Raw genomic sequence first — 44,275 nt, 5'->3', positions numbered from 1 at the left:
TATTCCGGACAGTTGGGAACAGACCCGCCTGCACAGCGGTGTGCGGGTAGAAGTGCTGAATGTGCTCGGCGCGGGCGATGCATTTATGTCTGGCCTGTTACGTGGCTGGCTCAATGATGAAGGCTGGGAGCAGGCCTGCCGCTATGCCAACGCCTGCGGTGCGCTGGTGGTTTCCCGCCACGGCTGTGCGCCAGCGATGCCGACCAAAGAAGAGCTGGATGATTTCCTCGGTCGCGATAATGACGTGAAACGCCCGGATCTGGATGCCCGTCTCAACCATCTGCATCGCGTCACCACCCGCAAACAGCAGTGGCAGGAACTGAATGTCTTTGCCTTCGACCATCGTAAGCAGTTGGCCGATATGGCGCATGAAGCGGGCGTGGATGAATCACGCATTCCACAACTGAAAACCCTGTTGCTGAAAGCGGCTGAATCCGCAGCCACCGAAGCCGGTCTTGATCATCGCAGCGGCATTCTGGCGGACACCACTTATGGTCAGACGGCACTGAATGCGATTACCGGTAAAGGCTGGTGGATTGGCCGTCCAATTGAACTACCCAGCTCGCGCCCGCTGCGCCTTGAGCATGGCAATATTGGCTCGCAGCTAATCGACTGGCCGCAGGAGCACGTGGTGAAATGCCTGGTGTTCTATCATCCACACGACAGCGCAGAGATGCGTCAGCAGCAGGATGAACTGATCCTCGACGTCTGGCGCGGCTGCAATAAGTCGGGTCATGAACTGCTGCTGGAAGTGATTCTGCCGGAAGATAATCCGGATCATCAGCCGTCTTACTATCACGATATGCTCAGCCACTTCTACAGCCTGGGCATCCAGCCAGACTGGTGGAAACTGCCACCGCTGCCGCTGGAAAACTGGCAGGCGATTGGTCAGCTGATTGAGCAGCAGGATCCGCACTGCCGGGGCATTCTGTTACTGGGGCTGGACGCACCGGAAGAGAAGCTGAAAGCCGGTTTTGCGGCGGCGGCTCAAGCGCCGTGGGTAAAAGGCTTTGCCGTTGGCCGTACTATTTTCTCTCAACCTTCACGTCAGTGGCTACAGGGTGAGCTGGACGATCAGTCGCTGATTAATCAGGTGAAGAACAATTATTTGCGGCTTATCGGCTACTGGCGCGAAGCGCGCCCGTCACAATAAATCTGCATTAACACTAAAGGCGACCAGCAGGTCGCCTTTTTTAATCACCGCCGAACGCTATCAGAGTCTTTGCGGCGAAAGCGTCGACAGAATGTGAGGTGATTCATATTGCCATGAAATAAATTAGGCAATAATCGTCATCAAGTGAAATTTTCCATTCATCTGGTAGAATATCGTTCAGCAAAACGCCAATAATTTTAGCGAGCCGAAGTCATGACCAATAACCCTACACAACTCTCCCTGTTGCAGGACGACATTCGTCGTCGTTACGACACTCTCAGCAAACGCCTGAAACAGGTTGCTCGCTATATTCTTGATAACAGTAACAGTATTGCTTTTGATACCGTTGCCTCGATTGCGCAGCAGGCCGATGTTCCTCCTTCCACTCTGATTCGTTTTTCCAATGCTTTTGGCTTTAGTGGCTTCAACGAAATGAAACAGGTTTTTCGTCAGCATCTGATGGAAGAAACGGTCAACTACACCGAGCGCGCCCGACTGTTTCGCCAGACCGCGACTGATGAGAATGCCGCCGCGCCGGAAAATCCGGCTGAGATCCTTAACGTGTTTACCATGGTTAACTCGCAGGCACTGCAACAGCTGGCGATGCAGACCAATCCTGAGCAGCTGGAAAAAGCCGTGCAGATGCTGAGTGAGGCGGAAAATATCTATGTTATCGGCCTGCGTCGCTCGTTCAGCGTCGCCTCTTATCTGACTTATGCGCTGCGTCATCTTGAGCGCCGTGCGTTTCTGATCGACGGCCTTGGCGGCATGTTTACCGAGCAGTTGAGTATGGTGAATCCTAAAGACGTGGTGATTGCCATTAGCTATTCACCTTACGCACGTGAAGCGGTGGAACTGGTGGAACTGGGAGCCAAGCGCGGCGCACATCTGATTGCCATTACTGACAGCCAGGTCAGCCCGCTGGCCGCCTTCAGCGATATCTGTTTTGTGGTGCGTGAAGCGCAGGTGGACGGCTTCCGTTCGCAAGTGGCGTCATTATGCCTGGCGCAAACGCTGGCGGTCTCGCTGGCACTGAATAACGCGCAGTAACCACGAGAAACAGTTTCTTTCAGTTATCGTTTTGACTGTGATGGCAGCAGGCGTAGAACAGGAGGTGGCAGCTAAACTTCAGCTGATTCCAGGGAGGATTTGATAATGAAACGTTCACTACGACTGTGCCTGCTGATTATCGCTCCAGCCATAATGATAACCGTCAGCCAGCCAGCACTGGCATGCAGAAGTCAGAGAGATGCCTGTTACCGCAATTGCAACCGCCTGGAGAGTAAAGTCGCGCGATTTTTCTGTTATCTGGGCGGGACAAAAAAAGAGAGCTGATATCAGCTCTCTTTTTGTGCAGGGGCGGCATGTTCGCCGCCCCACAGAAATACCGGCGTCAGCGACCACCCGTCATTTACTGCGCGGATACTCTTCACTGTTTACCCAGGCGTGATCTTTCTCCCAGGTAAATTTCCACAAACGCACCGGCCCGGCCATCACGTTCAGATAATAGTTATCATAACCGGCAAGGGTTGCCACCGGATGATAACCACGCGGCACGGTCACCACGTCGCGGTTATACGCCGCCATACACTCATCAAGCGAACGGTCGTCGGTATAAACACGTTGCATTGCAAAACCCTGCTCCGGGTTAAACCGATGGTAATAGGTCTCTTCCAGATAGGTTTCGTGCTCTGAATTTTCCTGATCGTGCTTATGGCTTGGATAAGAGCTGGTATCGCCCTCATCGGTGTACACTTCCACCACCAGCAGGCTGTCAGCGGGTTTATCGTCCGGCAGAATATTGTGCACCAGGCGCTTATTACGCCCTTTGCCACGCTGCTCGACACCCACATCGGCTGGCGCAATCAGACGCGCTGGCAGGTTGCCGCTGCCGGGTGCATTACACACCGCCAGCTCAAGATCGGAATCGGCCACCACTTCCACTTTATCGCCATGCGGCACATACACCGAGTAAGGCGGCGTGCGTTCAAACGGTGACATGCGCTTGCCGATCCCCGGAAACTCCGCATTCCGGGTTTTGACCGACGCCAGTCCGGCGACCAGCACCAGACACAGCTCTTTATCACCACTTTCCAGCGTCAGGGTCTGCCCTTTTTTCAACTGGTAAGCATCAAACCCTACATAGCGCCAGCCGGCACTTTCCGGCGTAACATGCTGGATGCGACCACTGGCATCCGGTTGTTGATATTTGGCTAGCAAAGACATCGGCTTCTCCTGTGCTCGCTGATTATTCCAGAGTTGGCATACTGAATTCAGATACTGTCTGCTGACCGCTTGGCCAACGCACGGTGGCCGTTTTCATCCGGGTGTAGAAACGCACGCCGTCCGGCCCATGGACGTTCAGCGCACCAAACACCGAACGCTTCCAGCCGCCAAAGCTGTGGAATGCCATCGGCACCGGCACCGGCACGTTAACGCCCACCATACCTGCCTGCACTTCGCGGACAAAATCACGACCGGTATGACCATTGCTGGTGAAAATCGCGCTGCCGTTACCAAACTCATGGCTGTTAACCAGTTTCAGCGCGCTTTGATAATCTGGCGCACGCATGATGCTCAGCACCGGGCCAAAAATCTCTTCACGCCAGATCACCATATCCGAGGTAACGTTATCGAACAGCGTGCCGCCGACGTAGTAACCTTCGGCATAGCCAGGGACGCTGATATTGCGGCCATCGACCACCAGTTTCGCCCCTTCCTGCTCGCCTTTATCAATATAGCCGAGCACTTTCTTCTGATGCGCCGCGGAAACCACCGGCCCCATCTCATTTTCCTCTTTGCCTTTCTGGATGCCCGGGCCGACACGCAGGGCTTTAACCAGCGGCGTCAGTGCCGCAATCAGCTTGTCGGCAGTGTCATCACCCACCGCCACCACTACCGGCAGCGCCATGCAGCGTTCGCCAGCGGAACCGAAGGCACCGCCCATAATCGCGTTAACCGTGGCATCCAGATCGGCATCCGGCATGACGATGGCGTGGTTTTTCGCCGCGCCAAACGCCTGTACGCGTTTGCCGTGCGCGCTGGCGGTTTTATAAATATGCTCCGCCACGCCAGACGAGCCAACAAAGCTCACCGCCTGCACGCGGGGGTCGGTATACAGCTGTTCAGCATCTTCATTGGAACAGTGAATCACGTTAAAGACGCCATCCGGCAGTCCCGCTTCCGTCAACAGCTCGGCCATACGAACGGAGGCAGAAGGGTCAAGTGCCGGTGGCTTCAGCACAAAGGTGTTGCCGCAGGCCAGCGCGATCGGGAACATCCACAATGGCACCATCGCCGGGAAGTTAAATGGCGTAATCCCGGCCACCACACCCAGCGGTTGCATCAATGAGTAGCTGTCGACACCGGTGCCGACATCCGCCGAGTTTTCGCCTTTAATCAGGTGTGGAATCCCGCAGGCAAATTCGACCACTTCGAGGCCACGCGTCAGTTCGCCCAGTGCATCCGACCAGACTTTGCCGTGTTCACTGACAATCAGCTCGGCCAGTTCATCACGATGCTGTTCCATCAGCGCTTTAAAATTAAACAGAATGCGTGCGCGGCGCAGAGGCGAAGTGCGGGACCATCCATCAAAGGCGTTATGTGCCACTTCAATCGTGTTGGCGACTTCCTGCGCGGTACTTTGCGTCAGTTCGCGCACCGGTTTGCCCGTGGCGGGATCGTAGACCGGAATGGTTTCGTTGCTGGCACTCAGCGAGGTTTTACCGCCAATAAAGTTACCCGTGATATTCATGTTCTTGCCTCTTTGATGTGATAGATCCCTGCAGGCAGTCTTTAACTTGCCACGCTACCTGACCGGGCAAAACCCAAATGCGTGCTAAGAAAGTATTATATTGAAATAAATTTTTCAAATATTTCTCTTTGGAAAATTCATTTTTAGCGGCGTGGATCGCATTTTTGCTGCAAGCCAGATTACACGATCTCATCCGTGACGCTGACACGCGGGCAAACCGCATCAGTGCTGGCCTGCCCGGCATGCTGCTTACCCCGGCGATTAGCTGTAAACCCACGGCGGTTAACGCCTGCTCCGCGCTCTGATACCCCGCTGCGGCGACGCTTTTGAGTGATTTTATGCGAAGCCGATCTAAAAATTTAAATTTCACAATTAACTTACAGTGAAATAAATGTTCTTTTATGCGGCAGGTGCTTGTTCCCCTTTTCTCTGTCCGCAGGAGTGACCATATGGCCATCGATCCAACCCGTTTTTGTATTAACCGCAAAATTGCCCCAACGCTGTCGATCAACAGCTTTTTTAAGCTGGTGCAGCGGCTGGGCCTGAACAAAGTCGAACTGCGCAACGATATGCCGGGCGGCAAAGTCACGGACAACCTTAGCCATGCTGAGGTGCAGGCGCTGGCAAAACAATACGGGCTGGAAATCGTCACCATCAATGCGGTCTACCCGTTTAATCAGGCCGATGACGCGCTGCTGGCAAAAGCGGAAGGATTACTCAAAGATGCGCAAGGCGTCGGGGCGAAAGCGCTGGTGCTGTGTCCGCTCAACGATGGCACGGCGGTCGCGCCGGAAGACACCGTGGCAGCGATGAAAAAGCTGGCTCCGCTGTTTGAGAAATACGCTATTCAGGGGCTGGTGGAACCACTGGGCTTCCCGGTCAGCTCGCTGCGCTCGGCAGTGCAGGCGCAGGCACTGATCCGCGATGCGCAGGTACCGTTCAGCATCGTGCTTGATACTTTCCACCATCATCTGTACGAAAATGCCGAGCAGGAATTTGCCGGGATTGATATCAACCGCATCGGGCTGGTACACCTGTCCGGCGTCGAGGATGCCCGTCCGACGGCGGAACTGACCGATGAAGAACGCATTATGCTGAGCGAAGGCGATCTGCTGAAAAGCGTCGAGCAGGTACAGCGACTGGAACGCCTGGGTTACAAAGGGGTTTACGCTTTTGAGCCGTTCTCCGGTGAACTGGAGAACTGGAGCGAAGCGGATATCGAACGCGAAATCCGCCAGAGTATTGCGCTGTTGCAGGGCTAAGCGCGGTTACGGCTCCCACAGCGGCGGCGTTTTCGCCGCCGCTGCATTAAACTCCGGATTTCATCCGCATCCGCAATGTCACCACCAGCGCCACACACACCAGCAGCCCGCTTAACAGATAAATCACCGGCACACCGGCATAGCTCATAATAAAGCCGGCGACGGGGCCGGTTATCCCCAGTGACAAATCCATAAACGCGGTATAGGTTGCCAGCGCACTGCCCTGATTCTGTGGCGGCACCACTTTTACCGCCACGACACCAATCGCCGGGAACACCAGTGAGAAGCCCGCACCGGTCAGCAATGCGCCGAGATGTGCCATCCACGGCAGCGACGAGGCCGACACCAGAAACAGCCCGATAGCTTCGACCGCAAAGCAACAGATAGCCACCTGCAATCCACCGTAGCGGTTAATGCTGTTGGGAAACAGCAGCCGGGTACCGACAAAGGCGACGCTAAACATTGTCAACGCAAACGCTGCGCCGTCCCAGCCTTTATCCTGATAAAACAGGGTAATAAAGGTGGCGATCACGCCGAAACCGGCAGATGCCATCGCCAGAATCAATCCGTAACCATAAATCTTGCCGAGCACCGCACGAAACGGCAGCGGCTTCCCTTTGCTGCCTTTAACTGCCGGACGCGGCAACGCCAGCACCACAGCAATCACGATAATCGCCATGATGATGGCCGACAGCAGCAGCAAGCCGCCAAGCCGGTAGATCAGTACTCCCAGCGGAGCACCGATAGCCATCGCGCCGTAAGTGAAAATACCGTTCCATGAAATCACCCGACCAATATGCAGCGAGCCGACCATGCCGACGCCCCACAGCGTCGAGCCGGTACCCGCAAAACTTTGCCCGACGCCGAGAATCAAGCGCCCGGCGCACAACAGCCCGAGGCTCAGCAGCGGTATCGCTGCGCTGAGGGCAGCCAGCGCGTAACAGACGCCACTGATAAAACAGCCACATAAGCCGACGATGACCACTTTCTTCGGCCCCCAGATATCGGCATAGCGTCCGGCATGCGGACGGCTCAGGAGCGTTGAAAGGTATTGCAGACTAATCACCAGCCCGGCCCAGAACGCACTGTAGCCCATAACATCGTGGACATAGCCGGGCAGCACCGCCAGCGGCAGGCCGATGGTCAGGTAACTGGCAAAATTAAAAATGACGGTTGAGATAATGCGCAGATTTAAGCGTAATCCGCTCTGGACAGCTTCCGTAGCAGGTGGCTCTGACATGAAATTTCTGGCTCGCAATCTGATATTGGCGTAGTGCGGAAAAATAACTATACGCTTTTTTTAGCGCTTTTGGAGTAACAAATGGTCGCTAACTGTTCAATTCCCTTTATCAGTCCCTCTTTTCCATTACTCCTAAAATCATCAAGTTACCTGCACAACGACTACACTTGCAGTGCAGACACTCTCTCAGGAGCCTTAATGAACGCACCGCTGCAGGAAAAAATAGGCCAGAACATGTTGCTGAAAATGGCGATGCTGGTGATCATCCTCGCCGGGATACGCGCGGCAGCTGAAATCATCGTGCCGTTTCTGCTGGCCAGTTTTCTTGCCATCGTGCTGAATCCGCTGGTGACGATGTTAATGAAACGCGGCATTCGCCGTAGTGTCGCCATCTCACTGGTGATTGTCGCCATCTTAATCGTGATTACGCTACTGGTGGCAATGCTTGCCAGTTCCGTTAATGAGTTCAGCAACCTCTACCCGGAAATTCGCGCCACGCTGGAGCAGAAGCTGGGAGTAGTACAACATCTGGCCGCCACAGTGCATATCAATATCTCCGCTGAGTCGCTGGCCGCACGGCTCGATCCTAACTCGCTGATGAATGTTGCCACCATGGTACTGACGCAATTTTCCGGCGCGATGACCAATTTTGTACTGCTGATTCTGACGGTGGTATTTATGCTGTTTGAAGTGCGCCATCTGCCCTACAAACTGCGTAATGCACTGGTTAATCCGCAGATTCGCATTGCGGGCATGCATAAAGCGTTAAAAGGCGTCACTCACTATCTGGCGCTGAAAACCCTGATTAGCCTGGTAACCGGTGTCGCCGTCTGGCTGACATTGCTGCTGTTAGGGGTGAAGTTCGCGCTGCTGTGGGGCGTGGTGGCATTTGTGCTTAACTTTATCCCGAATATCGGGCCGATTATCGCCGGGATTCCGCCGCTGATTCAGGCGCTGGTACTGAACAGCGTCTACGATGCCGCGCTGGTGGCAGCGCTGTTTACCGCCATCCATATGGTGTTTGGCAATATCCTTGAACCGCGCGTGATGGGGCGCGGTCTCGGGATGTCGACGCTGGTAGTTTTTCTGTCGTTGATTTTCTGGGGCTGGCTACTCGGTCCGGTCGGTATGCTGCTGTCGGTGCCGCTGACCAGCGTCTGTAAGATTCTGATGGAGACCACCCCCGGCGGCAGTAAGCTGGCGATTTTGCTCAGCGATGGCCGACCGGTAAAAAAAACCGGTTAACGGATGCCAAACTCGGGCGGTAATTTCCAGCGCAATCAAGGCTTCACGCATCGATGGTCGGGATCGCCATCACGGCAGGCGGACAGGATTAACGCTATTCTTGCTCCAGCGGCCTGACCACTGGGCCAGACGGTTTACATCGGCGGTAAGCTAACCGCCCCTGCGTGGAGATAAACAATGGAACACACCTGGCGCTGGTATGGCCCAAAAGATCCCGTCTCGCTGGATGATGCACGTCAGGCCGGAGCCACCGGCATCGTCACCGCCCTGCACCATATTGCCAACGGAGAAGTCTGGCCGGTGGAGGAGATCAAAGCGCGTCAGGCGCTGCTGGCGGAAAAAGGGCTGGTATGGTCGGTGGTAGAGAGCATTCCGGTACATGAATCGATTAAAACCCAGCGCGGTGACTATAAAAAATATATCGCCAACTATCAGCAGTCGCTGCGCAATCTCGGTGCCTGCGGCATTGATACCGTCTGCTACAACTTTATGCCGGTACTTGACTGGACGCGCACCGATCTCGAATACCCGCTGGCGGATGGTTCGAAAGCGCTACGCTTTGATTTCGTGGCCTTTGCCGCTTTTGAACTGCATATCCTGCAACGGCCTGGTGCGCAGCAGGATTACAGCGCCGGGGAACAGCAGCAGGCGGCAGATTATTTTGCGGCGATGAGTGCCGAGCAGGTCGAAAAACTGACGCGCAATATTATCGCCGGCCTGCCGGGTGCGGAAGAGGGTTATACTCTGGAACAGTTCCAGGCGCAGCTGTCGCAATATGATGGCATCGACAAAACCCGGCTGCGTGAGCATATGGCCGAGTTTCTGCGAGCTATTGTGCCGGTGGCCGAAGCGTCCGGCATTGTGCTGGCGGTGCATCCGGACGATCCACCGCGTCCGATTCTCGGTCTGCCGCGCATTATTTCCAATATTGACGATATGCAGTGGCTCAAACAGACTGTCGACACTATTCATAACGGTTTTACCTTCTGCACCGGCTCTTATGGCGTGCTGGCCGAAAATGATCTGGTGAAGATGGTGGAAACCTTTGCCGATCGTATTCACTTTGCGCATCTGCGTGCCACGCTACGCGAAGAGAATCCGAAAAGCTTCCATGAAGCGGCACATCTTGGCGGCGATGTTGATATGGTCGCCGTGGTAAAAGCGATTCTGGCGGAAGAGCAGCAGCGCAGTAAACAGGGCAAGACGCGCGCCATTCCGATGCGACCGGATCATGGTCATCAGATGCTCGATGACCTGCATAAGAAAACCAACCCAGGCTATTCAGCCATCGGTCGGCTGAAAGGGCTGGCAGAACTTCGCGGCGTCGAGCTGGCGCTGAAGCAGAGCTTTTTCCAGCATTAATCTCTCCCGCTAACCTTCCCTCGTGTGCGGGGGAAGGCGCAGCGGATGGTGGCGACTATCTCTCTGTACTGCGATAAAACGCCAGCAAGCATTCGACTAAGGCACTCGGCGCTTCTTCCGGAATATAATGCCCCACACCGGCGAACACGTTGCCCTGCACTGTATCGGCCACGCTGCGCAGTGTGTTAATCAGCACATCGCCAACGCCATATTCCGCACCGCATGCCAGCACCGGCTGCGTTAATTTACCTGTTGCGCGTTGCTGAGCGGTTGCCACGCCTTGCGGGCTAAACGCGTGGCGGTAGTAGCTCAGCGCGGCGCGCAAGGCTCCGGGCAGCTGATTGACCCGGACATACTCTTCCAGGTCGGCACCATCAATCGCCCAGAAATTGGTGGCTTTCGCCGCAAATAGCCAATTAAGAAATGGCCGTTCACGCCCGTTAATCAGAATTTCAGGCAGATCGTCGAGCCGGTTAAAGGCAAAGTGCCAGGACTTCACATTGGCTTCCGCCGAGGGAATCCCTGCCGGAGCCGGCGGAGTGATACCCGGCAATGCCGCGTCAAACAGAGCCAGCCGTTTTACATCTTGTGGCCAGTCACTCGCCAGCGCATAGCCAATCCAGCTGCCAATATCATGGCCTGCCACATCGACAGCGCCGAGGTTTAATTCAGCAATCAGCTGATGGATATCTTTCGCCACGCTGGTCATATCATAGCCTTCGGCAGGATGGGCTGAATCCCCCATGCCGCGTGGATCCACCGCAATCACCCGCCGACCGGCGCTGACCAGTTGCGGCATGACATAACGCCAGGTGTACCAACTCTGCGGCCAGCCAGGCAGCAGTAACACCGGTTCGCCAGCGCCGCCTTCAACATAGTGTAAGCGAGTGCCATTTACGGCAACGGAACCATGATGAAACTGCTCCGCAAACACCGCGGGGTTAAAAGGTTTAATGGCTGGATCATAAGATTGCGCTGACTGAATCATTGATAAACTCCTGTGAATAATTAGAGAATTATTATTTCCTAATTAGGCAAAAAAATCAGCTGACCAGCGTCAGAGCCGTTGCGACCATAAGTTGCATATCGTCTTCGGTGACGCCGGTTTTCCCCAACACCCGCATACCCTGGGTGATACACAGCAGCAATGCAGCGATGGCTTCAGCATCAATGTGAGAGGGAACCGAACCATCCTGCTTCCCTTGTGCAATGCACTGTTGGAAGCGCTGGCGATAATGCGCCATTAATTGCGCGATGCGCCGGGCGATATCGGGATGAAGAGTGGACAACTCAACCGCACTGGCAACAACCAGGCAGCCACGCGCGCCGCGCGCACCAAAACTGTATTCAGCATAGTGGCGCAGAATGCCTTCGATCTGCTGTCTGCCGGATGACAACTTCGACAGTCGCTCAGCCAGATGCCCCCCACGTACCGCCAGATAACGATCGAACGCGGCAATAAAAATCGCATGTTTATCCGGAAAGGCTTTATACAGACTGCCGACGGTCACATTCATCACCGCAGAGAGATCGCTGACAGAAGTGCCGTAGTAACCCTGCTCACTGAACAGGCCAATGGCGCGATCAAGCGCCTCGTCGAGATTAAACTCGCGCGGGCGGCCTGGGCTGCGTTTTGATAATGAAGAAGCGGAGGAAGATTTCATCGCCTGAATATAGGAAATGATCATTCCCCAATCAAGCGATTTTTTACACTGTTTGCGGGCTGGAACAAGCTGGGTTCTCCAGGTTACAACGCTTTTCTCTCCCCGATGCCCGGCTGGTATCACCGCCTGCCACGCCGTCGTGCCAAGCGCGATGTTGCTAAGTTTTATTGCCTTTACCCAATATCTTTTCGTTTCCGTTATCGGCACTTCTGTATAATCAGCAGCAACTTCGGTCGTGCTATTCTCCAGTCAAGACTTCCGTTTTTATTAGCCGTACTTTCGCTGCATCTGATGAGTGAATAAGGGGAAATAAGTGGTGCCATCCATGCGAAAGAAACGCGAACGCAGCTGGCTCGTACTGCTTGCTGCGGGTCTGTTACCGCTGATTTTGGGGATCCTTTTTACCTTTATTGCCGCACAGAGAACCGAACAGCGTCAGCTGGAGACCACTGCTGAAGTGGTGCTAAATCATGCGGAAAATCTCAGCGACCATGCCTGGGATATGGTACGACAACTGGAAAAATACGATCCCCGCGCCTGTGGCTACATTGGTAAAGATATCCAGCGTATTGGCTCGGTTACCGCCTATTTTCGCTCGGTCGGTTTAACGAAAAATAACGATGTTCTCTGCTCTTCGGCTTACGGTCAGCATCCGGGGACCATTGAAGGCATGATCCGCATGCCGTTACCGACGCCGATCCCCGATCGCTGGATCCAGTCGGTCGCCGGCACGGCTGGCGCACCGCAGCGCCCGGCAGTGCTTTTTTTCCGCCAGCAACCAATGGGATATGGCGCTTTTGCGCTGGTTGATGGCCAGTATTTACTCGACTTTATGCATGCGCTGGGCATGCCTCGCGCTTATCAGGTTTCGATTCAGTTTAACCACGGCTACCGTATTGAAACCGGCCATATTGCCGCGGAAAACCACTTATTGTTCAACAGCCTGGTGTACCGCACCACCTCAGCTCGCTATCCGGTTACCATTAGCATCATTTCCCCGCCCTCGGAAGCGCTTAAAGCCTGGCGCCAGGTCTTCCTGACTTTCCTGCCGATGGCGGCGATTCTGTCACTGTTATTTATGGCGCTGGTCAGTAACTGGCTGAAGCGCAGGCTTTCGTACCATGATGAGCTCCGCCGCGGGATCGCCAATAATGAGTTTTCGGTAAATTATCAGCCAGTTTATGACATCTCTTCCGTTTCCTGTGCTGGCGCTGAGGCGCTGCTGCGCTGGCAAAGACGTGACGGTGAATGGGTGCGTCCGGATGTGTTTATTGCTGCCGCCGAAGCCGAAAGCATGATTATTCCGCTGACCCAGCACCTGCTGGAACTGATCGCAGCAGATGTGAAGCAATGGGACGTGCCACCGGGTTTTCATCTGGCGATTAACGTCGCTGCCGAGCATTTACAGCATCCTTGTTTTGTCAGCGATATTCGTCAGTTTGCGACGACAGTGGCGGAGAAATCGCTGGTTATCATTCTTGAACTGACCGAACGTAGTCTGATCAGCGAAGGCCAGGAGGTGGCTGAAAAGCTGTCCTTGCTGCGCCGTGAAGGGATTGAAATTGCCATTGATGATTTTGGCACCGGCAACTGCTCGCTCTCCTATCTGCAAACTTTTGAACTGGATTACCTGAAAATCGATCGCGGTTTTATTAACGCCATTGAGTCGGTTGACGGCGAGACGCCGGTGCTGGATGCCATTATTAATCTTAGCCATAAGCTGGCATTACAGGTGTTGGGTGAAGGGGTGGAAACACCGATGCAGCTGGAGTACCTGAAGAATCATGGCGTGATGTTTATTCAGGGCTATCTGTATGCCAGACCGATGAGCAGCGAGGCGTTGGCCCACTGGCTGACCAATGAAGGCAGATTACCGTTAGTTTCCGGCCTTAGCGACGACGCTTCTGCGCCGCTCTGAGCGCCACATTCACCGTCTCATCCGCCTGCGGATACTGTACCTCTTTTGTCAGGGTTGCCGCCGCTGACGCATGGCGTTGCGCCGCCATGCGTCGATTAATTCGTTCCAGCGTGGGTAGCATCTGGTCGACAACATCATGATGTTGCGGATGTACTGCCGAGGGGATTGCGGCGTGAGGTTTCAGAAACAGAGCTTTGCGCAACGCGTGAATACGCCCAATAATTCGACGAGAATGTGAAGAACAGTCAGGAGCACAATAATACTTAAGATTTGCTTCTGTACTATCCAACATATTAAGCCAGTCGTTACCATCGTTTCTTCTGTTACTTCGACTCATCCCTCTCTCCACAGCAGCGAGGGGATGAGTATCACTGATAGCAAAACATCGATCAAGCCACCAGCTTGCATAAACACATTTACCACTCTAATCATTCCCCCTATATCAGCAAACTGAGCGGCCCTTTTTTCGTCCCGCGCAGCGCTGCAGAGTGTGGAAAATTCACACCGCTCCACAGCAAAACAGCTGGCTCTGACTAAAAAAGCAACAAACGGTTAATCTGCCGCAGAATTTTTTTTGGCCTGAGCATCTGCTGGCAAAGCGCATGATTGCGCTATTAAGCGCGAGAATAACTGACAAATTGCTCATAACAGCAACAGATAAACTGACCGAAAATTACATATCGGGCTATTCAGGCGATATACTGTAATATCGGAGGGTACCGATTTCCTCAGGAAATAGTTTTTCCCGGTACTTCTTTGACATGGCTACCAAATGGCCATTATAAAAATTTATCCTGGCCCTGGACGGCCTGTTCACACAGTGCATACCGGCCAGTGAGAATTTTCAATTTTTGGGTAAATACAGGGCATTTTATATGAAGCTACGTAGGAAGCGTGTAAAGCCAATTGCACTGGATGATGTAACCATCATCGATGATGCAAGATTACGTAAGGCAATCACCGCGGCGTCACTCGGTAACGCCATGGAGTGGTTCGATTTCGGGGTTTACGGCTTCGTTGCCTATGCACTCGGTAAGGTCTTCTTCCCTGGTGCCGATCCTGGCGTACAGATGATTGCTGCGCTGGCAACCTTTTCAGTACCCTTCTTAATTCGCCCTCTGGGCGGACTGTTCTTCGGCGCACTCGGTGATAAATACGGTCGTCAGAAGATTCTCTCCATTACCATCATTATCATGTCGGTCAGTACCTTTGCCATCGGCCTGATACCCTCCTATGCCAGTATCGGCATCTGGGCACCGGTACTGTTGCTGCTGGCGAAAATGGCACAGGGCTTTTCGGTCGGTGGCGAGTACACCGGTGCGTCAATCTTTGTTGCGGAATACTCTCCTGACCGTAAGCGTGGCTTTATGGGCAGCTGGCTGGACTTCGGTTCAATTGCCGGTTTCGTCCTCGGTGCTGGCGTGGTCGTGCTGATTTCCGCGATCATTGGCGAAGAGAAGTTCCTCGACTGGGGCTGGCGTATTCCGTTCTTCCTCGCACTGCCGCTGGGTATCATCGGCCTCTACCTGCGCCATGCACTGGAAGAGACCCCGGCATTCCAGCAGCACGTTGAAAAACTGGAACAGGGCGATCGTGATGGCCTGCGCGAAGGTCCAAAAGTCTCGTTTAAAGAGATCGCCACGAAGCACTGGAGAAGTTTACTCGCCTGTATCGGTCTGGTGATTGCCACCAACGTGACCTATTACATGCTGTTGACTTACATGCCAAGCTACCTGTCACACAACCTGCACTACTCGGAAGATCATGGCGTCTTAATTATTATCGCCATTATGATCGGTATGTTGTTTGTGCAGCCGGTGATGGGCCTGCTGAGTGACCGTTTTGGTCGTCGTCCGTTTGTGATTATCGGCAGTATCGCGCTGATGGTGTTCGCGATTCCGTGCTTTATGATGATTAACAGTGACGTCCTCGGTCTGATCTTCGCCGGCCTGTTAATTCTGGCGGTGATTCTTAACTCGTTTACCGGTGTGATGGCCTCCACTCTGCCAGCCATGTTCCCGACGCATATTCGCTACAGTGCGCTGGCCAGTGCCTTTAACATCTCGGTATTGATTGCCGGTCTGACGCCAACGCTGGTCGCCTGGTTAGTCGAAAGCTCAGGCGATCTGTATATGCCGGCTTACTATCTGATGGTGGTGGCAGTTATCGGCCTGATTACCGGTATCATGATGAAAGAAACGGCTAATAAGCCCCTGCGCGGCGCCACTCCGGCAGCCTCTGACCTGGCAGAAGCGAAAGAAATTCTGCAAGAACATCACGATAACATCGAACAGAAAATCGAAGATATCAACGATGAGATTGAACAACTGGAACAGAAGCGTAAGCATCTGATTAACCAGCATCCCAATATCAACGAGTAATCTGTCAGTCCCCTCAGACAACTGAGGGGACTTTTTTTTTGCCCTGCCAGCAGCACCAACCACGCTTACTGGCTGTATTGCAGATTAAACGGCAGTACCTCAGTAATTTTTTCGTCAACAGGGATAAACGTATCGCTGCTGTCCCGCCTCAAAGTGATTTGTGAAAAAATAGTGTAGCCATCAAAGTGCAGCTCCTGTTGAGCGACTTTTGCCGATCTTTTTTTTACTTTATTCTTAAATTCAATCTGATAACCATCACCCAGCCCATGTTTATTCACCCGCTTCAGGGTCAGCGGCTGCTTCTCTTCACGGCAGGCAGAGAAAACGATCTGTTTATAACGGGCATAGTCTCCTCCCCGTCGCATCTGATCTATCACATCCTTTAGTGTTTTAAGCTGCTCTGCTTCGGGCTTCACCGTTAACACATCGATTTTTTCTTTACTGTTGATCCGGTTGCCCCACACAGCCGCGGTAATTTCCTCCCGGGGCGTTCTTTCATAGTGGCTGATACTGTAATTAATACTGTATCCCGGTTTATCCGTGCCCGCGCTGTCCAGATGCCATGTGGCTACATCCCTGGCAACATCCCTTTTTTCCACGATAATCTCTTTATTGACCAGGCTGGCATAAAAAGTCGGAGTCTGCTTACCGACACTGAGTAATCGCTCGGTCGGCAGTAATCCATCAACTTCTTCGGTTTCGAATAGAATTTTGCCGTGCGGGCCAAGGAAACTCAGTGTCTTATCTGCCGGAATCCGCAACAGCGGTGACTCGCGGGTAAAAAATCCGTGTGACAGTAACACCAGCTTGTCAGCCGGATCGTCCCTGACAGTGGTTAAACTAAAACTGGCTGTTTCAAAGGTCTCTACCCTGTCGCGCAACTCCGGATGATTCTGCTCCAGAAACATCAGCTGGACTCTCGCACGAGCCTGACGCTGGTTATACGCCACCCTGCCCAATTTAGATTCGCTAACCGTACGCTCAGGATTCAGCGCATTTCCGCCATGGGTTCGCGGCCGGTTCAGGTTACGATTTAGCTCTGGCAGCGGATTTTCTTCGAGGTCGCCGGTTTGCTTAACAATGGCTTGTTTCTCTGACTGACCGATTTTGCTGGCTGCCACTGGCTCCTCATGCAGCATATCGGACAACACACCCAATTTATTGATCTCACTGAGATTATGGCAGCGAACCTGCTCTCTCACCGTACTTAACGTCTGTCGCGACCAGAGCCTGACCTGGCGATAGCGTTTAAGTAACGTTGTGATGCGATTTGCTCCCTGCCTGGCGAGTGACGTGCCGCCGATTGTCCCACTGATTCCACTGAGAATCGTCGCCGATATCGCTTCTTCTACGAATGCCTCAGACTGATCTGGCCGATCGACGATATGGGCTTGTATCGCGATAATGCCGATATAAGCTGCATCTAAACCCACGCTGACAGCAAAATGACTGATGCGCGTCAGTAACGAGCCGGTACCGGGTAAGGCGATCATCAGTAACGGGGAGTAAATCATTAAAATCAGTTTCATTAGGTTCAGAGCTTGCAGGCTCAACTCTTCACGACGCGTCAACACCAGGGTGTCGATATCAGATTCCAGCCGCTGCATAAGACCTGCCAACAGATTGTCAGCCAGATCATACTGGTTACCGCCAGGCCGGGAACGGAAGGGATGCAACAGCACTTTCCCCATTTCCAGACCAGAAAAAAGCAGGCGACTGCGTACTGCCGTGCGGATGACGAAAGCCTGCCGGTCATTGGCATATTTCATCGCGTAGTAAACCGGTATTTTACTCAGTACCCAGCGTTTAAATTCCTCTGTGCGTGGATAACTCATTATCTTTTCGGTTTTCTTGAGCCCTCCCTGCCAGTATTGACGCTCCCGGGTTCTCAGGTAAAAGAACTTCGGCTCATCCACACTCATCAGCAGCCCTCCATCCCCAACCGGGATCAGAAAGACGCCGTTTAACAGATTTTCGTGAAACAACAGCTCCCGCGCCTCTAGCTTCCCGTCAAGGAACGCCAGTAATGCCGTGCGGTATGGCGACGCCTGGCGATACCTGTCGAGGAAGGACAGGCAGCGTAGAACGACCATTTGCCGATAGAATTTTTTTAATCCACTGGTGAATTCGGGATTATTACGCCAGGCGTCAAGATCGGCCTTCATGCGCCGCTCTAAATTCTCCTCGGTTAACGCTTCAATTAATGCCTGGTGCGTCATTGAGTCAACCCGATAGCTTCTGCCGAGAGCATCGCGCTGCTGATTAATTTCACGCTTATATTGCCCGGTAACAATATCCACAACCGAGTAATTAAGTTGCACTGGCAGTGGCGCTTTCGGCCCTTGTAAGTTCATATTTTGTGAAACGATGGGTGAGCAGGTCACCTGTATAGTGCTGTTCGACCGCAACCCGGTGCTTATCCCGTTGGCTTGCTCATAACGAGAAATACCTTCAGTGATATAGTTTTCGAAATAGTCTCTGGGATTTAATACCGGATGGTAAATGTGCTGCAAATTGTTCAAAGAGTGCAAAGCGTACTGATGAAATATACGGCTCTCTTCTTCGGTTAAATTTAATGGCTGCGCTCCTCCTGACACGTTGTTCCACGGCATCAGCTGGCTGAAGGCACTGTTCAGTGCTTTATCGATCCATTGCCCGATGGTATTGATGCCGTCCCACCATGTTGTCGTCAGTTGCTCAGTGCCGCTTTCAGCACTTTCAGCCTTCGGGCGGGCGGTTTCAGCATGTGGATAACGCACCGGCAGCGCTGACGGGCCAGGGTAACGACAAGCAATGTCGTCAGTGCTATCGGGATTGACCACATTCAGCATCGAAGCCGCCAGCATCAGCGCCCCTTTCGGCTTAAGGCGCGGCGTAAAATTAAACGTCCCGCGATTATTCAGCTGCTCACGCAACTGATGAGCCTGCCAGATGAGCTGTGCACTTTGCGCCTGCCACTGTTGTTGAAAAACATATCTCTCCTCTTTTAGCTCGGGTAACTGTATTCCCATCCCCTGCTCCCGGCGTTGTTGCCACAACACACTGATTTGATCACTGACTGATTCAAGTCGCTGATACAATCCACTGCGCAGCGCCAGAATATCCTTAGGGTTGACGCATTCCGGATCGCATTGCTGCCGAATTGCCTGCAGCGCACGAAACAGCGCATTGTCGCCTTCGACCTCAAGCAGACGGCCATCAATCTCAACGTAATAGTTTTCCTGACCACAGCGGATAACTATCGCATTATCACGTCGCGGCAGTGACAAACTGGCGAATGCCGCCCAGCGCGCTGATAACTGGGGATCAAACGTTGCCAGCGGTTGTCCGGAAATATCAGCCAGCACCAGCGCATTACCCTGTAGCACATCAGGATGGAAAGCCGCCGCAAGGCCGATAAGTTCCAGTGCCTCAAGACGCGCGTTACCTGAAGCTTTTAATTGCTCATCAATTTTCACTGCCCACTTGTCTTTTGATATTTTCCGCTGAGAAAAACAATTTGAATCAATATAATCAACTGTTACAGCTCTACTAATAAACATCTGACACCCTTTTTATCGACAGCTAAGACTGATAATTATTTTATTTTGCATTAGAATGATTAGCGCTCACTTCCAAATAAAGCTCATCTAAAAAATTCAAGTGTATTTATATTGCGTCGGGAATTTAAAATAGTTCACTCATGAAGTTTCAGACCGGGTATTTTATAATCTCAGGAGGAATTAACATGATCACTATGATTAACTCACTCAATGCAACTACGTTTAATGCGATAGATAAATTAGCGAGAGAAGTAAAATCTTTTATCAGAAATCTCAGATCGGTTCGCCAAAGCCCTTTGCAACTTCCTTCCGCGAAACCCACCCTGGAAAACTCAGCAACAATCAAAAATTCATATAGTTATATAAAAATCACTTTATTACCCATCGCAGAAACGGCGGTGAAAACGAATCAAGAATCCTTGTATCATGAGCCAGATTTTGCTGATAAAAAACCCGCGACGGTTGCTGCAATAATTCGTCATGGCAATGAAATAAACTATGATACCCCACGACTATTCACCGAAAGTGAAATATCCTTAAGAAATAATATAGCCACACAATTAAACGCAATTGATTATTTTGAAAACCTGTACGATGAAATCCCTGTCAAAACGTATAGAAAACAAGTGTTAAATCACGAAAACTCAGCAGAAAAAACAGGTATCAGCAAGGAAAAGAGCTTATACGTTAATCTTCTTACTGAAAATAACAAGCCAGCAGCACAAAAGGAAACAATTAATAAAGTTGCCAACCATATTAATGCTTACTATCAACAGCAACTTAATATTCTGCATCAAATTATAGAGAATCAGGTACATCAGATTAATGATAGCTGTGCGGAATCTCCGGTTAAACTGAAATATACAGAGCTAGCCGGTGTTACTGTGGAAGATCGCTCCCCTAAGCTCCCGCCAAGGAACAAAATATTTTAACTGCTTATCATACGTGATAAATTTTCATCAGGTTGATAGCAAAGTTGATATCAGATGAGAAATATAACGATCAAGGATATTGCGCAACAGGCGGGCGTGGGTGTGGCCACCGTTGACCGGGTGCTAAACCGACGCGCGCCAGTTCGTCAGGAAACGGAAGCAAAAGTCATCGCGGCAGCCACAGGTTTAGGCTACCGCTTCCCGCAAGGTCAGCCCCCGGCTTCTCAGCCGGTGAGGGCAGGCCAGACGGTTAAAATGGGGTTTATTCTGCTGCCAAAGGATTACTCCTTCTATCAGCAGTTTTGCCAGCAGCTGATGCAGCAAGCGGCTCCCTGGCATCATGACGATAGCCCGCCGGAATTTTACTTTCATGCGATCAACGCCATTGAAGCCACCGCCGCACGCATCCGCGAACTGGCAACCCGGGTCGATGTTATCGGGCTGGTTGCGCTGGATAATGCGCTAATTCGCCATGCGGTTGAGGAAGTCACTCGCCAGGGCGTGAAAGTGTTTGCGCTGTTATCCGATCTCTCACCCTGTGGTCACGCAGGTTATATCGGGCTGGATAATCGTAAAGCGGGCAGAACCGCCGCCTGGGCAGTGGAAAGGCTTCAGCGTAAAAGCGGTAAAATTGGGATTATCATCGGCGATAATCAGTTTCTTTGTCAGGAAACCTGCGAAATCAGTTTCCGCTCCTATTTACGTGAACGACTGGTCGGCCACCAGATCCTCGAACCGGTTAAGAGCTATGAAAATATTGCGGGTGGCTATCTGGCTACAACGCAATTGTTGCAACAGCATCAGGATCTTTCGGTCATCTACGCACCCTGCGGCGGCGTAGAAGGGGTGATCAACGCGATAGAGGAACATGGCCGACGGGAAGCCATCACCCTGATTTCTCATGGTCCATTTGATAACAGTGACCTGGCGTTGATTAATGGCACGGTTGAGCTGATTGTCGCGCACCGACTGACAGAGCTCTCCGCTGCAGTGATCGCTGCTTTCAGACAAAGTGTGCTGGAGAAAAACAGCGGCTTTATCAATCATACCTGTCCTTTCGAACTGCTTACCGCCGAAAACTGCTAGTTTTCACGACAGCATACACAGGCCCCACGTATGCTGTAGCCCCCTCGCACAGCACGTGCCATAACTCACTTTATGCGGATTGCGCCCCTAAATGATAGATTTCTATCATTTTAAACTATCACAAATAATTTGATCGCTATCATAAAATAAAGATTCCACCATTGATGGTTTTGGAACATCTGTTTAATACTCTCGTCAACATCCTGTGACGATCCGCGATCGATTCACAGCGCCGCAGATCCTTTAAACCTGTTAATGATGGAAAAAGCTATGACCCTACATATTGCTAATGCCCCGTGCAGCTGGGGAGTCGATGACCCGAAAAACCCCTTTTTGCCACCCTGGGAAAAAGTACTGCAAGAGGCTGCGCAGGCGGGTTATCGCAGTATTGAATTAGGTCCGTGGCGCTATTTACCGACCGACAGCAAACAGCTCACGGCGGCGCTGAATCAGCACGGTTTATCGCTGGTTGCTGGCACCATCTTTGACGATCTGGTCAGTAAAGCCAACTTCGACAATATGATTACGCTGACGCATAACATTTGTCGCACCCTGTCAGAAGTGCCAACCGCCGAGAAAACCCACGGCGATAACGCGCCTGCACCCTATCTGGTGATTATCGATTTTGGTAATGCCGATCGCGCCCGACTGGCCGGTCAGTATGATAAAGCGCCACGACTAAGCGAAAGCGACTGGCAGCGCATGATGCAACACATCACCACTATCAGTGAAATTGCTCAGCAGTATGGCGTGCGCCCGGTGATTCATCCTCATGCCGGCGGCTGTATCGAATTCGCCGATGAACTGGAAAAACTGGTGGCGGATATCCCGCACAATATCGCCGGGCTTTGCCTCGACACCGGGCACCTTTACTACGCCGGTATGGACCCGCTGACGTGGCTGGAAAAATACTTCTCACGCATCGACTATCTGCACTTTAAGGATGTCAATCAGCAGGTCTTTGCCTCCGGCCTGAAGCGCGAGCTGGACTTCTTTACCGCCTGTGCTGAAGGCGTGATGTGTCCACTGGGCAAGGGTGCCATCGACTATCCGGCGATACGCGCTTTCCTCGCCGAACGCCATTACCAGGGCTGGATCACCATCGAACAAGAGCGCGATCCGCGCAACGTTGAGGGCAGCCTGCGTGACGTGACGGCCAGCCTGAACTATCTGCATTCCGTCGGCTTCTGACAGGAGAAACGAGATGATTAACGGCATAAAACCTCTCGACCGCTCACTGCGCTGGGGCATGGTCGGCGGCGGCGGCACCAGCCAGATTGGCTATATCCATCGCTCTTCCGCGCAGCGTGACGGCACTTTTACCCTGATGGCCGGTGCTTTTGATGTTGATGCCGAACGCGGCAAAGCGTTTGGCCGCGCGCTGGGCGTCGATGAGAATCGCTGTTACGCCAGTTATCAGGCATTGTTTGCTGGCGAAGCCGACCGGGAAGACGGTATTGAAGCGGTCTCGATCGCCACGCCCAACAATACCCATTTTGAGATTTGCCGCGCCGCACTGGAGGCCGGGCTGCATGTGGTCTGTGAAAAGCCACTGTGCTTTACCAGCGAAGAGGCGCAGATCCTTGCGGATCTTTGTAGCATAAACCATAAGATCATTGGCGTCACTTACGGCTATGCCGGACATCAGTTGATCCACCAGGCACGCGCCATGATCGCCGAAGGATTACTCGGCGATATCCGTATTATCAATATGTCGTTTTCACACGGCTTCCATAACGACGCGGTGGAGCTGGATAATCCGAGCACCAAATGGCGCGTCGATCCGAAGTATGTCGGGCCAAGCTATGTGCTGGGCGATCTGGCGACCCATCCGCTGTTTATTGCTGAAACCATGGTGCCTGAACTATCCATTAAGCGCCTGATGTGTACCCGCCAGAGTTTTGTGAAATCACGCGCGCCGCTGGAAGATAATGCTTATGTGTTAATGGAATATGACAATGGCGCGGTCGGCTCGATGTGGTGTTCGGCAGTGAACTGCGGTTCGATGCACGGCCAGAAAGTGCGGGTAATTGGCTCGAAGGCCAGTCTCGAATGGTGGGACGAGCAACCGAATCAGCTACGCTACGAAGTTCAGGGTGAGCCGGTAAGAATTATCGAACGCGGCATGGGTTATCTTACGCCACGCGCTCTGGAAGAGGACCGCATTGGCGGCGGGCACCCGGAAGGTCTGTTTGAAGCCTGGTCGAATCTCTATCGCCGTTTTGCCATTGCCATGGACGCTACCGATCGCGCCGATCGGGCATTGCTGGAAAACTTCTGGTATCCCGATGTGCATGCCGGACTGCAAGGCGTGCGCTGGGTGGAAAACTGCGTACGCTCGGCGGAGTCTGGTGCCAGTTGGGTAGAGTTTCGCTAAAGCTTACCGCCCCGCTCAGGCGGGGCAAATGGATTACAGGCTAAAGCAGTCGCGAAACTGCTCCAGCGCCTCAACGCTGTCACCCAACGCCCAGCCTTCCAGCGCCACGACGCCACGGTAATCGATCTCATTCAGCACGCGGGCAATGGCACGGTAATTAATTTCGCCGGTACCCGGCTGATAACGGCCCGGCACATCCGCAACCTGAATCTCGCCAATGGCCGACGCGCTGCGCTTCAGCAATTCAATCAGATTCCCTTCACCAATTTGCGCATGGTAAAAATCGAGATTCATTTTCAGTGCCGGACTGTTCACCGCTTCCACCAGCGCCAGCGTGTCACTGGCTTTGGCAAACGGCGTACCGGGATGGTCGACCGCAGTATTCAGATTTTCCAGGGTAAAAACTTTTCCGGCTTTTTCACCCATTGCTGCCAGCTGGCTTAGCGTCTGACGGGCCTTTAACCACATCGCCCCGCTCACCACCTCGACCGGCTCAACCGGCAATCCCTTATCATCCAGACCAGTGCCGTGCAGATTGAGTGCCGGGCAGTTAAGGCGCTGCGCCACTGCCAGAGATTGCTGCGCACTGCTGAGCAGCGCGGCAATCTGCCGGTCATCAGTAAGATTACCGGACAGATAGCCGGTCATTGAGGTAAAACGCGCGCCGGTCGTCGCCAGCGCATCAATATCTTTATTGGCCCAGTTCCAGATCTCAACCCCAAAGCCCAGCTGGCTAATGCGTTTAACGCGTTCGATAAACGGCAAATCCAGAAAAACCATTTCCGCACAGACAGATAAGCTATAACTCGTCATTTTTTATCCTCTAAACACTTTCAGTAACCTCCGTGACATCACAATAAAATGTACATATCAGTTTTTTATGTCAATAAAATAAAAATTCCATTTAGAAAAATCAGCACTGCCGCACGTAAAAAAACAAATCTGCCTGATATTGCACCAGTCAGCCCCTGTTCGGGCAAAAACAGCCATCCCGGACACTCTAAGCCCGGCGCAAGCCGCTACACTGTTAGCTGAACCAAAAACTGAATCTGAGGTGAAGTGTGAAAATTAAAAGCTACGCAGCAATGGAAGCCGGCAAGGCTCTGGAATTATATGAGTATGATGCGGGCGCGCTGAGTGCAGAGGAAGTTGAGGTCGAAGTCGAATATTGTGGCGTTTGCCACTCTGACCTGTCGATGATTGATAACGAATGGGGCATTTCCCGCTACCCGACCATTGCCGGCCATGAAGTGATTGGTCGCGTGTCCGCGCTGGGCGAAGCCGCTAAGTCGAAAGGTTTGTCCATCGGACAGCGTGTCGGCATCGGCTGGACGGCAAAAAGCTGCCAGCACTGTGATGCCTGTATTAACGGTGAGCAGGTTAACTGCGAGCAGGGCAGCACCCCGACCATCCTGAACCACGGTGGTTTTGCCGAGAAATTGCGTGCCGACTGGCAATGGGTTATCCCGCTGCCGGAAAAACTGGATGCAGCCAGCGCAGGCCCGCTGCTGTGCGGCGGTATTACCGTGTTTAAACCGCTGCTGATGAGCAATATCACTGCCACCAGCCGCGTGGGCGTAATCGGAATTGGCGGCCTCGGCCATATTGCCATCAAACTGCTGCATGCGTTGGGCGCGGAAGTGGTGGCATTCAGCTCCACAGCCAGCAAAAAGCAGTCGATTCTCGATATGGGTGCCGATGAAGTGGTTAACAGCCGCGATGCCGAAGAACTGAAGAAACAGGCTGGTCGCTTTGATCTGATTCTCAGCACGGTAGCGGTTGATCTGGACTGGAAACCTTACTTCGATGCGCTGGCACCAAAAGGTAAATTCCATACCGTCGGCGCAGTGATGAAGCCGTTCCAGGTACAGGCATTTGATCTGATTACCGGCGATAAAGCCGTGACCGGCTCTTCAACCGGTTCACCAGGCCAGTTGCGTTCGTTGCTGAAACTGGCATCTCGCCGCGATATCGCGCCGCAGGTGGAGTTCTTCCCGATGTCGAAAATCAATGAAGCGCTGGATCATGTACGTGACGGTAAAGCCAATTTCCGCGTAGTCCTGAAAGCGGATTTCTGAGTTACCGCTGGCGAGCGGTGATACACCGCTCGCCAGTCCTGTCAGCTCACCACCCGGAGATCACTGCGCACGCAGCGGCTGGTTTTTAATCAGCAGTGACAACAAAAAGGCGACCGCCATTACCCCTGCGGCAATCAGGTATACGCTATGGATCGCGCCGCCAAATGACTCAAGATAATCAGCGCGTAACTCAGCAGGCAACTGACGAATCGTTTCCGCGCCCATCGCCCGTGGTAACGCAGTGCCCTCTGGTATCAGCGCCATCAAACGCGTTTGTAGCGAATGGGTAAAGACCGCGCCAAATGCGGCGACCCCAATTGAGCCACCGATCGAACGAAACAGCGAAGTACTTGACGTGGCAACACCAATCTCTGTCGGCTCCACACTGTTTTGCGCCGCCAGCACCAATACCTGCATCACCAGCCCTAATCCACAGCCCAGCAGAGCGATATACAGATACAACCGCGACATCGCATCAGTATTTTTCAGTGTGCCCAACAGCAGCATCGCGATTAACGCCAGCAACGTCCCCGCAATCGGGAACAGTCGGTACTTGCCGGTTTTGCTGATAATCCGTCCGCTAATCACCGAAGTGACTAACAGTCCGCCCATCAGCGGCAGTAACTGTATGCCGGCTTCTGACGGCGTAGAGCCTTTAACCACCTGTAAGTAGAGCGGTAAAAACGTCACTGATCCCAGCAGCGCCATACCAATAATAAAACTTATCAGGCAGCCAAGCACAAAGGTGCGCTGACGGAAAAGATGTAAGGGGATAATCGGTTCTGCCGCCAGTCGCTCTTCATAAATAAAGCCGCCAAGGCAAACCAGTCCAAAAGCCAGAATGCACCATAGCTGGCCCGAATCCCATGGTAATACCGATCCTCCCTCGGTGGTAAACAGGATGATGCAGGTCAAAGCACCGGCAAGATAAATTGCGCCAGGGTAGTCAATTTCATGCTTAATTTTAGTCACTTGCGGCTGGAAAACCGCACCGATGACCAGTAGCGCAATCAGGCCGAGCGGTAAATTAATAAAGAAAATCCAGTGCCAGGAAAAGTGCTGAACCAGAAAGCCGCCGATCAGCGGCCCGACCACCGTTGCCAGCCCGAACACGCCGCCGAATAAGCCCTGATAACGGCCACGGTCGGCGGGCGGCACCACATCCGCAATCGCCGCCATTGTCACCACCATTAATCCCCCGCCGCCTAACCCCTGCAATGCGCGCATCAGGATCAACTGCGTCATATTTTGCGCCAGACCGCAAAGGGCTGAGCCAAGCAGGAAAATAATGATCGCGATTTGCAGCACCCGTTTGCGGCCAAACAGATCGCCAAATTTGCCATACAGCGGCACCGCAATGGTCGACGAGAGCAAGTAGGCGGTGACCACCCACGATAACTTTTCCAGTCCGCCAAGTTCGCCCACAATGGTGGGCAACGCGGTGGAGACAATCGTCTGGTCAAGCGCCGCCAGCAGCATCACCAACAGTAATGCCGAGAACAGCAGTCGTATCGACGGAGCCGGGGTAATGGCCGGTTTACTCCTTTCTGCCGAAGATGTGTGATGTGCTGTCATCGTGTTCGTGACCTGCTTGATATTAATTAACTAGGTAATTAATATATGGGTAAATTTTATCTCTGGTCAATGGATCTGATAAACCATGGCGAGTAAAAAAAGCGTAAAACCCACTGAGAAGAAAGCTGAACCCTCTGATAATTCAGGTATTTCACCACGTAAACCGGGTCGGCCTGCCGGTGGCGCAAAAGGTGCGGATCGTCGGGCGTTGCTGCTTGAAACCGCACTGACGCTGTTTGCTCGCCAGGGAATTGCCGATACGCCATTAACCCTGATCGCCCGCGAAGCGGGTGTGACGCCAGCCATGCTGCATTACTACTTTAATACCCGTGAACAGCTGCTCGATGTGCTGATAGAAGAGCGGTTTTTGCCGATCCGCGCCTCCTTCCGCAATCTGTTCCAGCATCCCGATGCCGATCCGGTCACCACACTGACGCAGCTTGCCGAACAGTTTATTGATATCTCTTTTAAGCATGCGTGGTTTGCACCACTGTGGGTACGCGAGATTATCAGCGACAGCGGCATGCTGAAGAAGCGTATGGAAGAGCATTACGGCGATAGCCAGAGAAAGGCGTCTTTGCAGTGCCTGGTTCGCTGGCAGGAAGAGGGAAAACTGAATGCCGATATCAACCCGGAGCTGATTTTTATCTCGTTGTTCGGGCTAACCTTTTTGCCGGTGGCGTCTGCCCGGGTGTTAAGTCAGGCGCAGGGAAATCAGCCCGATGCCAGCCAGCTGGCGAAACACGTGGTTGCACTGTTGTTGAATGGCCTTCGCCCACAGTGATCATCGCCCGCTGACGCGGGCGATGTGATAGCGATTAACGCACCAGGTGCAGGAAGTGCAGATGCTTCTCATACTGGTCGAGAATATCGTGAATAATCTGTTCCTGCGTCCAGCTCATTACATCGTAATCCTGACCGCCTTCCTTCAGATAAACTTCAGCACGATAATATTTATATTCCTCATCGCGCTCTTCATCTTTCAGGCCAGCCAGCGCAAACGCCGGTTGCAAATAGGCGCGCAGGCGCACTTCATACACAAAATTCAGCTCATCACCCATACTCACTTCAAAGTGAATACGGTCATCGGCGCTGTCATTGGTTGAAGAGAGCGTCCCCTGCTTTGCCAGCTCCGCTTTAACCATTTCCATCGCTGGCTGAATCACTTCACTCATAAAACGCCGGACGTTAGAGCGCTTCGGGAAATAAGCAATTTTGCGCAGACGCTGTTGCCATGAAATTGGGTTACGTGCCGCCGTCGGTGCGATAGTGGTCATCTGCTGACTGTCGCGTTTATAAGCGTCAACGCGCAGCGCTTTAAACAGTCCATAGATCGAGACCAGCAGAATAATTGAGAATGGCAAAGCACTGGCAATGGTTACGGTTTGCAGCGCACTCATTCCCCCCGCCAGCAGCAGCGTGATCGCCACCACGCCCATTAATCCGGCCCAGAAGATACGCTGCCAGACCGGCGTATTCTCGGTACCGTCTGCCGCCAGCGTATCCACGACCATCGCACCCGAGTCAGCCGAGGTGACGAAAAATACCACCACCATCGCCATCGCGATAAACGAAAGGATATTGCCGAACGGGAAGTGTTCGAGGAAGTTAAACAACGCCAGCGCCTGATCGTTCTGCACCACATTGGCCAGGTCACGTGCGCCCTGCTCCATGATTAACCAGATGGCACTGTTACCAAAAAAGGTCATCCATAACAGCGTAAAACCTGCCGGGACAAACAGAACGCCGGTAACGAACTCGCGGATGGTTCGTCCACGAGAAACCCGTGCGATAAACATGCCGACAAACGGTGACCAGGAAAGCCACCATCCCCAGTAGAGCAGCGTCCATCCTCCCAGCCAGCTGTTAGACTTTGGCTCATAGGCATACAGATTAAAGGTTTTACTGATGATCTCAGAAAGATAGCCGCCGGTATTTTCCACAAAGGATTTCAGCAACAGCACCGTTGGACCAAGCGTACCCACCAGAACCAGCAGCAGCACCGCCAGCCCCAGATTAAGTTCGGAGAGAATGCGGATGCCTTTATCCAGCCCGGAAACCACCGAAAGGGTCGCCATCGCAGTGATAACGACAATCAGAATCACCTGCACGGTCTGATTAATCGGCAAACCAAACAGATGGTTCAGCCCGGCATTAACCTGTAAAACGCCGTAGCCTAATGAGGTCGCCACACCCAGCACAGTGCCAATCACCGCAAAGATATCGACCGCATGGCCAATCGGACCGTTAATGCGATCGCCGATAATCGGATACAGCGCTGAGCGCAGTCTCAGTGGCAGGCCGTGTCGATAGCTGAAAAAGGCCAGAATCAACGCCACAATGGCGTAAATTCCCCACGCATGCAGCCCCCAGTGGAAGAAGGTAATACGCATAGCTTCTTTTGCGGCTTCAACGGTTTCGGGGGTGCCAACCGGCGGAGCCAGATAGTGCATGACCGGCTCGGCCACCCCAAAAAACATTAGCCCGATCCCCATACCAGCGGAAAACAGCATGGCAAACCACGAGAGATAGCTGAAATCCGGTTGAGCATGGTCCGGCCCTAGCTTGATATTGCCGTAACGCGACAAGCCGAGATAGGAGACACTTAATAAGATTAAGGCGACCGCGAGAATGTAAAACCAACTGGCATTGGCAAACAGACTGCCCTGCAATGCTTTAAGCTGACGGTCTGCCAGCTCAGGGAAAAGTGCTGCAAATCCCACCAGAAGAAAGATCAGCAGTGCCGAAGTGTAGAAAACGGGGGGATAAATATGACTGCGTTTAACCGGTTTATCTGGTGCAATATGACTCATAAATTACCTGTTTTTGTAAAAACAATTCTAAATGTAACAAGTAACTATGGTTTATTAATTCCTGATATGCAAATGCAACTGTCTAAAAAACATCTTCAAAATCTGGGGAACTGATACTTTTACAGGCTTTCCTGCTGTTTCACCGGCTGACTCTGATTTCCCCTTACGACGGGTGAAAAAAACGGAGATTTCTCTCCGTTTCTGGTTACTTATCAGTGCCAAACCCCTGTTGCTTCAGCGCCGGAGCCACCTGAGGGAAATAAATCTTCTGATAATAGCCGCTGACACTCTCACTCCAGGATTCACCTTCAGTACGGCCAATATTTTGCCAGTGCTGAGTCAGTTGCTGGTTATATTGATTAATATTTTCAGTCAGCCCCTGGGTGCGGTATTTCTCGTGATGGACAAAGGTCTCAACCGGCAGGCGAGGTTTGACATGAGAAGGCTGGTCAACATAACCAATGGAAATCCCGGCCACCGGGAAAGTCATCTCCGGCAGGTCCAAAATCTCAATCATCTGCTGCGGATTCATTCTGATGCCGCCAATCGGTACCCCGCCTAATCCTTCAGAGCGCGCCGCGACTAACGCTGAACCCAGCGCAATACCGACATCGGTCGCACCGGCAATCAGGCTTTCAACGCTCTGATGCGCAATCTGCTCTTTACCGACTGCCGCCATTCCCTGCGCGCTTTTATACATATCCAGAACAAAAATCAGAAATGCCGGAGCACGGGCAATCCACGGCTGGCCGCCAGCTAATGCGGCAATTTTTTGTTTATGCGCTTTATCCTGCACCAGGATAACCGACACCTGCTGCGAGTTGACCGAAGTGGGTGCATGGTACGCCGACATAATAATTTTGTTTAAAATATCATCAGCAATCGGCGTCTCTAAAAAACTTCTGTCACTGCGGTGTTCGGTCAGTACTTCAACAACACTTTTCATATCTACCTCATGTAAACTTAAGGCGATATTTTACGGTGAATCGCTGAAAAGCGGCTTGCCACTCTGTGCCTGGGAGAGCGCCGTAAATCACCGGAATTTCTGGAATACCGTAGGGGAGCCGTTTTCGGCTCTGGTTCTGATGATATGCAGGGTGCTGGGCGGCGAGACGCCGCCCTACGAGAGAATCCAGGGCAAAGGTGCGTAATTATCGCGGCGCACTGACGCACGGTGCCTTGCGCAAGGCGCGTTTTAACACCATCAGACTGATCACCATCAGACTGGCGGCAGCAATCAGTACCACAAGGAAAGCTTTATCGAAGGCGTTGCGGGCCAGCTGTACCAGTATTTCAGCCCGGTCATTACTGAGCGTGGCGGCAATCCGCAGCGCTTCGTCAATGCTGTCATAGGCTCCGCCACCATCGACCAGCCCCTGCGGCAAAATCAGGCCGTGGCTGTAAACCGCCGTCATCACGCCGCCCAGTAATGTCACGCCCAGTACGCCACCCAGTTCCCATGCCACATCTTCAATCGCTGCGACCATACCGGCCTTCTCTTCCGGCGTGTTCAGCATAATCGCCGTCGAAGCAGCGGTGAATGTGCCACCCAAACCAAAACCGATAATAAACAGGCTAATCAATTGCAACAGCATATCGCTTTGCGCCAGCAGCACCTGACCAAAAATTCCCAATGCGGCCAGCGCAAAGCCGCCGAGGATAATGCGACGCTCACCAAAGCGCGGCATCAGCATACCCGCCAGCGGCGCGCCAAGTGCCGAGGCAACCGGCACCGGTAACATAAACAGCGCCGCCATCAGCGGAGACAACCCCAGTACCAGCTGCAAACGCTGGGTCAGCACCAGCTCAATACCGGTTAGCGCAATCATCGAGATAATCGCGATGGCGACGCCGCTGGCAAAATAGCGATTGCGAAACAGTGAAAAATCGATCATCGGCTGCTTTGACTGCTGCTGTCGACGAATAAATAAACTCAGCGCAAACACGCCGATCGCCGCTGTAATTAACAGGGTCAACAGCGAGATATCTCGCTTACTCAGCTCTTTCAGCGCATAAATTATCCCTGTCAGCCCGGCCATAATTTGCAGCGAACCGATCACGTCACACGGCCGCTGGCGATTGCCGGCGCAGTCCGGGATCAGCTTCCAGGCAAAGGGGATAACCACCAGTACCACCGGCACGTTGATTAAAAACACCGATCCCCACCAGAAATACTCCAGCATCACGCCGCCGATCACCGGCCCCAGTGCCGCCGCACCGGAAGCGACCGCCGCCCAGATGCCAATCGCCAGCGCGCGTTCACCTTCATCAGTAAACACCTGACGAACAATCGCTAAGGTCGCTGGCATCATCGCCGCCGCCCCCACCGCGAGGAAAGCGCGCGAGGCGATCAGCAATTCAGCGCTGGGAGAAAACGCCGCACACCAGGATGCCAGCGCGAAGAACGGTAGCCCGGCCATAAACAGTCGCTTATGACCCATACGGTCGCTAAGCATCCCTGCGCCGGGTAACAGACCCGCCACCACCAGCGGATAAGCATTGATAATCCATAGCTTTTCAGACGCGGTCGCATCCAGCGTCTGCATAATGCGCGGCAATGCGGTATATAAAACCGTCATATCAATAACGATCAGAAAAAGGGTGCTGGTGATAATTGCCAGGATCAACCAGCGGTTGTTGGCGTGCATAAAAGGTGCCTCAGAGCATTTTTTTATTAAATTTGAGCGGATGCTCAACTGCGCGCACAATACTTGAGCAACCGCTCAAAATCAAGGTCGGGATGAGGAAGATTTAAGGATTGTTTAGCCAGTGAGATAAACCATGACCCACCAGGCTTCGCAACCCAGGCGAGGTAAGGTATAGTCCGTTTTTTTACGGAGGAACCATGCTGACCAACCCATCCATTCGTCTTAACAAATACATTAGCGAGAGCGGAATCTGTTCTCGTCGTGATGCCGATCGCTATATCGAACAGGGCAATGTCTTTATTAACGGCAAGCGAGCCACCGTTGGCGCACAGGTGTTTGCGGGCGATGTGGTGAAAGTAAATGGTCAGCTTATCGAGCCGCGTGATGAAGAAGATCTGGTACTTATTGCACTCAATAAGCCGGTTGGCATTATCACAACCATGGAAGAAGGTGAACGCGACAACATCAGCGATTTCGTCAACCACAGCAAGCGCGTGTTTCCCATCGGACGCCTGGATAAAGACTCCCAGGGGCTGATTTTCCTGACTAACCACGGCGATCTGGTCAATAAGATCTTACGTGCCGGGAACAATCACGAGAAAGAGTATGTGGTCACGGTCAACAAGCTGGTGACGGACGAATTTATTCAGGGCATGAGCGCCGGTGTCCCGATGCTCGGCACGGTGACCAAAAAATGCAAAGTGAAGAAAGAAGCACCGTTTGTGTTTCGTATCACTCTGGTGCAAGGGCTTAACCGCCAGATTCGCCGCATGTGTAAACACTTTGGCTATGAAGTCACCAAACTTGAGCGCACGCGCATCATGAACGTCAATCTGAAAGGCTTGCCGCTGGGCGAGTGGCGCGATTTGACCGACGATGAACTGATTGAGTTATTTAAGCTGATTGAAAACTCATCGTCCGAAGAAAAACCGACGAAGAAAGCGCCAGCTAAACAAGCTGCCGCGAAAAAACCGGGTATTAACCGGCCAAAAATCGCCGAAAAGCCGGAAGGCAACGCGGCTTCGCGCAAGCGCTTTAACCAGCCGGGACGGAAGAAGAAAGGACGTTAAGCGGGTGTGATAAAGAATAAATCAAAGGACGATGAACAGGATTTGATGATTTATTCTTTATCTTTCACATCTGTCTTGGAATAATAAACTCTGAACACAAGAGATTTTTGGGAGAATAAACATTGTAGAGAATTACACAACCTGCTGTTTTTTCTGTTGTTTCTCGCCTAAAAACAATAGCGTTTAAAGAAGCTATTCACGTAACCTTTCAATCTCTGGACGCAGCCAACCCTCTACATCGGCAATAATGTTTTGCCATTCCTGATGCTTCGCCGCGAGATCAACGATACGTGTTAAACCAACTGACCGTTCAACCCCCAGACTATCGATTATCTGAGTGAGATAGTCATGTGAATCATCTCTAAAATGAATATTTCTTGCTGCTTCAATGATTTCAATAGAACCCTCGTCTAATTCATTAGTATCTATTTGAATAATTAAGTCATGGAGGCACTGTTCCGGGTTCTTGCCCTCAGGCAATCTAAACTGGAAAATTTTTCTAAGTGCCTGTTCACGTAGACCGACAGACCTCTGATCATTCCCTGTTAATACTTTTTGGATTGCGTTGATTTTTTCCTCTTCCGTTTTTATGACATCACCGTCCAATACAAATAATGTATGATCTAAGTCGTCCCCACGTAACAGTGTGCCTGCTAATATGGTAAATGCGTTAACCGCCGCACCATATTTGATAACTTTGATAAATTTCGTTCCCTTCATTGAAGAGCATACTTTCTTCACCATTGCTTCGGCAACACCATCTTCAACATATATTTCGATTGATGTAACTTTAACCCCCGTTAGGCGATTGATGGCATCAGGCTTTGTCTCTTCAAAACAAAATGATCTATCTGCGAGGCTTAGGACATGACGGATGTTTACCATACCTGAAAGTGATATTATGGACTCTCTATGGGTTGTAAATATAACCTGCAAGTTCTTCTCTGAAGCCCTTTCATGTATTACAGAAATTAGGTTATTCAAAGCCATATCATGAAGTAATAGGTCAAGTTCATCGATTAAAATAAGTGCATTTTTCTCAGCTTTAAAAACAGCCTCGAGTATCATGAACACTTTTTTCTCACCTGCGCTCATACTAAGAGATGAATATCTGATCCCAGAAGCTTCAACACCTATGAAAAACTTACCGTTCGGTTGCTTATGATGATTGAAGGATGTATAGGGTTTATTGAGAACATGTGAGGACTTCCGCAATAACAAATTAATGAAGTCACTTGAGACATTTGATGTCTCGTACTTAATGTTATTTTTCTTTTCAGATTCAATCATTGGAACACATTTTTCAATTCCAAGATAATAAACTTCTCTTAATGGTCTTCGAGCATAAATTTGAACCCATCGAGAACCAACAGCATCTGCTTTTCCGTAGGTCTTCTCATCGTTTTCGATTAAATCCCTTCCTCTCCGAAAGGTATGGTTGATATGAAACTCACTGCCATTCCATTCTGCATCCGGACTCCTAGGGAAGAAGTCCATGAGTTTATGGTCTTCCCCTGACTGGCCTTCTTCAGGGCGATAAATTCCGGCGATAGCATGAAGAATCGTTGATTTTCCGCTGCCATTTGGTCCCAAAATAGCAGTCAGAGGATGGGGGGTAAAACTAAGTGAATTCATGTTATTAATACATTTTAGCTTATTCACTGTTATTGATTTGAGAACTTGGCCTGTTATTGTTTTTGCACGTGCATTTACGGCCATATCAATCATCCTTTAAATTAGAATTGAACACAGGGACTTAACAACATTAGCTAGTCCCAGTCATTAATAATCTCTTTTATTATTGGGTTAATAGCATCTCTAGTCTCAACATTATAATTATTAAGATCTTTTGCAATTTTCAAAATGTACTCTTTACCTCTATACGTTTTTGAAAGCTGTTTAATAATCTTTGTTGCATCACCACATCGACATGCGGTAAGAGCCAAATCTCCAGGTCGCCATTTTGAAAGGACAAAAGCTCGTGTAATCTCTTTACGAGCGGTCTTACAACGGTCCCAATCCAGAAAAAAGAAAATTGAATTAAATTGTTCAGGCACTGTATCTGACTTAGCTAGCTCACGGTAAACAACTGGAAATAGCGCAGCAACCATCAGTGACACCGGTTTATTACGGGCAAGCATTAGAGAAGGCATAAGAACACCAGCTGCTTCTGACAATGAATTACTCGATAAATGATCTGCATCAAACATTAATCTTGCACACGCATCGTATGCTTCCTCAGTTAAATCCATTATCTTTCGCTCTAATAATACAAGAGCGATAACATTTATCCTTACAATAATATTGTTACGTATTTCACCTTTCAAATCATCGAATATAGTTAAATTCCGACTTGCAATATCAGCAGCTACGCAAATGTTCAATCCCTCTCGAATTATCTCTTCAAAATTAACTCGATCTTTCGAAACATTTATAAAACTTTTAATAACCTCGCTTTCATCACCATCGAGTCTATTACGCAAACACCTTTTTATCGCATTTTCAGCGATTTCTCTCTTACTAGCGCCATCTACTTTAGGCAAAACCAAATTAATGACTTTAACATAGGTGTCAATTGGTAATTCCGCTTTGTTTACGGCTCGGATAAGCAAATCAATGGAATCTTCTTTAAGTCGAGAAACAATGCAACAACCAATCTCACGGTCCGACAATAAATCCTTAAACTGCTCATCATCTGCGCGCCTTAATATACCAGCAAGTAGCGATGCAGAGCTTTCGCTTGAAAGGCGACCATCATTAATTAGCCAGACCACATCATTCTTAACAGGATTGACAGTCAATGATAACAATTTATCTGAATCAACTTCAGAATTAGACGTAATTATTAAGTCTCGAGCAGCATTAATGCCATCAACTTGGCGTGCTCGATTAATTAATTCAGCACAAAGAGACTCTGACTTTAAACCATTAACATCTCGGAGCCATAACATCTCTTTTATTACTTCATTTAAATTGAGGCTACGAATGATAGGTATTGCAAGTGGGAGTTGGCTATCGTCTACGATAAATGGAAGAAGTGCTTTTCCTGTATTATATGCAAGAGATTTGTCAATTTCGCTTAAAACGATTCTCACCTTGTAAATAAGCTCATCATCTTTAGCTACGAATTTTGCAAGCTCCTTTCCCTCCTCAATCAAATGAGCAAAAATTTCTACAGGAATATTGTTCAGCGTTCGTTTTATCAGCACCTCAGGAGCATCGCCAAGGCCTTTAGCGATACTAGGGATCAAGGCCTTGATGACACTATCAGGGTCAGGCTGATTCAGTAGTTTAGCTAAGCCGTCACCTGATTTTTCAGAAAGATGTCTAACGAGTTTTTCGAGAGCAATTGTCCCAGAAGCAACATTTTTTCCTTTCAACTTTCTAGATACTGAGCTTACAAAGTTCCACGCATCGTTAGAAGTCAAGACAGTCCCAGCGTTGCCGATAGATTCAATTAATTTTGGCTCTAACTGTCTTATCGCCTCTACACTGTTGACTCTTCCAGAATTAACAATATCCAATAAACTCAATACAGACGTTGGGTCGACGTCCATACTGCTAATTAGCTCATCCCACATCAATGCAATACGCAAAGCCGCAGGGTTAGCTTCATCATTACTTCCCAACAGGTTAATTTTATCAGCAGATAATAGCTTAGGTGCTGATTCTTTAAAGACTCGCGTTACTAATTCTTTAGTCCAACGATGACGCTCAATTTGAGAAGAGCGCCCATCGATACGCCGCCCAACCCAATCAGAAAATCTAGCTTTGGCATTTGAGGGAGCGAAAACAATATCAAGATCGCGCCCATCAATTTTACGCGGTGACAAAGCAAAAGTTGAGAGCGAAAAACGCTTACGTAAGCTGGGCCATAAGGCCGTGAGAAGGTGTACAGCAATTTCCTCAGGGTCTGGAGCATCAAAAACTACAATTGGCTTTGACTCTTCAAGAAATAGTGCCTCCAGGAACTCGTTTGCATTGAATCTGGATACTTCAGGAAGTATATCATCATGCTGCTCAATTAAATCATAACGAACTGCATCCTCTTCAAGAGGCAAATCTTTAGATTCAATTAATCTAAGTAAAGTTGCAAGAATCGCTTTATTAGACCAACTTTGAATATTCACTAGTAAACTTTTAGTCCGAACGCAACCTGCACGCGGAACGCTTAAATCCTGCCATGTTCTAGCAATAACGTAGTAATCGCCACTAGGAAGAGGGTAGGTAGTTAAATAAGGTATAAATTGTTCTTTAGGACGTAAGGGACCAGCGACATCAGACAGACGATCGATTACAGCCTGGTCATCTTTGGCTAATACAATTGATGAACCAAGAAGTTGATGGCCTTTGCGATATCCATGAATTTGTACATCAATGGTTATCACAGTTTCAAAGCCCCACAGCCCAAGATATAGGAAGCGTTACATCATTATATTTCACCCATTCCCCCCCAACATTTGCAGTTACCCATCCTTGTTCATCGATGCCTTGTTCAAGAAAAGTTTGTCGATAGTCGGCATCATGTTTTAAATCACCACCAACAACACTAAGACCAAACACCTGGACATTCAGCGAATCTACATCAGCTAATCTGCCCGCAACTAAAGGATACTCGCGTTCTAAGTAAGCAACAGGCCCTTGAGAAAATTTATCTGAATCAACTAAATCCCAAGCTGATACTACTACTGATAGGCGTGGGAGTCCTCCATCTTCGCGCAGAGCTAGAGAGTCTTCCAAAAAATGTATCAACTCGCACAACATAACCTGTGTAGGAAGACCTTGATCATCTGACTCATCAATCTGCTCAAGGTAGTTTCTTGATGTTACCCAATCAAGTGGGCGAACATCTTGATCAGATCCCACACGAACAAAAAGCAATGCGGCATCAGCTTGTTTTAATTCTTCAACCCACTCAGGAGAAATTTCATTGTCAATAACGGCATTACGCCAAAGTTCTCCAGAAACATCTGGAACAATGACTTTGGATTGAGGCCCATCTTCTTTAGCAGCGACAATTACTTCAAAATCACGTCGCATATCACTGTGTTCGGTTCGTGGAGCAAATCCACCTTGGTATAGATGGTCAGCTACCTCAAGAACAAAATTAATATCATCCGGTTGCCCAATTGCACGTAGTGCTCCAGTGCCACGGTCTAAGGCATGCCAGAGACGCCCAATGTAGTTGGTCTTTCCAGAATCAGGGCCGCCAAGGAGTATTATTGATCGAGTCATAAATTTCTCCTGTATCTAAGATAAGAGCGCTCATTCTGAACCACTTCAGAAGATTTCCAGAATATTGGCCTTTCGAGTGGTTTACCAACAGTACAGTCAATCAACTCAGCTAAGCCATGCCCAGCCTTCACATCATCTGGTTGATTAGAGAAAGGGGCTACGCTAATTATCTCAGCATTTGTTCCACGTCTTTGAAGTTCTTTGCTCAATCGGTGCGACACTCCACTGTCGATAACGTGCGTATCATGGTGTGTAACCACGATAAGCATTCGAGGAATTTGCCCCTCAAACATAGTATTGAGACGAGCAGCCAACTGCCCAATTCTCACAATCAGACCTTGACGTTTCTCAATGTCTGCGAGGCTACGGCCATCAACAACAATCCAAATAACTTCAGCAGATTTCATATACTCTAACCGCTCAGATATTGCCGAAGTGACCAAAGCCTGTGTCCACTCTCCTGGAATATCTGGAAGAGCAAAGTCAACAACACGACCATCTGAAACTCTTTTAAGCCGGAGATGAAGAAAACCCGGCCTATGATCATCTGATAACTCAGTATGTACCGTCATTTGTTCAGGTACCTGCCCCTGATTCCAGTCACGAGCACCTCGCGCGATATCTTCAAATGCAGTCAAGCTTCGGCTATCTGCAAAAGTCCAGCCAACCAATTTTGCATGAGAAATAAGCAAGTAAAGACTTGCGAGGCACGCAGTTTTCCCAGATTCAGGATCACCAAGAATGCCGACCACATTGACATATCTCGATCCCATTAAGTTATTTAGATCTTCCAAGCCAAGAGTACGGCTCGAGGTCAACGCATTCATGTGCGTTGGTTGAGATAGAACGGGCGCACTAAGATCTTCAAGAGATTTCGAAATTACATCTTCGTAATCACCTGAATCTCCTCCTGCGCTTACTGCTGATTCACCTTCTAAAGGATCAGATCCACTCATATCTTACTTACCCCATGTCTCATCATTCTGACAAAAGAAGCTTCTAGCAGAGCACGTTCTCCCCACTCTGAAACAGGTCGTTTCACATAAGCACCAGGCATAGATATATTGTTGGTACATATAGAATTGAGAAGAGGGAATATTGTAGGATAATCAATGATATAACTATCAGTGAGGACGCTACATAATTGTTCTCGATCCTCAGCGATTTCCAAGAGCAGCTCTTCTAAGCTAAGTTCTGGGTTGTCGTCTAATGTTCGTAAAACTATTTCGCGATGTACATCGCAAGGAAGGCGGCGAAGAATCTCGGCCCCCTCAATTCCAGAAGCAACAATTCTAGTAGGTTCGGAAATACTTGATAACTGCCTTTTCAATAAACGGCTCCGCGCCAATTGCGCCCACCATAAGAAATCCAGCTCTTCACGGTCTAAAGTAGCATTGTGACGCAATGACTCGATCGTGCTAGCTATAGCAGCATTGAAATTACTATCTACCTCATTACTCTCGTTAATCGTGATTTCAAGACCTAATGGGTCTGGCACATTTCTTCGCTCTCTCGCAAGATTGGCTGACGTAATGCTCCTCCTAAAAGCAGCCTTCAAAATCTCTTGGCGGAGGTTCTCCCTACGTTCAGCTTCCAAAACAGGTTGGAAAGACAGCGCAGACCAAAGTGCAGTTGCATAAACATCCTGAATCGTCCATACGTTTGTTGAAGGAGCATTATTAATAACAGAAAGCGCTGCCATACCGGCGCATACGCTTACATCTAATGGACGCTCTTCATAAAGATAAGAAGATGATTTCTTCTGAATTGCTTTTTGAACTTTTTCCCCTAAAGCTAATGATGGAAAACCATCTCCTCCAAGAGACTGTGCAATATCAACCACAGTAGAGACAATATTTAACAACCCTTTTTCTTTCTTCCAACTCGTTGCAAGCGTTGAAACTGCTGCTTGTCTTGAGTCAACATCACTGTCACTTACATTTGCTGCACAAATACGCATATGAACCGAAAGATTGTTCATTAACTTATCCACCATTACGTTCTTCAATTAATTTATCGATTAGCCTTTCAACAATAGCTAATTTTCCATTCCGAATTAGCATGTCAAAAAACTTTCTTTCCAGCCCTTGTGTAATAGGGTCATTCGACCCAGAAGGCAGAGCTTCTAATTCGACTAAAATTCGCAACCTCTCCGTTTCAAATAAGTCTCTAAAGAATTTAAGACGGGCAGTCTCATAACCATTAGAATCAAGGAGATATTTTTCTTTGTTATTTGATTGATTCTCAATCACGTTGTCAGGTGATGAATCTAAGGAAGGAGAATTTGAAACATTTTCTTCAAATACTAGTTCGGATTTTGTTGATTTAGATAGTTCAGCAGCATTTCTGAAAGATGGTGACTGTAATCTGAATTTAGGATGTTTTCCCCCCAAACGCTTTTCGTCACTTTCGAACGATGTACGAGCAGGATTCCATGCCCTAGGGTGTATAGTGACACACAATCCGTCAATTTCTTCATCCCAATCGAATTCAATAATATTATAAGTGAATGTATAAGTGTCGTCAGACTTGAAGGGAGCTGTTGCACCAGCCGCAAGCATCAGGACATCACGTCCTTCTTCGACATTATCAACAGAAACTTTTGGGTTGTGTTCATGGCCAGATATGAAAACTCGAGCACGGCTGCGTATATATTCTCTAACCTGTTCTCTGTCTTTATACCAATTTAATGGGTGATGGCAGAGAACTACATTTTCAACACCATTTTCCCGTGGAATAGTAAACTGTCTGGCTCCTATCATAAGCTCAGGACACTCATCTTTTTCACCACCATGACATAGGAGAGAAGAGTTGAATCTTATAAAGCGAATTGACCGTCCTGGAGCAAGTTCGATTTTCATTTCTGAAGCAAATCCACCCTCGTTGTTGAGTGGACAGTTGTAACCAAAGCTGAAACGTCCATAATCCTCAAACCTTGCGAAAAGAGCTGCTCTATCGGTAGGATTATTGAGAATAGCTTCATATTCATCAGTGCCTCCAGCTCTTATGTGATCGAGAATCTGGCTTCCGGAAAACGAAAGTTTGCTACGGTCTAGGTCATGATTTCCTGGTATCATCTGAACTTGGTGAATTTCAACCCCGATACTCTTCGCCAGTTCATCTAGCCAAATACCGGCCTCTTCGTATTCAGCCCGCGTTCCGGAGTGAGCAATATCACCAGTAGCTAAAATCCCGTTAGCCCTCCCACCCGCAATAGATGAAATTACTTCTTTCGCATCAAGAATCAACTGCTGCTTAACATCAGCATGAATATGTATGCGTTCACCTTTTTCTTGACCAAAGTGAATATCCGAAACATGAACAAACACCGCGCCCATTCGTGCCCTCCGTTTCAAAGAATTTGGGTTATGTTACCGATAAATGGTTTTCTTAACGATCGCTTCTGCGCCTATCATAGCATCAACCTATCACTCTGATTTTAAAAGGAAATTATCTAATAACCTCAATCCTTAAAGCATGTGTTCCATAACATCTTCTGGAAATATTGAAGGCCAACACGTCAATTTAACTAATATGTTCAGTGAGTGCCAGTGGCTTGTAATGACACTCACAATTTAATCAATCAGGCGTGATTAGTGAAATGACCCACCGCCGCCAAGAGAGTCGTCCCCCTTACGCCTGCGAAATGGTCTCGCAGTGAGGCACAATCGGTTTACTGAAAAGTGATAACTCCTCTTGTAAAAACCGATTTGAGAACATTTTCTAATATTTTCAATGTATTACATACTAAAGAAATATAACTTTAATGCTGCTTTACTTATAATATTTGTACTAATAAAATTTAATTATGGACATACACGATTTTATGTAAAACCATGATTAAGATCATTTGATCTTCAATTAAAATTCATTTCAAATCATCTAATATAGAAATTTCAATAATGAAAACAATCAACGAATATTCTGAAAGCATTGAGAATATAATAAATAATATATCTGATAAGAAGAAGTTATACAGTGAGTGTCGTGAGCTAGTTTTAATGTATGGAAGAAGAGGCGGTTTTCTTGCTTATAAGATACTTTTTGATTCACTGCATGACGAATTACCAGAGCATACATTAGAGAATGTTTCTGATGTTTTGGATGCCTTGAGCGGACAATGTCACTCAGAGTACAGAATAGGTTCTGGAACTTATCACCTAAATATCAGGCCATCAGAAATCCTATCAAATAAAAGGAAACGTATCATTGATGATAATTTCAAAATACCCTGTCAAAAATGCTCTTGTTTTTGGTTCTGTAGCACGTGGTGAAGATACAAAAGAAAGCGATTTAGATATCATGGTTGATCCATTGGACAGCTGTAGCTTATTTCATTTAGGCGGTCTTTATGAGGAAATAGTTGAAGAGCTTGGTATTGAAATTAGTCTATGTACAAGCGCAACTATGATTCAACGCTTTGGCAAATCAATTTTAAACGATACTATCGCTTTGCAAAAACCGTTTTAAAACTGACTAGAATCATATCTGCAAAACTATTTTCAAACATTAAACCTTGTAATAATTAAATTCTTCGGACACTGAATTAGCTCGGTGGCATCATAACATTTTGAACAATTCGAATGTTTACGTTTCATTACTGAAATTTGGAATGAATTACTTTTCATAAATCCGAATTTATACTTGCAAGCCTCTGAAACCTTGATAAAAATCATTTATTATCTCCACTCCATCGTTCTGAAGTTGTAGAAATAAATGTGATAAGATGTAGTCATTAATATCCATTTTTATCCTAAATTGATCAACACAATGAATTATTAAAGTCATGGACTGGTAACTGAGATTGTTATAAGGAAACACTACAAAGTTATTCCTTATACCTGACATTGGACTGCCCCCACCCCGGTAGACGATCCTGCCCTACAGTTTGGACTGACCCCACCCCGGTAGACGATCCTGCCCTACAGTTTGAGCATAGG

The 44,275-nt window shown here is 49.8% G+C and carries 34 protein-coding genes; 15 read left to right on the top strand and 19 right to left on the bottom strand.

Annotated features, from left to right (window positions below; genetic code table 11):
• A partial coding sequence (locus NG42_RS23365) for an IolC C-terminal domain-containing protein (RefSeq protein WP_052898539.1) occupies positions 1–1,153 on the top strand: 1,153 nt, incomplete at its 5' end.
• A gap of 213 nt (positions 1,154–1,366) precedes the next feature.
• Complete coding sequence (locus tag NG42_RS06225) at positions 1,367–2,203, top strand: MurR/RpiR family transcriptional regulator (RefSeq protein ID WP_052898412.1); 837 nt, start codon at positions 1,367–1,369, stop codon at positions 2,201–2,203.
• 357 nt (positions 2,204–2,560) lie between these two features.
• On the opposite strand, the gene iolB is transcribed toward NG42_RS06225, so the two are convergent.
• From iolB to NG42_RS06210, 3 genes are read right to left on the bottom strand one after another with little or no spacing between them, the layout of a single operon-like run.
• The gene (iolB, locus tag NG42_RS06220) at positions 2,561–3,379 is read right to left on the bottom strand and encodes a 5-deoxy-glucuronate isomerase (protein ID WP_052898411.1); all 819 of its coding nucleotides are present in this window, start codon (positions 3,377–3,379) and stop codon (positions 2,561–2,563) included.
• A gap of 22 nt (positions 3,380–3,401) precedes the next feature.
• Positions 3,402–4,907: a CoA-acylating methylmalonate-semialdehyde dehydrogenase gene (locus tag NG42_RS06215; RefSeq protein WP_052898410.1), complete on the bottom strand. Its 1,506-nt coding sequence runs from the start codon at positions 4,905–4,907 to the stop codon at positions 3,402–3,404.
• The gene (locus NG42_RS06210) at positions 4,891–5,364 is read right to left on the bottom strand and encodes a hypothetical protein (RefSeq protein WP_156324257.1); all 474 of its coding nucleotides are present in this window, start codon (positions 5,362–5,364) and stop codon (positions 4,891–4,893) included. The genes NG42_RS06215 and NG42_RS06210 overlap by 17 nt, the downstream gene beginning before the upstream one ends.
• On the opposite strand from NG42_RS06210, the gene NG42_RS06205 reads away from it, so the two are divergent.
• Positions 5,357–6,169, top strand: a complete 813-nt coding sequence (locus NG42_RS06205) for a TIM barrel protein (RefSeq protein WP_052898408.1) — start codon at positions 5,357–5,359, stop codon at positions 6,167–6,169. The genes NG42_RS06210 and NG42_RS06205 overlap by 8 nt on opposite strands.
• Before the next feature lie 46 nt (positions 6,170–6,215).
• Here NG42_RS06205 and NG42_RS06200 read toward each other — a convergent pair whose 3' ends face one another.
• A complete protein-coding gene (locus NG42_RS06200) occupies positions 6,216–7,409 on the bottom strand; it encodes an MFS transporter (protein WP_052898407.1) in 1,194 nt (397 codons plus the stop codon).
• 198 nt (positions 7,410–7,607) lie between these two features.
• Here NG42_RS06200 and NG42_RS06195 point away from each other — a divergent pair, with 198 nt between their 5' ends.
• Positions 7,608–8,654, top strand: coding sequence for an AI-2E family transporter (locus NG42_RS06195; RefSeq protein ID WP_052898406.1), 1,047 nt, complete (start codon positions 7,608–7,610; stop codon positions 8,652–8,654).
• 177 nt (positions 8,655–8,831) lie between these two features.
• Positions 8,832–10,016 carry a mannonate dehydratase gene (uxuA, locus tag NG42_RS06190; protein WP_052898405.1) on the top strand — a complete coding sequence of 395 codons (1,185 nt, stop codon included), beginning with the start codon at positions 8,832–8,834 and terminating at the stop codon, positions 10,014–10,016.
• 55 nt (positions 10,017–10,071) lie between these two features.
• Here uxuA and NG42_RS06185 read toward each other — a convergent pair whose 3' ends face one another.
• Together NG42_RS06185 and NG42_RS06180 are read right to left on the bottom strand one after the other, a co-directional pair.
• Positions 10,072–11,004, bottom strand: coding sequence for an alpha/beta fold hydrolase (locus tag NG42_RS06185; protein ID WP_053115964.1), 933 nt, complete (start codon positions 11,002–11,004; stop codon positions 10,072–10,074).
• Positions 11,005–11,059: 55 nt separating this feature from the next.
• Positions 11,060–11,704 (bottom strand): TetR/AcrR family transcriptional regulator, encoded by a 645-nt coding sequence (locus tag NG42_RS06180; RefSeq protein WP_053115963.1) that lies wholly within the window; start codon positions 11,702–11,704, stop codon positions 11,060–11,062.
• 301 nt (positions 11,705–12,005) lie between these two features.
• On the opposite strand from NG42_RS06180, the gene NG42_RS06175 reads away from it, so the two are divergent.
• The gene (locus NG42_RS06175; RefSeq protein WP_052898404.1) at positions 12,006–13,598 is read left to right on the top strand and encodes an EAL domain-containing protein; all 1,593 of its coding nucleotides are present in this window, start codon (positions 12,006–12,008) and stop codon (positions 13,596–13,598) included.
• Here the strand turns inward: NG42_RS06175 and NG42_RS22610 are convergent.
• The gene (locus NG42_RS22610; RefSeq protein ID WP_156322229.1) at positions 13,570–13,935 is read right to left on the bottom strand and encodes a hypothetical protein; all 366 of its coding nucleotides are present in this window, start codon (positions 13,933–13,935) and stop codon (positions 13,570–13,572) included. The genes NG42_RS06175 and NG42_RS22610 overlap by 29 nt on opposite strands.
• A 538-nt stretch (positions 13,936–14,473) precedes the next feature.
• On the opposite strand from NG42_RS22610, the gene proP reads away from it, so the two are divergent.
• Positions 14,474–15,979, top strand: coding sequence for a glycine betaine/L-proline transporter ProP (gene proP / locus NG42_RS06170; RefSeq protein WP_052898403.1), 1,506 nt, complete (start codon positions 14,474–14,476; stop codon positions 15,977–15,979).
• A gap of 65 nt (positions 15,980–16,044) precedes the next feature.
• Here proP and NG42_RS06165 read toward each other — a convergent pair whose 3' ends face one another.
• Positions 16,045–19,437, bottom strand: coding sequence for a putative adhesin (locus tag NG42_RS06165; RefSeq protein ID WP_052898402.1), 3,393 nt, complete (start codon positions 19,435–19,437; stop codon positions 16,045–16,047).
• Between the two features lie 269 nt (positions 19,438–19,706).
• Here NG42_RS06165 and NG42_RS06160 point away from each other — a divergent pair, with 269 nt between their 5' ends.
• From NG42_RS06160 to NG42_RS06145, 4 genes are all read left to right on the top strand, one after another.
• A complete protein-coding gene (locus NG42_RS06160) occupies positions 19,707–20,453 on the top strand; it encodes a hypothetical protein (protein WP_052898401.1) in 747 nt (248 codons plus the stop codon).
• Positions 20,454–20,507: 54 nt separating this feature from the next.
• Positions 20,508–21,539, top strand: coding sequence for a LacI family DNA-binding transcriptional regulator (locus NG42_RS06155; RefSeq protein WP_052898400.1), 1,032 nt, complete (start codon positions 20,508–20,510; stop codon positions 21,537–21,539).
• A 270-nt stretch (positions 21,540–21,809) separates the two neighbouring features.
• Positions 21,810–22,730, top strand: coding sequence for a TIM barrel protein (locus NG42_RS06150; RefSeq protein WP_052898399.1), 921 nt, complete (start codon positions 21,810–21,812; stop codon positions 22,728–22,730).
• Positions 22,731–22,743: 13 nt separating this feature from the next.
• Positions 22,744–23,916, top strand: coding sequence for a Gfo/Idh/MocA family protein (locus NG42_RS06145; protein WP_052898398.1), 1,173 nt, complete (start codon positions 22,744–22,746; stop codon positions 23,914–23,916).
• Between the two features lie 33 nt (positions 23,917–23,949).
• Here the strand turns inward: NG42_RS06145 and NG42_RS06140 are convergent, their stop codons facing one another.
• Positions 23,950–24,729, bottom strand: a complete 780-nt coding sequence (locus NG42_RS06140; protein WP_052898397.1) for a TIM barrel protein — start codon at positions 24,727–24,729, stop codon at positions 23,950–23,952.
• A 248-nt stretch (positions 24,730–24,977) separates the two neighbouring features.
• Here NG42_RS06140 and ahr point away from each other — a divergent pair, with 248 nt between their 5' ends.
• Complete coding sequence (ahr, locus tag NG42_RS06135) at positions 24,978–25,994, top strand: NADPH-dependent aldehyde reductase Ahr (protein ID WP_052898396.1); 1,017 nt, start codon at positions 24,978–24,980, stop codon at positions 25,992–25,994.
• 60 nt (positions 25,995–26,054) lie between these two features.
• Here ahr and NG42_RS06130 read toward each other — a convergent pair whose 3' ends face one another.
• A complete protein-coding gene (locus NG42_RS06130) occupies positions 26,055–27,569 on the bottom strand; it encodes an MDR family MFS transporter (RefSeq protein ID WP_052898395.1) in 1,515 nt (504 codons plus the stop codon).
• 85 nt (positions 27,570–27,654) lie between these two features.
• Here NG42_RS06130 and NG42_RS06125 point away from each other — a divergent pair, with 85 nt between their 5' ends.
• Positions 27,655–28,353 (top strand): TetR/AcrR family transcriptional regulator, encoded by a 699-nt coding sequence (locus NG42_RS06125; protein ID WP_082203838.1) that lies wholly within the window; start codon positions 27,655–27,657, stop codon positions 28,351–28,353.
• A 34-nt stretch (positions 28,354–28,387) separates the two neighbouring features.
• Here the strand turns inward: NG42_RS06125 and betT are convergent, their stop codons facing one another.
• From betT to NG42_RS06110, 3 genes are all read right to left on the bottom strand, one after another.
• Positions 28,388–30,382 carry a choline BCCT transporter BetT gene (gene betT / locus NG42_RS06120; protein ID WP_052898394.1) on the bottom strand — a complete coding sequence of 665 codons (1,995 nt, stop codon included), beginning with the start codon at positions 30,380–30,382 and terminating at the stop codon, positions 28,388–28,390.
• Positions 30,383–30,587: 205 nt separating this feature from the next.
• A complete protein-coding gene (locus NG42_RS06115) occupies positions 30,588–31,328 on the bottom strand; it encodes an NADPH-dependent oxidoreductase (protein WP_052898393.1) in 741 nt (246 codons plus the stop codon).
• Positions 31,329–31,533: 205 nt separating this feature from the next.
• Positions 31,534–33,030: an MFS transporter gene (locus tag NG42_RS06110; protein WP_052898392.1), complete on the bottom strand. Its 1,497-nt coding sequence runs from the start codon at positions 33,028–33,030 to the stop codon at positions 31,534–31,536.
• Between the two features lie 197 nt (positions 33,031–33,227).
• On the opposite strand from NG42_RS06110, the gene rluF reads away from it, so the two are divergent.
• Positions 33,228–34,100 (top strand): 23S rRNA pseudouridine(2604) synthase RluF, encoded by an 873-nt coding sequence (gene rluF, locus NG42_RS06105; protein WP_052898391.1) that lies wholly within the window; start codon positions 33,228–33,230, stop codon positions 34,098–34,100.
• 192 nt (positions 34,101–34,292) lie between these two features.
• On the opposite strand, the gene NG42_RS06100 is transcribed toward rluF, so the two are convergent.
• The 6 genes from NG42_RS06100 to NG42_RS06075 are packed head-to-tail and all read right to left on the bottom strand — an operon-like array spanning position 34,293 to position 42,673.
• Positions 34,293–35,819 carry an AAA family ATPase gene (locus tag NG42_RS06100; RefSeq protein ID WP_052898390.1) on the bottom strand — a complete coding sequence of 509 codons (1,527 nt, stop codon included), beginning with the start codon at positions 35,817–35,819 and terminating at the stop codon, positions 34,293–34,295.
• Positions 35,820–35,869: 50 nt separating this feature from the next.
• A complete protein-coding gene (locus tag NG42_RS06095) occupies positions 35,870–38,488 on the bottom strand; it encodes a GAP1-N1 domain-containing protein (RefSeq protein ID WP_193787953.1) in 2,619 nt (872 codons plus the stop codon).
• 4 nt (positions 38,489–38,492) lie between these two features.
• Positions 38,493–39,335, bottom strand: a complete 843-nt coding sequence (locus NG42_RS06090) for a TRAFAC clade GTPase domain-containing protein (RefSeq protein ID WP_052898389.1) — start codon at positions 39,333–39,335, stop codon at positions 38,493–38,495.
• Positions 39,332–40,291, bottom strand: coding sequence for a TRAFAC clade GTPase domain-containing protein (locus NG42_RS06085; protein ID WP_156322228.1), 960 nt, complete (start codon positions 40,289–40,291; stop codon positions 39,332–39,334). The genes NG42_RS06090 and NG42_RS06085 overlap by 4 nt, the downstream gene beginning before the upstream one ends.
• Positions 40,288–41,316 carry a GTPase-associated system all-helical protein GASH gene (locus NG42_RS06080; RefSeq protein ID WP_052898526.1) on the bottom strand — a complete coding sequence of 343 codons (1,029 nt, stop codon included), beginning with the start codon at positions 41,314–41,316 and terminating at the stop codon, positions 40,288–40,290. Before NG42_RS06080 ends, NG42_RS06085 begins: the two co-directional genes overlap by 4 nt.
• Before the next feature lie 4 nt (positions 41,317–41,320).
• Entirely contained in the window at positions 41,321–42,673 is a 1,353-nt protein-coding gene (locus NG42_RS06075; RefSeq protein WP_052898388.1) for a metallophosphoesterase, read from the bottom strand.
• 874 nt (positions 42,674–43,547) lie between these two features.
• Between NG42_RS06075 and NG42_RS06070 the strand changes: the two genes are divergently transcribed.
• Entirely contained in the window at positions 43,548–43,805 is a 258-nt protein-coding gene (locus NG42_RS06070; protein WP_053115962.1) for a nucleotidyltransferase family protein, read from the top strand.
• Positions 43,806–44,275: the final 470 nt, after the last annotated feature.

Origin of the sequence: Winslowiella iniecta (assembly GCF_001267535.1) — a bacterium.
GTDB classification, from domain to species: Bacteria; Pseudomonadota; Gammaproteobacteria; order Enterobacterales; family Enterobacteriaceae; genus Erwinia; species Erwinia iniecta.
The sequence above is the reverse complement of the archived record's forward strand: the minus strand, read 5'-3'. Positions and strand labels throughout refer to the sequence as shown.

Excerpts from the sequence above, each read along its gene's own strand:
- NG42_RS06225 (WP_052898412.1), top strand. The coding sequence starts at position 1,367 with ATGACCAATAACCCTACACAACTCTCCCTGTTGCAGGACGACATTCGT.
- iolB (WP_052898411.1), bottom strand. The coding sequence starts at position 3,379 with ATGTCTTTGCTAGCCAAATATCAACAACCGGATGCCAGTGGTCGCATC.
- NG42_RS06215 (WP_052898410.1), bottom strand. The coding sequence starts at position 4,907 with ATGAATATCACGGGTAACTTTATTGGCGGTAAAACCTCGCTGAGTGCC.
- NG42_RS06205 (WP_052898408.1), top strand. The coding sequence starts at position 5,357 with ATGGCCATCGATCCAACCCGTTTTTGTATTAACCGCAAAATTGCCCCA.
- NG42_RS06210 (WP_156324257.1), bottom strand. The coding sequence starts at position 5,364 with ATGGCCATATGGTCACTCCTGCGGACAGAGAAAAGGGGAACAAGCACC.
- NG42_RS06200 (WP_052898407.1), bottom strand. The coding sequence starts at position 7,409 with ATGTCAGAGCCACCTGCTACGGAAGCTGTCCAGAGCGGATTACGCTTA.
- NG42_RS06195 (WP_052898406.1), top strand. The coding sequence starts at position 7,608 with ATGAACGCACCGCTGCAGGAAAAAATAGGCCAGAACATGTTGCTGAAA.
- uxuA (WP_052898405.1), top strand. The coding sequence starts at position 8,832 with ATGGAACACACCTGGCGCTGGTATGGCCCAAAAGATCCCGTCTCGCTG.
- NG42_RS06185 (WP_053115964.1), bottom strand. The coding sequence starts at position 11,004 with ATGATTCAGTCAGCGCAATCTTATGATCCAGCCATTAAACCTTTTAAC.
- NG42_RS06180 (WP_053115963.1), bottom strand. The coding sequence starts at position 11,704 with ATGATCATTTCCTATATTCAGGCGATGAAATCTTCCTCCGCTTCTTCA.
- NG42_RS06175 (WP_052898404.1), top strand. The coding sequence starts at position 12,006 with ATGCGAAAGAAACGCGAACGCAGCTGGCTCGTACTGCTTGCTGCGGGT.
- NG42_RS22610 (WP_156322229.1), bottom strand. The coding sequence starts at position 13,935 with ATGAGTCGAAGTAACAGAAGAAACGATGGTAACGACTGGCTTAATATG.
- proP (WP_052898403.1), top strand. The coding sequence starts at position 14,474 with ATGAAGCTACGTAGGAAGCGTGTAAAGCCAATTGCACTGGATGATGTA.
- NG42_RS06160 (WP_052898401.1), top strand. The coding sequence starts at position 19,707 with ATGATCACTATGATTAACTCACTCAATGCAACTACGTTTAATGCGATA.
- NG42_RS06155 (WP_052898400.1), top strand. The coding sequence starts at position 20,508 with ATGAGAAATATAACGATCAAGGATATTGCGCAACAGGCGGGCGTGGGT.
- NG42_RS06150 (WP_052898399.1), top strand. The coding sequence starts at position 21,810 with ATGACCCTACATATTGCTAATGCCCCGTGCAGCTGGGGAGTCGATGAC.
- NG42_RS06145 (WP_052898398.1), top strand. The coding sequence starts at position 22,744 with ATGATTAACGGCATAAAACCTCTCGACCGCTCACTGCGCTGGGGCATG.
- NG42_RS06140 (WP_052898397.1), bottom strand. The coding sequence starts at position 24,729 with ATGACGAGTTATAGCTTATCTGTCTGTGCGGAAATGGTTTTTCTGGAT.
- NG42_RS06130 (WP_052898395.1), bottom strand. The coding sequence starts at position 27,569 with ATGACAGCACATCACACATCTTCGGCAGAAAGGAGTAAACCGGCCATT.
- NG42_RS06125 (WP_082203838.1), top strand. The coding sequence starts at position 27,655 with ATGGCGAGTAAAAAAAGCGTAAAACCCACTGAGAAGAAAGCTGAACCC.
- betT (WP_052898394.1), bottom strand. The coding sequence starts at position 30,382 with ATGAGTCATATTGCACCAGATAAACCGGTTAAACGCAGTCATATTTAT.
- NG42_RS06115 (WP_052898393.1), bottom strand. The coding sequence starts at position 31,328 with ATGAAAAGTGTTGTTGAAGTACTGACCGAACACCGCAGTGACAGAAGT.
- NG42_RS06110 (WP_052898392.1), bottom strand. The coding sequence starts at position 33,030 with ATGCACGCCAACAACCGCTGGTTGATCCTGGCAATTATCACCAGCACC.
- rluF (WP_052898391.1), top strand. The coding sequence starts at position 33,228 with ATGCTGACCAACCCATCCATTCGTCTTAACAAATACATTAGCGAGAGC.
- NG42_RS06100 (WP_052898390.1), bottom strand. The coding sequence starts at position 35,819 with ATGGCCGTAAATGCACGTGCAAAAACAATAACAGGCCAAGTTCTCAAA.
- NG42_RS06090 (WP_052898389.1), bottom strand. The coding sequence starts at position 39,335 with ATGACTCGATCAATAATACTCCTTGGCGGCCCTGATTCTGGAAAGACC.
- NG42_RS06085 (WP_156322228.1), bottom strand. The coding sequence starts at position 40,291 with ATGAGTGGATCTGATCCTTTAGAAGGTGAATCAGCAGTAAGCGCAGGA.
- NG42_RS06080 (WP_052898526.1), bottom strand. The coding sequence starts at position 41,316 with ATGAACAATCTTTCGGTTCATATGCGTATTTGTGCAGCAAATGTAAGT.
- NG42_RS06075 (WP_052898388.1), bottom strand. The coding sequence starts at position 42,673 with ATGGGCGCGGTGTTTGTTCATGTTTCGGATATTCACTTTGGTCAAGAA.
- NG42_RS06070 (WP_053115962.1), top strand. The coding sequence starts at position 43,548 with ATGATAATTTCAAAATACCCTGTCAAAAATGCTCTTGTTTTTGGTTCT.